The sequence below is a fragment of the Pedobacter sp. Leaf250 genome, assembly GCF_920984735.1.
Classification (GTDB): domain Bacteria; phylum Bacteroidota; class Bacteroidia; order Sphingobacteriales; family Sphingobacteriaceae; genus Pedobacter.
The window spans coordinates 1-57,671 of sequence record NZ_CAKLBU010000025.1; the positions used below are offsets into that span (position 1 = coordinate 1).

At 36.4% G+C, this 57,671-nt stretch carries 53 protein-coding genes and 1 riboswitch (1 of these 54 running past the window's edge); of the genes, 28 read left to right on the forward strand and 25 right to left on the reverse strand.

Annotation, left to right across the window (positions count from 1 at the left end; translation table 11 throughout):
- Positions 1 to 286: 286 nt before the first annotated feature.
- From LUA91_RS18095 to LUA91_RS18110, 4 genes are all read right to left on the reverse strand, one after another.
- Complete coding sequence (locus tag LUA91_RS18095; protein ID WP_231427515.1) at positions 287 to 628, reverse strand: hypothetical protein; 342 nt, start codon at positions 626 to 628, stop codon at positions 287 to 289.
- 204 nt (positions 629 to 832) lie between these two features.
- Positions 833 to 1,831, reverse strand: coding sequence for an NAD(P)H-dependent glycerol-3-phosphate dehydrogenase (locus tag LUA91_RS18100; protein WP_231427516.1), 999 nt, complete (start codon positions 1,829 to 1,831; stop codon positions 833 to 835).
- A 118-nt stretch (positions 1,832 to 1,949) separates the two neighbouring features.
- On the reverse strand, positions 1,950 to 3,290 hold the full coding sequence (locus LUA91_RS18105; protein ID WP_231427517.1) for an efflux RND transporter periplasmic adaptor subunit: 1,341 nt from the start codon (positions 3,288 to 3,290) through the stop codon (positions 1,950 to 1,952).
- Positions 3,291 to 3,320: 30 nt separating this feature from the next.
- A complete protein-coding gene (locus LUA91_RS18110; protein WP_231427518.1) occupies positions 3,321 to 4,730 on the reverse strand; it encodes a TolC family protein in 1,410 nt (469 codons plus the stop codon).
- Positions 4,731 to 4,750: 20 nt separating this feature from the next.
- Between LUA91_RS18110 and LUA91_RS18115 the strand changes: the two genes are divergently transcribed.
- The 3 genes from LUA91_RS18115 to LUA91_RS18125 all read left to right on the forward strand — a co-directional run bounded on the left by LUA91_RS18115 (position 4,751) and on the right by LUA91_RS18125 (position 11,038).
- Positions 4,751 to 5,368 (forward strand): polysaccharide deacetylase family protein, encoded by a 618-nt coding sequence (locus tag LUA91_RS18115; protein WP_231427519.1) that lies wholly within the window; start codon positions 4,751 to 4,753, stop codon positions 5,366 to 5,368.
- 433 nt (positions 5,369 to 5,801) lie between these two features.
- On the forward strand, positions 5,802 to 8,567 hold the full coding sequence (locus LUA91_RS18120) for a bifunctional aconitate hydratase 2/2-methylisocitrate dehydratase (protein WP_231427520.1): 2,766 nt from the start codon (positions 5,802 to 5,804) through the stop codon (positions 8,565 to 8,567).
- 191 nt (positions 8,568 to 8,758) lie between these two features.
- Positions 8,759 to 11,038 (forward strand): aconitate hydratase, encoded by a 2,280-nt coding sequence (locus LUA91_RS18125; RefSeq protein ID WP_231427521.1) that lies wholly within the window; start codon positions 8,759 to 8,761, stop codon positions 11,036 to 11,038.
- A 91-nt stretch (positions 11,039 to 11,129) separates the two neighbouring features.
- Here LUA91_RS18125 and LUA91_RS18130 read toward each other — a convergent pair whose 3' ends face one another.
- The 3 genes from LUA91_RS18130 to LUA91_RS18140 form a co-directional block, all read right to left on the reverse strand.
- On the reverse strand, positions 11,130 to 11,519 hold the full coding sequence (locus LUA91_RS18130) for a hypothetical protein (protein ID WP_231427522.1): 390 nt from the start codon (positions 11,517 to 11,519) through the stop codon (positions 11,130 to 11,132).
- A gap of 144 nt (positions 11,520 to 11,663) precedes the next feature.
- On the reverse strand, positions 11,664 to 12,083 hold the full coding sequence (locus LUA91_RS18135; protein WP_231427523.1) for a putative signal transducing protein: 420 nt from the start codon (positions 12,081 to 12,083) through the stop codon (positions 11,664 to 11,666).
- 117 nt (positions 12,084 to 12,200) lie between these two features.
- Positions 12,201 to 13,538, reverse strand: coding sequence for a GH1 family beta-glucosidase (locus LUA91_RS18140; protein WP_231427524.1), 1,338 nt, complete (start codon positions 13,536 to 13,538; stop codon positions 12,201 to 12,203).
- Between the two features lie 95 nt (positions 13,539 to 13,633).
- Here LUA91_RS18140 and LUA91_RS18145 point away from each other — a divergent pair, with 95 nt between their 5' ends.
- The gene (locus tag LUA91_RS18145) at positions 13,634 to 16,177 is read left to right on the forward strand and encodes a PKD domain-containing protein (RefSeq protein ID WP_231427525.1); all 2,544 of its coding nucleotides are present in this window, start codon (positions 13,634 to 13,636) and stop codon (positions 16,175 to 16,177) included.
- A gap of 1 nt (position 16,178) precedes the next feature.
- Here LUA91_RS18145 and LUA91_RS18150 read toward each other — a convergent pair whose 3' ends face one another.
- Complete coding sequence (locus LUA91_RS18150) at positions 16,179 to 17,993, reverse strand: DNA mismatch repair protein MutS (protein WP_231427526.1); 1,815 nt, start codon at positions 17,991 to 17,993, stop codon at positions 16,179 to 16,181.
- A 43-nt stretch (positions 17,994 to 18,036) separates the two neighbouring features.
- On the opposite strand from LUA91_RS18150, the gene rlmH reads away from it, so the two are divergent.
- Entirely contained in the window at positions 18,037 to 18,510 is a 474-nt protein-coding gene (gene rlmH / locus LUA91_RS18155) for a 23S rRNA (pseudouridine(1915)-N(3))-methyltransferase RlmH (protein ID WP_231427527.1), read from the forward strand.
- 260 nt (positions 18,511 to 18,770) lie between these two features.
- Here the strand turns inward: rlmH and LUA91_RS18160 are convergent, their stop codons facing one another.
- On the reverse strand, positions 18,771 to 19,313 hold the full coding sequence (locus tag LUA91_RS18160) for a DUF5606 domain-containing protein (RefSeq protein WP_231427528.1): 543 nt from the start codon (positions 19,311 to 19,313) through the stop codon (positions 18,771 to 18,773).
- A 73-nt stretch (positions 19,314 to 19,386) separates the two neighbouring features.
- Positions 19,387 to 19,845, reverse strand: coding sequence for a peptidylprolyl isomerase (locus LUA91_RS18165; protein ID WP_010601314.1), 459 nt, complete (start codon positions 19,843 to 19,845; stop codon positions 19,387 to 19,389).
- A 233-nt stretch (positions 19,846 to 20,078) separates the two neighbouring features.
- Here LUA91_RS18165 and LUA91_RS18170 point away from each other — a divergent pair, with 233 nt between their 5' ends.
- Together LUA91_RS18170 and LUA91_RS18175 are read left to right on the forward strand one after the other, a co-directional pair.
- Positions 20,079 to 21,260 carry an asparagine synthetase B gene (locus tag LUA91_RS18170; RefSeq protein ID WP_231427529.1) on the forward strand — a complete coding sequence of 394 codons (1,182 nt, stop codon included), beginning with the start codon at positions 20,079 to 20,081 and terminating at the stop codon, positions 21,258 to 21,260.
- A gap of 237 nt (positions 21,261 to 21,497) precedes the next feature.
- Positions 21,498 to 22,190 carry a porin family protein gene (locus tag LUA91_RS18175; RefSeq protein ID WP_231427530.1) on the forward strand — a complete coding sequence of 231 codons (693 nt, stop codon included), beginning with the start codon at positions 21,498 to 21,500 and terminating at the stop codon, positions 22,188 to 22,190.
- 67 nt (positions 22,191 to 22,257) lie between these two features.
- Here the strand turns inward: LUA91_RS18175 and LUA91_RS18180 are convergent, their stop codons facing one another.
- Genes LUA91_RS18180 through lpxK form a run of 3 tightly spaced genes read right to left on the reverse strand, consistent with a single transcriptional unit; the run spans position 22,258 to position 26,105 of the window.
- The gene (locus LUA91_RS18180; RefSeq protein WP_231427531.1) at positions 22,258 to 24,255 is read right to left on the reverse strand and encodes a putative porin; all 1,998 of its coding nucleotides are present in this window, start codon (positions 24,253 to 24,255) and stop codon (positions 22,258 to 22,260) included.
- Position 24,256: 1 nt separating this feature from the next.
- A complete protein-coding gene (locus tag LUA91_RS18185; RefSeq protein ID WP_231427532.1) occupies positions 24,257 to 25,072 on the reverse strand; it encodes a purine-nucleoside phosphorylase in 816 nt (271 codons plus the stop codon).
- A complete protein-coding gene (gene lpxK / locus LUA91_RS18190; protein WP_231427533.1) occupies positions 25,044 to 26,105 on the reverse strand; it encodes a tetraacyldisaccharide 4'-kinase in 1,062 nt (353 codons plus the stop codon). Before lpxK ends, LUA91_RS18185 begins: the two co-directional genes overlap by 29 nt.
- Positions 26,106 to 26,317: 212 nt before the next feature.
- Here lpxK and LUA91_RS18195 point away from each other — a divergent pair, with 212 nt between their 5' ends.
- From LUA91_RS18195 to LUA91_RS18240, 10 genes are all read left to right on the forward strand, one after another.
- Complete coding sequence (locus tag LUA91_RS18195; RefSeq protein WP_231427534.1) at positions 26,318 to 27,457, forward strand: sterol desaturase family protein; 1,140 nt, start codon at positions 26,318 to 26,320, stop codon at positions 27,455 to 27,457.
- A 78-nt stretch (positions 27,458 to 27,535) separates the two neighbouring features.
- Positions 27,536 to 28,666 (forward strand): NAD(P)/FAD-dependent oxidoreductase, encoded by a 1,131-nt coding sequence (locus tag LUA91_RS18200; RefSeq protein ID WP_231427535.1) that lies wholly within the window; start codon positions 27,536 to 27,538, stop codon positions 28,664 to 28,666.
- Positions 28,666 to 29,379: a methyltransferase domain-containing protein gene (locus LUA91_RS18205; RefSeq protein ID WP_231427536.1), complete on the forward strand. Its 714-nt coding sequence runs from the start codon at positions 28,666 to 28,668 to the stop codon at positions 29,377 to 29,379. Before LUA91_RS18200 ends, LUA91_RS18205 begins: the two co-directional genes overlap by 1 nt.
- Positions 29,376 to 30,428 (forward strand): type III polyketide synthase, encoded by a 1,053-nt coding sequence (locus LUA91_RS18210; protein ID WP_231427537.1) that lies wholly within the window; start codon positions 29,376 to 29,378, stop codon positions 30,426 to 30,428. Before LUA91_RS18205 ends, LUA91_RS18210 begins: the two co-directional genes overlap by 4 nt.
- Before the next feature lies 1 nt (position 30,429).
- The gene (locus tag LUA91_RS18215; RefSeq protein WP_231427538.1) at positions 30,430 to 30,882 is read left to right on the forward strand and encodes a 3-hydroxyacyl-ACP dehydratase FabZ family protein; all 453 of its coding nucleotides are present in this window, start codon (positions 30,430 to 30,432) and stop codon (positions 30,880 to 30,882) included.
- Entirely contained in the window at positions 30,869 to 32,149 is a 1,281-nt protein-coding gene (locus tag LUA91_RS18220) for a beta-ketoacyl synthase (RefSeq protein WP_231427539.1), read from the forward strand. The genes LUA91_RS18215 and LUA91_RS18220 overlap by 14 nt, the downstream gene beginning before the upstream one ends.
- Complete coding sequence (locus tag LUA91_RS18225) at positions 32,142 to 32,402, forward strand: acyl carrier protein (RefSeq protein ID WP_231427540.1); 261 nt, start codon at positions 32,142 to 32,144, stop codon at positions 32,400 to 32,402. The genes LUA91_RS18220 and LUA91_RS18225 overlap by 8 nt, the downstream gene beginning before the upstream one ends.
- Complete coding sequence (locus LUA91_RS18230) at positions 32,389 to 32,853, forward strand: 4'-phosphopantetheinyl transferase superfamily protein (protein WP_231427541.1); 465 nt, start codon at positions 32,389 to 32,391, stop codon at positions 32,851 to 32,853. Before LUA91_RS18225 ends, LUA91_RS18230 begins: the two co-directional genes overlap by 14 nt.
- A 158-nt stretch (positions 32,854 to 33,011) precedes the next feature.
- A complete protein-coding gene (gene pruA, locus LUA91_RS18235) occupies positions 33,012 to 34,646 on the forward strand; it encodes an L-glutamate gamma-semialdehyde dehydrogenase (protein ID WP_231427542.1) in 1,635 nt (544 codons plus the stop codon).
- A gap of 208 nt (positions 34,647 to 34,854) precedes the next feature.
- Positions 34,855 to 35,109 (forward strand): hypothetical protein, encoded by a 255-nt coding sequence (locus LUA91_RS18240; protein ID WP_231427543.1) that lies wholly within the window; start codon positions 34,855 to 34,857, stop codon positions 35,107 to 35,109.
- 30 nt (positions 35,110 to 35,139) lie between these two features.
- Here LUA91_RS18240 and LUA91_RS18245 read toward each other — a convergent pair whose 3' ends face one another.
- A complete protein-coding gene (locus LUA91_RS18245; RefSeq protein ID WP_231427544.1) occupies positions 35,140 to 36,744 on the reverse strand; it encodes a SulP family inorganic anion transporter in 1,605 nt (534 codons plus the stop codon).
- A gap of 120 nt (positions 36,745 to 36,864) precedes the next feature.
- Complete coding sequence (locus LUA91_RS18250) at positions 36,865 to 37,209, reverse strand: hypothetical protein (RefSeq protein ID WP_231427545.1); 345 nt, start codon at positions 37,207 to 37,209, stop codon at positions 36,865 to 36,867.
- Positions 37,210 to 37,546: 337 nt separating this feature from the next.
- On the opposite strand from LUA91_RS18250, the gene LUA91_RS18255 reads away from it, so the two are divergent.
- The 6 genes from LUA91_RS18255 to gpmA all read left to right on the forward strand — a co-directional run bounded on the left by LUA91_RS18255 (position 37,547) and on the right by gpmA (position 43,715).
- A complete protein-coding gene (locus LUA91_RS18255; RefSeq protein WP_231427546.1) occupies positions 37,547 to 39,088 on the forward strand; it encodes an acyl-CoA carboxylase subunit beta in 1,542 nt (513 codons plus the stop codon).
- Positions 39,089 to 39,364: 276 nt separating this feature from the next.
- Positions 39,365 to 40,534 (forward strand): MFS transporter, encoded by a 1,170-nt coding sequence (locus LUA91_RS18260; protein ID WP_231427547.1) that lies wholly within the window; start codon positions 39,365 to 39,367, stop codon positions 40,532 to 40,534.
- Positions 40,535 to 40,541: 7 nt separating this feature from the next.
- The gene (locus LUA91_RS18265; protein ID WP_231427548.1) at positions 40,542 to 41,123 is read left to right on the forward strand and encodes a hypothetical protein; all 582 of its coding nucleotides are present in this window, start codon (positions 40,542 to 40,544) and stop codon (positions 41,121 to 41,123) included.
- Between the two features lie 2 nt (positions 41,124 to 41,125).
- Positions 41,126 to 41,545, forward strand: coding sequence for a GNAT family N-acetyltransferase (locus tag LUA91_RS18270; protein WP_231427549.1), 420 nt, complete (start codon positions 41,126 to 41,128; stop codon positions 41,543 to 41,545).
- A gap of 197 nt (positions 41,546 to 41,742) precedes the next feature.
- Positions 41,743 to 42,879, forward strand: a complete 1,137-nt coding sequence (locus LUA91_RS18275; protein WP_231427550.1) for a M42 family metallopeptidase — start codon at positions 41,743 to 41,745, stop codon at positions 42,877 to 42,879.
- 146 nt (positions 42,880 to 43,025) lie between these two features.
- Complete coding sequence (gene gpmA / locus LUA91_RS18280) at positions 43,026 to 43,715, forward strand: 2,3-diphosphoglycerate-dependent phosphoglycerate mutase (RefSeq protein WP_231427551.1); 690 nt, start codon at positions 43,026 to 43,028, stop codon at positions 43,713 to 43,715.
- Positions 43,716 to 43,725: 10 nt separating this feature from the next.
- Here the strand turns inward: gpmA and LUA91_RS18285 are convergent, their stop codons facing one another.
- The 7 genes from LUA91_RS18285 to xth all read right to left on the reverse strand — a co-directional run bounded on the left by LUA91_RS18285 (position 43,726) and on the right by xth (position 50,871).
- Positions 43,726 to 43,887: a hypothetical protein gene (locus LUA91_RS18285; protein ID WP_231427552.1), complete on the reverse strand. Its 162-nt coding sequence runs from the start codon at positions 43,885 to 43,887 to the stop codon at positions 43,726 to 43,728.
- Between the two features lie 154 nt (positions 43,888 to 44,041).
- Entirely contained in the window at positions 44,042 to 44,626 is a 585-nt protein-coding gene (locus tag LUA91_RS18290) for a molybdenum cofactor guanylyltransferase (RefSeq protein ID WP_231427553.1), read from the reverse strand.
- A 5-nt stretch (positions 44,627 to 44,631) separates the two neighbouring features.
- Positions 44,632 to 45,276 (reverse strand): Crp/Fnr family transcriptional regulator, encoded by a 645-nt coding sequence (locus LUA91_RS18295; RefSeq protein ID WP_231427554.1) that lies wholly within the window; start codon positions 45,274 to 45,276, stop codon positions 44,632 to 44,634.
- Positions 45,277 to 45,442: 166 nt separating this feature from the next.
- Positions 45,443 to 46,567 (reverse strand): PKD domain-containing protein, encoded by a 1,125-nt coding sequence (locus LUA91_RS18300; protein ID WP_231427555.1) that lies wholly within the window; start codon positions 46,565 to 46,567, stop codon positions 45,443 to 45,445.
- Positions 46,568 to 46,587: 20 nt separating this feature from the next.
- The gene (locus LUA91_RS18305) at positions 46,588 to 47,697 is read right to left on the reverse strand and encodes a YncE family protein (protein WP_231427556.1); all 1,110 of its coding nucleotides are present in this window, start codon (positions 47,695 to 47,697) and stop codon (positions 46,588 to 46,590) included.
- Positions 47,698 to 47,705: 8 nt separating this feature from the next.
- Positions 47,706 to 49,739 (reverse strand): TonB-dependent siderophore receptor, encoded by a 2,034-nt coding sequence (locus LUA91_RS18310; protein ID WP_231427557.1) that lies wholly within the window; start codon positions 49,737 to 49,739, stop codon positions 47,706 to 47,708.
- Between the two features lie 97 nt (positions 49,740 to 49,836).
- Positions 49,837 to 50,032, reverse strand: a riboswitch (cobalamin riboswitch).
- 56 nt (positions 50,033 to 50,088) lie between these two features.
- Positions 50,089 to 50,871, reverse strand: coding sequence for an exodeoxyribonuclease III (xth, locus tag LUA91_RS18315; protein ID WP_231427568.1), 783 nt, complete (start codon positions 50,869 to 50,871; stop codon positions 50,089 to 50,091).
- A 191-nt stretch (positions 50,872 to 51,062) separates the two neighbouring features.
- Between xth and LUA91_RS18320 the strand changes: the two genes are divergently transcribed.
- The 4 genes from LUA91_RS18320 to LUA91_RS18335 all read left to right on the forward strand — a co-directional run bounded on the left by LUA91_RS18320 (position 51,063) and on the right by LUA91_RS18335 (position 53,321).
- Positions 51,063 to 51,506: an RNA polymerase sigma factor gene (locus LUA91_RS18320; protein WP_231427558.1), complete on the forward strand. Its 444-nt coding sequence runs from the start codon at positions 51,063 to 51,065 to the stop codon at positions 51,504 to 51,506.
- Positions 51,496 to 51,999: a hypothetical protein gene (locus tag LUA91_RS18325; RefSeq protein ID WP_231427559.1), complete on the forward strand. Its 504-nt coding sequence runs from the start codon at positions 51,496 to 51,498 to the stop codon at positions 51,997 to 51,999. The genes LUA91_RS18320 and LUA91_RS18325 overlap by 11 nt, the downstream gene beginning before the upstream one ends.
- 73 nt (positions 52,000 to 52,072) lie before the next feature.
- Positions 52,073 to 52,654, forward strand: a complete 582-nt coding sequence (locus LUA91_RS18330; RefSeq protein WP_231427560.1) for a DUF1543 domain-containing protein — start codon at positions 52,073 to 52,075, stop codon at positions 52,652 to 52,654.
- A gap of 79 nt (positions 52,655 to 52,733) precedes the next feature.
- Positions 52,734 to 53,321 (forward strand): DUF4142 domain-containing protein, encoded by a 588-nt coding sequence (locus LUA91_RS18335; protein ID WP_231427561.1) that lies wholly within the window; start codon positions 52,734 to 52,736, stop codon positions 53,319 to 53,321.
- 48 nt (positions 53,322 to 53,369) lie between these two features.
- Here LUA91_RS18335 and LUA91_RS18340 read toward each other — a convergent pair whose 3' ends face one another.
- Positions 53,370 to 55,088 carry an FAD/NAD(P)-binding protein gene (locus LUA91_RS18340; protein WP_231427562.1) on the reverse strand — a complete coding sequence of 573 codons (1,719 nt, stop codon included), beginning with the start codon at positions 55,086 to 55,088 and terminating at the stop codon, positions 53,370 to 53,372.
- A 118-nt stretch (positions 55,089 to 55,206) separates the two neighbouring features.
- The gene (locus LUA91_RS18345; RefSeq protein ID WP_231427563.1) at positions 55,207 to 55,611 is read right to left on the reverse strand and encodes a LytTR family DNA-binding domain-containing protein; all 405 of its coding nucleotides are present in this window, start codon (positions 55,609 to 55,611) and stop codon (positions 55,207 to 55,209) included.
- A gap of 145 nt (positions 55,612 to 55,756) precedes the next feature.
- Here LUA91_RS18345 and LUA91_RS18350 point away from each other — a divergent pair, with 145 nt between their 5' ends.
- Complete coding sequence (locus LUA91_RS18350) at positions 55,757 to 56,170, forward strand: DUF1810 domain-containing protein (RefSeq protein WP_231427564.1); 414 nt, start codon at positions 55,757 to 55,759, stop codon at positions 56,168 to 56,170.
- 124 nt (positions 56,171 to 56,294) lie between these two features.
- On the opposite strand, the gene LUA91_RS18355 is transcribed toward LUA91_RS18350, so the two are convergent.
- Positions 56,295 to 57,671, reverse strand: the 3' portion of a protein-coding gene (locus LUA91_RS18355; RefSeq protein ID WP_231427565.1) for a PAS domain S-box protein. 756 nt of this gene lie beyond the right edge of the window; 1,377 of the gene's 2,133 nt are visible here — the last part of the coding sequence; the start codon falls outside the window, past its right edge; its stop codon occupies positions 56,295 to 56,297.

Sequence of the window (57,671 nt, forward strand, 5' to 3'; positions counted from 1 at the left end):
ATAGCAAAATATGAAGAAAAAATCAAACAGCAGCAAATCATGTTTCTTCATAAAAAAGCAAATGAACTAAAAATGCAATTAATTGAATTATAGATAGTTGAAAGTAACGTCAATGGTAGGATGACGATCAATTAGAATACAAAATCTCTTATAAAATTCGTTATTCCCACGCAGGTGGGAACATTAAAGCGCTTGCCAATACTTTGTTATTCAGCTAACGCTTTATGCATAAAAATGCAATAAACAAAAAAGCAGCTCATTGAGCTGCTTTTTTGTTTATTGAAAATTATTTTTTCTCAACTGGTCTGTTTTTAATTTGACTAGGTTTTAACCAAATTTTTGCACCTTTTGAGTTAACATAGTATTTTTCATTTTTTGAGTTAATGTAAACATCAGTTCCATCTGGTGCCATTTTACCTTTCCAGGTTTTATCGGCCACTTTTGAACCACCTTTAACAGCAACTTCGGCAGTTTTATTACCAACCGATTTTGCACCTTTACCAATGGCTTTTCCGGTTTTATCTAATGCTTTACCAACATCTGTTTTTTTCTCTTGTGCATTTACGCTAAGGGTTACACCGCCAAATAAGGCTAATGTTAGTAAACCCATTACAAATCTTTTTTTCATGACAGTTATACTTTTTATTTACTCAATAACAGTTGCTTAGCAAATTTGTTTTGAATAGCAGCACTGCATTTTGTTAAATAAACCTTATTGAAGTGATATACTTTTTGCAGCTAAAATTTTCAATTCAGCAGTTCCAAACACAAAAAGATAAAACGGAAAGAAGGACTGTGGTATCCGATTAGCACTGTTTCTGATTTACTAAAGTTAATTTAGCTTTTCGGCAAGCAATTTCATTTCTATTTGTGGCGAACGGTTTTCGTATAGAATGTTATGCACAGCCTTGCATATTGGCATATCGACACTTAATTCTAGATTTTTGATATGCATACATTTTGCGGCATAATAACCTTCGGCAATCATATTCATTTCCAGTTGGGCAGATTTTACGGTATAACCCTTTCCAACCATGTTTCCAAAAGTACGGTTGCGACTAAATTGCGAATAAGCCGTAACCAATAAGTCGCCAAGATAAGCTGATTCCATAATATCGCGATTGATGGGATGAACAGCATCCACAAAGCGTTTAATTTCGCGAATGGCATTGCTAATAAGCACGGCTTGAAAATTATCGCCGTAGCCAATTCCGTGGCAAATTCCACTGGCTACAGCGTAAATATTTTTGAGCACAGCAGCATATTCTGTTCCAAAAATATCATCAGAAACATTGGTTTTAATGTATCTGGTGTTTAGAAAAGCTGCAAAAGTATTCGCCTTTTCGATGTCGGTACAGGCAATGGTTAGGTAAGAAAGTTTTTCAAAAGCAACCTCTTCGGCGTGGCAAGGACCGCTAACCACTAAAATATCGTCGTATGGAATGGCATATTTTTCGTGAAGGAACTCGCCAATGATTAAATTATCTTCTGGTACGATTCCTTTAATGGCCGAAATAATTTTTTTACCTTTTAAATCTTCTATACTGATTGATGAAAGTGTATCTTTTAAAAATGCTGCAGGAACATTTAATACGACAAAATCAGCTGCTTTAATAATTGCATTGATATTGGATGAGATATTGTTATCAGTAAATTTAATTTCGACAGAACTTAAATAGTGTGGATTGTGCTTAAACTTTTTGATGTGCTCAATGGCCACTTCGTTACGCATCCACCAAAAAATTTCTTTCTCTGATAGATTATCTGAAAGCATTTTAACAATGGCAGTCGCCCAGCTCCCGCCCCCTATCATCGCTATTTTAGGTACCATCTTATAAAAAAAGGTTTAAGGTAAAAGGTGTAATGTTTAAGGTTTAGCGCTTTTGCTACAACCTTAAACATTACACCTCAAACAACGCAAGTTACTATTTCTTGCGATTAATTATAAACTACTTTTTACCGTCTTTATTAAATAATTGGTCTTTAGCGGTTTTCTCTACAATCATTCCATCCTTAAGTTTGTTCTGGATTGCTGAATATGGTCCTGTAACAATTTCCTGCCCAGCTTTTATGCCTGATTTAACAATAATAAACTGATCGTTCTGGATGCCAGTTGATACTTCAACTTTCTTTACTTTCTTCGTTTTGCCATCGAAAGTGTACACAAACTGCTTTACTTTTTTATCTGCTAATTTAGATTTTTGCTTATCAGTGTTTTCTTGGTTTCCTGCATTTTTATCTCCATCGCCAGATTTGCCACTTTCGGTAAATACCGCTTGAATTGGAACGGCCAAACCTTTTACCGTTTCACTTTCAATATCCACTGTAGCAGACATACCTGGGCGGAAAATAGATTGTTGTTTTCCTTCTATTTCTTCAGTGATTCTGATTTTTACCGAGAAGTTTGTTACCTGATCTACAGAAGTTGAGGTGGTTGTACCAACTGCAGTTGATGAACTGGCAATTTCAGTTACAACGCCTCTAAATTTTTTATCTGCAAAGGCATCAACTTCGATAGAAGCCTTATCGCCAACTTTAACACGGGTAATATCATTTTCATTCACATCAACATTTACTTCCATTGCCGCTAAATTAGAAATACGCATAATTTCAGTACCTGCCATTTGCGATGTACCTAAAATACGATCGCCCAATTCTATTGACAATTTTGAAACCACACCATCAGCAGGTGCATAAATGGTTGTTCTGGCTAAATTAGCCCCAGCTTCTTTAACATTTGCGCCTGTTTGCTCCAAAGTAAATTTAGCACCCGTTACATTTTCTTTTGCACTAGCCAAAGTTGCTTTCGCACCCAAAAACGCAGCTTTTGCAGCATCAAATTCTGAAGCTGAAATCACCTTTTTTCCAAAAAGTTCTACATTACGTTTGTAAGTAGCATCGGCATTTACAAAGTTGGCCTGACTTTGCGCCAACTGCTGCTGTGCAGATGCCACACTTGCTTTTTGTGCGTTATATGAAGCTACTGTACGCTCATATCCTGATTGTAAGATATCTGGACGAACCTTACAAAGTAATTGCCCCGCTTTAACAATATCACCTTCTCTCACCTTTAGCTCAACTACCTCACCAGATACCTCTGAACTTAACTTCACTTCAGTTTCTGGCTGAATTTTACCACTAGCGGTTACTGTTTCAACAACAGTTTTATCTGCTGCTTTATCTACAGTAACTTTTTCAATTTTTTCACCACCTATTACGCCAGTTACAGCCAACACGGCTAAAATGGCAAGAATGACACCAATGGTAATTAATATGTGCTTCAGTTTCATAATTGTTTAATGTATTTCGTTTGTTTTTTATTAGAATGTAATTTGTCTTCCCAGGTAATAATCAATTACTTTAGCTCTAAAAATTAAGTCATATTTTGCTAAAATAAAATCGATTTCCGCTCTGTTTCTATTGGTTTGGGCTGTACTGTAATCAAGTGAATTAACCAAACCAACATTATATCTTTGATCAATTACATAGAAAGCATCTTTTTGCGCCTGAAAAGCGTTTTGAGTAGAACTATAACGACTTTTAGCCGCATTTAAATCGGCTACAGCCTGATTAATTACTTTGATCAAATTATTTTTCGCAAGTGTTTCATCAGTTCTGCGTTGTTGCAAAGTGATTTTTGCCCTTCTAACATTTGATCTGGTTGTAAATCCATTGAAAATAGGAATTTGAATACCCATGCTTAAAAACTGACCAAAGTTATCAGTTAATTGATTGCCGAAAGGCGCATTTGGACGAAGTGAACTTGCGTTAAATTGATAATAATATGCAGAGCCTAAACCACCACCGAAGGTAATCTGTGGAAAGAAACCTCCTTTTGCAATATCTACGGCTTTTTCAGCAGCTTTGCTGTAATTCCAGGCTAATTTTATGTCAGGAAATGTTTCCATCGCCTGTTTATAAATATCATTAGGTACATAAGCTGTTTTAACGTTTTCAATTTCATTTACCAAAGGCGGCTGAACTTTAAATGTCATTGGTGGTTGAATCTCCATCAATTGACCTAACGTTAAATAGGAAATTGTTAGCTGATTTTGAGCATCTGTAAGATTTAGTTCTGCAGTTGCCGACTGAGATTTAGCCTGTGAGATATCAGCAAGTGTTTTATTTCCTACATCTAATAATGCCTGCTCACGCTTCAAAGTGGCATTGGCAACTTCTAATTGTTGCTGTGTTGCCTTAACCTGATCTTGATTATTTAAAACTTGAAGATATGCAGTAACTACTTGTAAGATCAGGTCATTTTTTACCTTTTCAACGTTTGTCTTTCCAGCATCTAACAAAAATTTATTTTGTCTGATTTGATTTACTCTTGTTCCACCACCAAAAAGTAAAACATTAGCGTTCAAATTTGGATTTAAATTATAGTTCTGAGTGTTTTCGAACAAACCTGAAACCTGCTGACTCCTTCCCCATTGCATAGATTGATTTAAGCTTCCATTTAAAGTAGGTAACAAAGCATTTTTTGATTGCCTCAAATCTTCTTCGCTTATTGCGGCACTGAACGCAGCCTGTTTAATATTTAAATTATTTTTTAAAGTATTTTCAACTGCCTGTTGAATGGTAATCACTTCTTGCGCTTTAATTTTCTGGCTAATGCTCAAGGCCAATAATAATGCAGATCCGGTAATTAACTTATTCTTGGTAAACATTTTCATAATTTGTTTCAAATCTATATAAACAACTTTAATAATTTCAATCTGTACAGGCATTTACTAACTTTGGTTGTAAAATGTACCTGATCAAATCGCCGCTTCTGCTTAAATGGTATTATCCATCATTATTATGGAATAAATCCCGCACCGAAAAAGTTATTTATTTGACCTTTGACGATGGACCTATACCCAATGTTACAGATTTTGTTTTAAAAACTTTAAAAGCTTTTAACGCAAAAGCCACTTTTTTTTGTATCGGCGACAATATTGTAAAACATCCCGAGGTTTATGCTCGTGTAATAAACGATGGGCATGCCATCGGCAACCACACTTTTAACCATTTAAAAGGTTGGAAAACCGATGATGAAACCTATATTGAAAATGCATTAATGTGCCAGCAACTTACTCGTACCGCCCTCTTCCGACCACCTTACGGAAGAATCAAAAAATCTCAAATCTCCAATCTCAGATCTCAGATCCCAGATCTTAAAATCATAATGTGGGATGTATTAAGTGGCGATTTCGACACTAATCTTTCAGCCGAAAAATGCTATCAAAACGTGATAAAAAACACCGAAAATGGTTCAATTGTAGTTTTTCACGATAGTTTAAAAGCTTTTGATCGTTTAGAATATACGCTGCCAAGGGTTTTAAAGTATTTTACAGATAAAGGTTTCACTTTTTCTGCTTTATAGCCATTGCTGTGCCAGTAAAACTTCATGGCTTTTCAATGCAATCAATCTATTATTACTAACTATATGAATAGGGAATGCGTCCGTAATTGAACAATATTGTTCGTTAATGAACAGTTATAAATTCCAAGATATATATTTGGGAAATTGAGTTAAAAGCCTTCAATAATTTATATTGGAGCGCTTATTTTTGATTGATCGATTATATTTTTAATCTTATAATTTAAATCATCTGGGATAATTTAGAACAATTCCAAATTACTTAATCGCCTGCGTGATTTGCAGATAAGGGTTGATTTTTGTTATTTTTGTTTTGACCAAAAATTGAGCTTCATTGGCTCAATAACACAAATTAATTTACAAACAATATTCTTTTATAAATTGATGTGGATGATTCATTTTACCATGCGATAAGAAAAAGAATAAAATATTTAAGATGAGTATTTATAACGATTATATCCAGGAAATTGAAGACAGAAAAGCTCAAGGTCTTCATCCTAAACCTATTGATGGAGCTGAATTATTGAGTGAAATCATCACTCAAATCAAAAATGTAAATAATTTTAACAGAGCAGATGCTGTCAATTTTTTCATCTACAATACTTTGCCAGGAACTACTGGTGCAGCTGTTGTTAAAGCACAGTTTTTAAAAGAAATTATTTTAGGCGAAACTGCTGTTGCAGAAATCACCCCTGATTTTGCTTTTGAATTGCTATCACACATGAAGGGCGGACCTTCAATTAAGGTTTTATTGGATATTGCTTTAGCTGATAATGGAGATAAAGCTCATAAAGCTGCCGATGTACTTAAAACACAAGTTTTCTTGTACGATGCAGATACAGATCGTTTAAAAGAAGCTTACAATAATGGCAATGAGATTGCTAAAGAAATACTGGAAAGCTATGCCAAAGCTGAGTTTTTCACTAAACTACCTGAAGTAGCAGAAGAAATTAAAGTGGTAACTTTTATTGCCGGCATTGGCGATATTTCTACTGATTTACTTTCTCCAGGCAACCAGGCTCACTCCCGTTCAGATCGTGAATTGCATGGAAAATGCATGATCACGCCAGAAGCACAGGAGGAAATTCAATCCCTGCAGGCGAAACACCCAGATGCTAGCGTAATGTTGGTTGCCGAAAAAGGTACCATGGGTGTAGGCTCATCTCGTATGTCGGGCGTAAATAATGTAGCACTTTGGACAGGTAAACCATCTAGTCCATATGTTCCATTTGTAAACTTCGCTCCAATTGTTGGTGGAACAAATGGTATTTCTCCAATTTTTTTAACCACTGTTGATGTTACTGGCGGTATTGGTATCGATCTTCAAAACTGGGTAAAGAAAACAGATGAAAATGGCAACGTGTTACGTAACGAAAACAATGAGCCTATTTTAGATCATGTTTACTCTGTTGAAACAGGAACTGTTCTAACCATCAATACAAGAACTAAAAAACTATACAACGGCGAGCAAGAGCTGATCAATATCTCAAAAGCATTGACACCGCAAAAAATGGAATTTATCAAAGCTGGTGGTTCTTACGCCATCGTTTTTGGTAAAAAAATTCAAACTTTTGCAGCTAGGGTTTTAGGAGTTGAAGCTCCTTTAGTTTATGCGCCAGCTAAAGAAGTATCTATCGAAGGCCAGGGATTAACGGCTGTAGAGAAAATCTTTAATAGAAATGCAGTTGGGTTAACTGCTGGTAAGGTTTTACATGCCGGTTCTGATGTTAGAGTAGAGGTAAATATTGTAGGTTCTCAAGATACAACAGGTTTAATGACCGCACAGGAATTAGAGGCGATGGCTGCTACAGTTATTTCTCCAATTGTTGATGGTGCATATCAATCTGGTTGCCATACTGCATCGGTTTGGGATAAGAAAGCGCAGGCAAACATCCCTAAACTGATGAAGTTTATGAATGAGTTTGGCGTAATTACTGCCCGCGATCCTAGAGGCGAATATCATGCCATGACGGATGTGATACACAAAGTATTAAATGATATTACAATTGATGAATGGGCTATTATTATCGGTGGCGATTCTCACACGCGTATGTCTAAAGGCGTAGCTTTTGGTGCCGATTCTGGTACTGTTGCATTAGCTTTGGCAACAGGCGAGGCTTCTATGCCAATTCCTGAATCTGTTAAAGTAACTTTCAAAGGTGCAATGCAGGAACACATGGATTTTCGTGATGTTGTACACGCAACGCAACTGCAAATGTTGCAACAGTTTGATGGCGAAAATGTATTCCAGGGCCGCATCATCGAAGTGCACATTGGTACTTTATTAGCTGACCAGGCTTTTACTTTTACCGATTGGACAGCAGAGATGAAGGCAAAAGCTTCAATTTGTATTTCGCAAGATGATACCCTGATTGAATCTTTGGAAATTGCCAAACACCGCATTCAAATCATGATAGATAAAGGTATGGATAACCATAACCAAGTTTTACAAGGTTTGATCAACAAAGCAAACAAACGTATTGAAGAAATTAAAACCGGAATCAAGCCAGCTTTAATGCCTGATACCAATGCAAAATATTTTGCCGAAGTGGTAATCGATCTGGATATCATTAATGAACCAATGATTGCCGATCCTGATGTGAATAATGTAGATGTATCTAAACGTTACACTCACGATACCATTAGAGATCTAACTTTCTACGCCGGAGATAAAAAAGTTGATTTGGGTTTTGTTGGCTCTTGCATGGTACATAAAGACGATTTAAAAATCGTATCTCAAATGTTAAGAAACGTAGAGCATAAAACAGGAACTGTTTCTTTCAAAGCACCATTGGTTGTTGCAGCACCCACTTATAATATTATAGATGAATTAAAAGCAGAGGGCGATTGGGAATATCTTCAAAAATATTCTGGATTTGAATTTAGCGATGCGCTGCCAAAAAGTTCAGCCCGCACGGAGTATGAGAACATTATGTATTTAGAGCGTCCTGGTTGTAATCTATGTATGGGTAATCAAGAGAAAGCAGCTAAAGGCGATACGGTAATGGCTACATCAACGCGTTTGTTCCAAGGCCGTGTAGTTGAGGATAGAGATGGGAAAAAAGGTGAATCATTATTGGCATCGACTCCGGTTGTGGTTTTATCGGCCATCTTAGGTCGTATTCCAAATATTGATGAATATAAATCAGCTGTAGAAGGCATTAATTTAACCAAGTTTACGCCCATTTCTACAAAACAATAAGAAACAAAAAATCATATAAATTGTTAATAAACCTTGAAGGCTATCTGATAAACCAGATAGCTTTTTTGTTTTGCAAAACTTGCATAGAATGTTTTTAAATAACACAATTTGACAAATCACAAAAATAAGTCTATTAAAAATTGTTTAATTTAGAACGTATAGTTGTTGAAATAATTTATAAAAAATAAAGTATGGCTTTTGACATAGACATGATTAAAAAAGTTTACGCAAATTTCGGCCCTCGTGTAGATGCGGCTCGAAAAATTGTTGGTAGACCTTTAACATTATCAGAGAAAATATTATATGCCCATCTTTGGGATGGCGATCCTAAAAAATCATTCTCAAGAGGAAGTGATTATGTAGATTTCGCTCCAGACCGTGTTGCCATGCAAGATGCTACGGCACAGATGGCACTTTTACAATTTATGCAGGCGGGTCGCCCACAAGTTGCTGTACCTTCAACGGTTCACTGCGATCACTTAATTACTGCTAAAGAAGGCGCTTCAATAGATTTACCTCACGCTAAAACTGAAAGTGCCGAAGTTTTCGATTTCTTATCTTCTGTATCCAATAAATACGGAATAGGTTTCTGGAAACCAGGAGCAGGTATTATTCACCAGGTGGTTTTAGAAAATTATGCGTTCCCTGGCGGGATGATGATTGGAACTGACTCACATACTGTTAACGCAGGTGGTTTGGGTATGGTTGCCATTGGTGTTGGCGGTGCTGATGCTTGTGACGTAATGGCTGGTTTACCTTGGGAGCTAAAATTCCCCAAATTAATTGGCGTTAAATTAACAGGTAAATTAAATGGTTGGACTGCAGCTAAAGATGTAATTTTAAAAGTTGCTGGTATTTTGACTGTAAAAGGTGGTACTGGTGCAATTGTAGAATATTTTGGCGATGGTGCAATTAATTTAAGTTGTACGGGTAAAGGTACCATTTGTAATATGGGTGCTGAAATTGGTGCAACTACTTCTACATTTGGTTACGACGAAAGCATGGAGCGTTATTTGCGTTCAACTGATCGTAATGAAGTAGCCGATGAAGCGAATAAAATCAAAGAATATTTAACTGGTGATGCTGAAGTTTATGCAGACCCTGAAAACTATTTTGATCAGGTAATTGAGATTGATCTTGATACATTAGAGCCTTATTTAAATGGTCCTTTTACGCCAGATTTGGCTACCCCAGTTTCTCAAATGAAAGTGGAAGCAGAAAAAAATGGCTGGCCATTAAAGGTAGAATGGGGTTTGATTGGTTCTTGCACCAATTCTTCATACGAGGATTTATCGAGAGCCGCATCAATTGCCAATCAAGCCATTTCAAAAGGCTTGGTAACCAAAGCAGAATTTGGTATCAATCCAGGTTCAGAGCAAGTGCGCTTCACAGCCGATCGTGATGGTTATTTGAAAACCTTTGAGGATTTAAATGCTACAATCTTTACCAACGCATGCGGACCATGTATTGGGATGTGGGACAGAACGGGTGCAGAAAAAGCAGAGAAAAATACAATCGTTCACTCTTTTAACAGGAACTTTGCAAAACGTGCTGATGGTAATCCTAATACTTTTGCATTTGTAGCTTCGCCAGAAATGGTTGCAGCGATTGCAATTGCCGGAGATTTAGGTTTTAATCCTTTAACTGATACTTTAACGAATGATAAAGGCGAGCAAATTAAACTTGATCCACCAACTGGCCATGAACTACCAACCAAAGGCTTCGCTGTTGAAGATGCAGGCTATCAAGCGCCAGCTGAAGACGGTTCTAATGTGGAAGTTTTGGTATCTCCAACTTCTCACCGCTTACAGCTATTAGATCCTTTTACACCTTGGGAAGGCACTGATTTAAAAGGTTTAAAACTATTGATCAAAGCTAAAGGTAAATGTACAACCGATCATATTTCAATGGCTGGTCCTTGGTTAAAATTCCGTGGCCACTTAGATAACATTTCTAACAACATGTTAATCGGTGCGGTAAACTACTTCAACGATAAAACAGATAATGTTAAAAACGAATTAACAGGTGAATACGGTCCGGTTCCTGCCACACAACGCGATTATAAAGCTGCCGGTTTTGGATCAATTGTAATTGGCGATGAAAATTATGGCGAAGGCTCATCTCGTGAGCATGCAGCTATGGAACCTCGTCATTTAGGAGTTCGAGCTGTATTGGTAAAATCTTTTGCCCGTATCCATGAAACTAACCTTAAAAAGCAAGGTATGTTAGGCTTAACTTTTGCTGATAAAGATGATTACGATAAAATTTTAGAAGGCGATACCATCGATATTCTAGGTCTAACAGAATTTGCGCCAGATAAACCGTTAACATTGGTATTACACCATTTAGATGGTACAGAAGAATCTTTTCCGGTTAATCATAGCTATAATGCACAACAAATTGACTGGTTTAAAGCTGGCGGAGCGTTGAATATTATCAGAGCTGAAGCTGCTGCAAAAGCTGGGAATTAATTAAGTTAGAGGGTCTGGATTTAGAAATCTGGAATCAAATATTGCAAATCCCGTTTTGAGTAAAATCAAGACGGGATTTTTTATTTGGAATTTACATAATAAAATAAGGTTTCCCATTAACACACGCTATTCCTTTTGGTGGACCTATAATTATGCAATCAGAGAAAGCATCCCACTTTTCGTTAAATGCTTTTGACTTAGCATTATATTCAGCAACTTTGTGTAAAAATACGTTTTGATCAATTTTATTCGAATATGCAATGTACATCATTGGACCACCACAAGGCTTAGTCCCTAGTGCAACAAGTTGCCAATCTAAAGCATTCTCACAAGTTACAGATTCAGAATCATTTATGATATCCTGTTTAAGAAGCTCAAGTTCCTGTACTTCTGCTTCCTTTATATTCTGGTTACTTTTTTTACAAGTACTAAATATGCTGAACAAAACCACTAAGACTAAAATTCCTTTAATTTTTTTCATTGATCTTATTTTTATCTAAAACGAAAATTGCTGTAAAACGCTGCTTAAGTTCAATTAAACTAGTTTTAGTGAATACAACCATAATCAAAAAACATACGATATTTTCTATCCATTTAAATTAGCCGTAATATTAAATAATAACTATTATTCAAATTCATGCCCACAATCAATACATTTTACTATTTCACTTGTTGGCAACCGATAATTAAATATTCCAAAGAGATTAAATTTGTTATTTCTGGTTTCAGATTGATTAAGATTTTTAGATCCACATTTTGGACATTTTAAGCGCTCTTCTAAGTTAGGTCTATCAACAATTTGATCATCTGTAACTATACTTTCTAATTCATTATCCTCAATCAACAATTTATTGATCTCTTCCACATCTCTTTCAAAAACGATAAGCTTAACACCGCCAATGGCTTGATTGTAAAGTGGATTTATTGTAGCCACATTTTCATCGGCTAGGAAACATGCGAAACCCGAATCTTCCAATTTAGCCCTGATAATATTAGCTTCCATTGGGTTATAATAGGTGCTGTAAACTACTGTTCTATCATTCATAAGATCAAGATAGTTATATTTCAAGTAGATTTAAAATGATCACTATTGCAGATTTTCGCAAATGCTTTTTCTGCATTCAATCTTGTTATTCTGCTAATCTAATCGACGGAAAATAATCTAATTTCTCAAAAACTCCTGCCACCAATATCCAGAATATTTAACCGTACGTTTCAAGGTTTTAAAATCAGTATGTACCAATCCAAACCGGGCATTAAAGCCTTCTGCCCATTCAAAATTATCCATTAACGTCCAGGCCATATAGCCTGTGATTTTGATGCCTTCGTTTTTAGCCTTTAGCAGAGCAGCTAAATAAAGTTCGAAATAGTTAATCCGTTCCGCATCTACAATGCTGCCATTATGAATTTTATCGTGATAAGCCGAACCGTTTTCGGTTATCATTAAACTTTTCACATTCGGATAGTTTGCAAACTGTTTGATGATATTATAAAAGCTATCAGCATTAATTTCCCATCCCATCGATGTATGTGGTTTTTTTCTACTCTTAGCTTTAACTTCCCAAGCCTGAATAACTGGAATGAATGCATTATATTTAACCGTAAGCGGAAAGTAATTCTGCAAACCAATATAATCGAAATCAAATTTCATTCGTTCGTTTAAACGCCACGTTCCGTATTCTATTTGAAATTTCTCCAGCACATCCCAATCGGCCGTTGGAAAACCTAAACCTTGGGCGGGCTCGACAAATAATCGATTCATTAAACTATCTACTCGTTTAGCGGCTAACAAATCATTATCACGCTGTGTGTAAGGAATGATTTCGGAGCAAGAATAGGTTGTACCAATATTCGCATTGCTAATTTCGGACCGAAGAATTTTTCCCCCATCAGCCTGCGCCAGTGCCGTATGCAAAACTGCAGGAAAAAAATTACTTAACCCCGTTTTTCCTGGGGCATGTACACCCAGCATATATCCTAACGATGTATATCCAAATGGCTCGTTTAATATCAACCAATTTTTAACTTTATCGCCATATTCTAATGCACAAGTGCTAACAAATGAATTAAACGCCACATTAATACTAAAGCTTGTCCATCCGCCTTCATCTTCCAAAGCCTGTGGCAAATCCCAATGATAAAGTGTAACATACGGAATAATGCCCTGGGCTAAACATTCATCAATTACATTATGGTAAAATCTAATCCCTTCCTGGTTAACTTCTCCCCTGCCAAGTGGAAAAATCCTCGGCCATGCAATAGAAAACCTAAATATGGTAAAACCCAATAACTTTACAAATGCAATATCTTCCTGATAACGATGGTAAAAATCGCATGCAACATTAAGCTTATGGTTATTTTTTATTTTCCCGCTGCGATTAGAAAAGGTATCCCATATTGATGGGCCTTTCCCATATAAATCTGCGGCTCCTTCTATTTGTGGCGCTGCTGTTGCTACACCCCACAGAAAGTTTGAACCAAAATCGCTTGCTTTAATCATATTTATATATTGCCGCCTCAAGTTGCAACTTTAATATTAACAAAACATTAAATATTTAGTGATCAAAATGAAAACATTTTTTAATAGTTTTACTTATGCGCTTTTCATTAATTCTCTTATTATCTATCATATTTTGCTCAAAATTAAGTGCAAGTTTTGCGCCTCCAGTTAACGATGAATTGGTTAATGCAATTAATATTGCTAACACATCAGGTTACTGTAGTGAAGAGGCGGCTTATAACAATACAGATGCAACTACCAGTACCATGTACAACAAACCAACAGATTGGTCCTCGACAGGTAAGGATGTATGGTTTAAATTTACCGCCACAAAATACGACGTTAATATTTCAGTAAGTGGTCGGGTAAATTCTAGTAGCAGCAATACATTGGTTAACCCACTAGTTGCTTTATACACTTTTGATCCATCCAGCACCGGAATTAGCGAAATGGTTGGTACATCTACCACAACAGCTAATGTGAATACCTTCTATAAAGGAGCCTTAGTACTTGGACAGGTTTATTATGTGCGTATAAGTGCAGAAGGCGATCAAACTGGAACATTTAAGTTGTGTTTGGATAATTATTTCCCTCCATTAAAACCCGGACAAGATTGTGGTACAGTTTCGATATTATGTTCTAAAGAAACCTTTACCCAACTTAATGTTACAGGTACTGGTTCGAACAGAAACGAATCGGCTGGCACGTGCCTCGGTACTGAATCAAATTCAGCCTGGTATATGTTTAAAGCATCAAAGGCAGGCTCTTTTACTTTTGTGATTACACCAACGGTAATTACAAATGATATTGACTGGATATTTTATGACTTAGGCCTGAATGGAGATTGTAGTATGGTAAACGCATCAAACGCGATTCGTTGTGCTGCCGGAAGTGGTGTGCAATGTACACCCACATATTATAAAACCGGGCTAAGCATGACTGAAACCGATTTGACTGAAGCGTCTGGATGCCCTGCAGGGCAAAATGGCTATGTTAAATATGTCGATTTAATAGAAGGACATACTTACGCGATCCTGATTGATAACTTTTCCAGCGGGAACAACGGCTTTACTTTAGAATTTGGCGGAGATGCAGATCTTGCCGGACCGAGCGCTGAAATCGCAGTTCAAAAACTAAATCCTTGTACAGATAGTCAGGCATATATTTTTGATGGAATTGCTTCCAATTATGCTGAACTTAAATGGTCGTTTGGAGAAGGTGCAAGTTTAACAACTGCCAACGGTGTTGGTCCCTACACCATTACATACAACACACCAGGAGAAAAGGTTGTGGTTTTAGAAGCAAAAGCAACCAATGGGTGCAGTGTAATTACTACACAAAGTTTCATTGTTGCCAAAACGCCAGATAAACCAATCATCACTGCATCAGACGTAACATTGTGCCAAGGCGATGTACTACAACTTTCAACTCCTTTCTTAAATCTCGCCACTTATCATTGGAGTGGTCCGAATGGTTTTACATCTTTGGAACAAAACCCATCCATTTCAAATGTTGGGCCCGAGCATGTAGGCGAATACAGATTATTTGTTCAAGTTGGCGATTGCATTAGCGAAGAAAATAATTTAGAAATTTTATCTGTAGATTTAAAACCTGAAGCAGCATTTTCGATTGTTATTAATAACAAATGCGAATCCAATCAAAGCTTTTCATTTACCAATGAATCCAAAAATTATACTGGCTTAAAGTGGGATTTCGATTCCTCGGTAAAAACAGATATCGACGCGGCAAACTATAGTAAATTAATTACCTACAACACGCCCGGATTAAAAAAAATAACATTAACCATTACAACACCTAACGGATGTACTTCAATTTACTCACAAGAAATTTTAGTAGAATTAAAACCAGAAATCCCCGAAATAACCATTAATCAACCTGGTTTTTGCCTAAATGATGTGATAAAACTTTCTGTTCCACAACAAAATAATATAAGCTATACCTGGACAGGACCAAATAATTTTACCGCGACCACGAGCAGCGTGGAGATCCCTGTAACCAACTTTAATCAAGCTGGAGAATATCGCATCGTTTTAACATCGGGTACCTGTAATTCTGATCCGATGAGTCTTATCATTCCACCTATTACCAGAATCCCCATTGCAGGCTTTTACACTGAACCATCTTTCAACGTAAAATTTTCTGCTCCAGCTCCATTAATATTTACCAACACCTCACAATATGGCGATTACTTTAAATGGGATTTTGGTGATGGTATATTTTCTACGGAGAAAAGCCCTATACACACCTATCAAACTGATGGAACATTTAGAATTACGTTAACGGCATTTTCCAAAAATGGCTGTTCGAATTCTACTACACAGGGTGATTTAATTGTAAGGAAAGAAGCGTCTATTTTTACACCCAATGCATTTTCTCCTAATGGCGATGGCATAAATGACGAATTTGTGGTTGGGATAACGAATCTAAAGCGATACAGAATTCAGATTTACAATCGTTACGGAAACCAGGTATTTTTTACAGATAATATTTTCGATAATTGGAAAGGAACCTTCAAAAATAGTGAGTTACCAACAGGTGTTTATTTTTATGTAATCTTGGGCACTCATTTAAATAATACAGCTGTAAAATACACCGGATCGGTTACGTTATTGCGATAGATTAATTTAAACTCAAACCGATTTGCTTTAAAAGGATTGCTGCGTTAAATGTAGAACATGGACCTTGTTTCAATTTATAATCAAACTCCATTTCTCTATTATTAATTTGAATATCAAAGTGAAAGTTTCTTAATGTTTGTTGATGATCATGCTGCAAATCTGCAAGCTGTAGATCGTGTGTGGCAAATAAACCTGGAGTTTTTTCAGTAATCAGCTTTTCTACAAACACCTTCGATCCTAAATATTTATCCTTGCTGTTAGTTCCACGCAGCATTTCATCTATTAAAACAAAAGTATTTTTATCATGCTTTATATTGTTCAAAATCATTTTTAAACGATCGAGTTCAGCCTTAAATGTAGAAGTGCTTTCGTTTAGCGAATCTTTTATACGCATATAGCTGTTAATGGAGAAGACAGATAGTTGCAATGATTTGGCACAAACCGGCGCACCTGCATAAGCCAAAACCATGTTGATACCAAGCGTTCTTAAAAATGTACTTTTACCAGCCATATTTGATCCCGTTACAATGTCGACAGTTGGCATTTGTTCGAGATGAAAATTATTATTCACTCTTTTTTCAATTGAAATCAATGGATGACCAACCTCGACCGCAGTGAGCAGAAAACCATCTTCAACTTTAGGATAAACCCATTCAGGATGATTGTGAGCCAATGTTGCTAAGGAGATCAATTCTTCAAAATCGCCCAGATGGTTTAAAGTCGTAATTACATCTTTTGATGACGACTGATACCATTTATCTAAGCTGATGCAACATTGCAAATCCCACAGACACAAGCCATTTAAAAAGCCACCAACGATCAGATTTAGTCTGGCATCAAATTTTTGAATTACTTTAGATAACGTTTCAATTTCTTTGCTTACTGGTATTTTTGAAGTAAATAAACAAGTGATATATTGGCTTTTCCAATCCTGATTTTCTGTCCATTTTATGGCTTTGGCATAACTATTTAATAAACCAGAGCCACCACCAAAACTATAGAAAACCAAATTTATTTTGGAGTTGAAAAAAATATTAATGCCAAGATGAATGAATACAAACAGCCCTAACACATTACTAAATAAACCTCCAACAAATATGGCTGCTAAAACCAGGCCCAAAGTAAAATAAGGCGCTATGGCAACATATAATCGCAAGAATTTGTTGCGAACAAATGCAAGTTGTAAACCTAAATTTCCTTGCAATTGTATTTTTATCTGTTCAATTTTTTGAATGTCGTGACCATGAAGGTTAGCCCTTAAAAAAAAAGTTTCTTCGATTTTTTCCTGGATTTCTTTCACAGCTTCTTGGCGAGATAAAATTTCCTCTTTTAAAGATTTATTCGCCAAACGTTTTGCCAACAAATCATTGCCAGTTTTGGTGTAACACCTGTTAATCAAAGCAAATAAAGAAGCATTACCGAAAATATCCAGATCGGAAGAATATGGGTGCGATTCTGATTCAAATTCTTTACCACTGTCGTAACCATTTGGCTTACCATTCAGTTGGTTCCACTCATTTTGGTAAACCCATAGCAATTGTTTTTCATAATCTATTTCGCGATCGAGTTTAGCTTGTTTTCTCACCACAAATACAAATCCAAACACAGGCAGCAATAATGCAATTTGAATAAGTGTTCTGCCGTTATCATCCGCAGAATTTAGCAGTAAAATAAAGAATAAAATTTCGGCTAAAAATAATCCTATCCTCACCAAAGAAAGTTGATCGATTAGCTTTTTGGTTTGTTCAATTTTACTTGTAACCTCATTAATTTTTTGGCTATAGCCAGATATTATTTGTGCTTGGTTTTTTAACATTATCTTTGAATCGCAGAAAATTCTAAAGATAGGAAAATATTAAATGAAGATTACCTTAATTGCCATTGGTAAAACGGAAGATAAATATTTGATTGAGGGCATCGACAAATACATCGGTAGGTTGAAACATTATATCAATTTTACCTTTATGCCAATACCTGATGTGAAAAATGTTAAAAATTTGAGTGAAGCCCAACAAAAAGCCAAAGAGGCAGAGTTGCTGCACAAACAAATTAATAATGGCGATGTTGTTATTTTGTTGGATGAGAAAGGAAAAAAATATTCGTCAGTAGAGTTCTCCAATTATTTAAATAAACAAATGATTGGAAGTATTCAGCATTTAATTTTTATAATTGGCGGTCCTTACGGGTTTGACGAAACTATTTATAAGCGGGCCAACGGATTAATTTCCTTATCCGACATGACTTTTTCTCATCAGATGATTCGCCTGTTTTTTGTAGAGCAATTGTACCGGGGCTTTAGCATTTTGAAGGGTGAGCCCTATCATCATGCCTAGTATGAAACAGGAATGATGTAAATGGGAATCAAATAAACGATATGGAATCTGCATTCCAAAATCATCATAAAATAAAAAGATATGTTAGATAAATATAAACGTAATTACCGTTATAGAAGTAACCAAAGTGGCAACAATAAAATGTTATGGATCAGTATTATCATCTCGTTAATTATTGTCGTAATTCTTTATTATTTCTTTTAAAAGCATAAAAAAACACCAAACTAATTGCTTGGTGTTTCCAAAATATTATAAAAAGCTTAAACGCCTTTTTTACTTGTCATGCTTGCTTTTTTAGCTGGAGCAGATGTTTTTGTTGTTGCTTTTGCACTTCCTGCTGATTTTGTAGCAGTAGATTTTGTTTTCTTATCAGCAGCAACTTTTTCTTCAGCCAATTTAACCTCAGCCGGAGAACCCGGAGTTTCAGGAGTATCTTCAGTAAATAAAGGCAAATCTTTCAACAAGTTATACCAGGTAACGATTTTCTTCATATCAGAAGCATAAACTTTTTCCTGATCATGTCCTGGTGCTACTTCTAAAAAGAAAGGGCGTAAATCGCTTTTTACATCAGGTGTAGATCCTTTTTCTGAAATTTTAGCGAAAATATCTGCTAATTTAATTTCATCTTCCTCGCCATAAACTGTAATATCTTCTAAAGAAGCTAATTTAGTATTGGTGATATTGGCAACAACTTTAGTTTTTTGGGCATCTAAACCCTCTAAAATATAACCTACTTTATTTTGTCCAACCAGTTTAAATAAACCTGGTCTGCCAGATACGGCAACAATTCCTCTTAAATTCATAATGTATTTTGTTAAGCGGTTAGCGGTTGGAATTTAGCGACTTAAACGCTTATCGCCCAACGCTCAACGCAATTTAATCTTCAATAATTTCGATTCCTAAAATTTTATCACCCTGACGGATATCGTCTACAAGGTCAACATTTTCAACTGCTTTACCAAAAACAGTGTGGTTGCGATCTAAATGAGCAGTATTTGTTCTGCTGTGGCAGATGAAAAACTGTGATCCACCAGTGTTGCGACCAGCGTGAGCCATTGATAACACACCACGATCGTGATATTGGTTTTCTCCAGTTAATTCACAATCAATTTTATAACCCGGACCGCCTGTACCTGGCATTCCTGTTGCACCATCTTTTGAGTTAGGGCAACCTGTTTGAACCATGAAATCAGGAATTACTCGGTGGAAAGTTACACCATCATAGAAACCTTCGTTTGCTAATTTTTTAAAGTTTGCAACTGCTTTCGGAGCATCTTGTTCAAAGAACTCAACAGTCATATTTCCTTTTTCAGTTTTTATTATTGCTTTACTCATATCAATTGTGTGTACTGGTTTTAAATTTTTGTTGCTTCAAAAACTTCGTGTTTTAAAAGTAGAGGGCAAAAATAGCAAATTTGTAGAACTCATACAGCATTAAATTTTTCTAAACAGTTTAAATGAGGTATTTTAGTGTTTTACACCCATTCAATTTGAAAAAGAAATATTATATACTCATCATTTTCCTGATAAGTTGCTTTGTTACCCGAGCCTCATCTTTATTAATTTATATGGATGAAGACCAAAAAAATCACCTCAAAGCATACGGTATAGCCTATTGGACCATCAGCAAGCAAGTGGAAGTAGATTGGCTTTTAAATTATAGAGGAGGAAGTTTTCTGATCAAATACAATAAAACCGTTGAGGACGAATGTAAAATTAGAGGCGTTTCTTACGAAGTAATGGCTGATGGAAAAGTGGTTAACTTACTTAATGAAATCAGCGATCCATCGGTAAACATGGAAATGGTGAAATTGGAGAAAACGCCAAAAATCGCAGTTTATTCGCCAAAGAGCAAATTGCCTTGGGATGATGCTGTTACGCTCGTTTTAACTTATGCCGAAATTCCGTACGATGTAATTTATGATGACGATATCTTAAAAGATAAATTAACAAAATACGATTGGCTACATCTACACCACGAGGATTTTACAGGGCAATATGGTCGTTTTTGGTCGTCATTTAGATATGCAACGTGGTACCAGGAAGATGTAAAGAATCAAGAGGCTCTGGCAAAAAAACTGGGTTTTAAAAAGGTTTCGGAAATGAAATTATCAGTAGCAAAACACATTAAGGAATATTGTGCAGGCGGTGGTTTTATGTTTGCCATGTGCTCTGGAACGGATAGTTTCGACATTGCATTAGCTGCTGAAGGCGTTGATATCTGTGCACAAATGTTTGATGGCGATGCTGCTGACCCAAATGCACAATCGAAGTTGGACTTTAATAAAAGCCTGGCTTTCCAAAATTTTAAGCTGGATAATAATCCAATGAATTACGAATTTTCGGATATTGATGTAACGGGTAATAGATCGTTAAACCAATCGAACGACTATTTTACCTTATTCGATTTTTCAGCAAAATGGGATTTAGTACCAACCATGCTGACACAAAATCATGATAAAGTGATAAAAGGCTTTATGGGCCAAACTACGGCATTCAAAAAATCAGTGGTAAAACCAAGCGTAACGGTTTTAGGTGAAAACAAAGGTGCAGCGGAAGTACGTTATTTACATGGAGAAATCGGCAAAGGACAATTTACTTTTTATGGTGGTCACGACCCTGAAGATTACCAACATGCCGTGGGAGATCCACCAACGGATTTAAACCTTCACCCAAATTCTGCTGGTTACAGATTGATCTTAAATAACGTCCTTTTTCCAGCAGCGAAGAAGAAGCCGCAAAAAACCTAAGCGATTTATAAAAACCTGTCGACTTTAAGCGAATATTCCTGTTCTGTATACAAATTAAAACAATTTTTCAATTATGAGTAAAATGCTGTAAAAAGCAATTTAATCAACTAAAAAACTACTGTAAACCAATATCTTATACCCTAAGACTGTAACACACATGATACTTTGGCACAGCTTTTGGAAACAGGGCTTGTAATTAACATTAAAAACAAGATTCTTTTACCTAAAGAAAATATCATGAAAAAATTATTATTTAGTGCCTCAATCGCATTATTAGCAACAGGCGCATTTGCACAAACAACAATGACCGGTTCTGATGCAAGATTTGGTTTAAAGGCAGGTGTAAACTTATCAAGCTACAGTGGTACAGGTGCCAGAGATTTAGATTACAAAAGCAATGTGGGCTATAACTTTACAGCCTTCGGAGATTTTGCAGTTGGAAATAACTTCTTTATCCAACCAGCGGTTTCCTTACAAAATAAAGGTGCAAAATTGGAAAGTACAGGTACAGTTGCTGGAACAACGGTAACCGGAACATTTAAACAAGATGTAATGGCGATCGAAGTTCCTATCAATGCTGTGGTGAGAATCCCGACAGGTGATGCTGGAGCATTTCAAATAAGTGCAGGACCTTACATTGGTTTTAACATTTCTGGTAAAAACAAATACACTGGAACTTATACGAACAATGCTGTTGCCGGATCTACATATTCAGATAGAGATATTGAATTTGGAAGTGCAAACAACGATGATTTAAGTAGCGTTGACTTTGGTGCAAACTTCGGTTTAGCTTATCGTCTTAATTCTGGTATTTCAGTTGGTGCTAACTATGGTTTGGGTTTATCTAACCTTGTACCAAAAGATGCTAGATCGAACGATGACAAACTTAAAAACCGCGTATTAGGTTTCTCTGTAGGTTATTCATTCTAGAACTTACTAGTAAAAAAATGGCGTCTTGAGTAAAATCAAGACGCCATTTTTTTTATGTGAATTTTGCTTAATCGTAAAAATTCCAGCTAACTCCGAATTTCAACAACGCATCTTGCATAGGGTAACGGTTAACAGTATAATATCCTGGAGAAAATAATCCCTGATTAATATAATCATATTTAATAAATAGATTCGCTCTTTTCAAATTGGCTTTAATATAAACATCAATAACAGGTTCTGATTTAAAAACGCGATCGCTACCTACATAAAATTGTGCCGTTGCTGGCGAATAAGAATAATTTGCATATTCAGAATTATACCTTACATCAAAACCAATATTCGCTTTTAATACTTTGAAAAAAGTTTGATCTAAATAAAAGCTATTATAGGTATAAAATTCTGGCGTTCTTAAAATTGCATTTTTATCCGTTTTCTGGTAGGCGATGTAATTTTCTAACACAAATTTACCAAAGCGCCATTTCTTCGATATATCAAACCTGATTAAACTTATGTCCTCCCCTTCTTGTACTGGTTTTATGGCAGTTGTTCCAAAAGCGTTATCGGCCGCGAAATATAGATAGTTGCTGGTTAAAAAATATTTGGCTCCAGCCGTGAAACCATATTTATCATTTATGAAATTGAATGATGCATTGGCAACTTTAGTATTCTTAAAATTTTGATTGTCCCATCTGTAATGGTTTCCATGGTAATAATTAAATATTGCCGCCGGCGATTGATTTTGCGCATAAGCACCCAGTTCAATTCTTCCAACCGATTTACTTAACAATATTCTACTTTTCGCTTCATATAAATAATCGCCAGCGTTTTCACCTTGCAGTATCTGCTGCACATCTAAATTCAAATCGATATTGCCAGTAAAACGATAACCTGCTGCTCCTAAAACTGTAATGTTTTGATAAGTAAACTGGCTTTGTTCATACGCAGTTCCATCTTCCTTATTTCCCAAATATTTATGCTGAAAATAATCATGGCGAATCCCTGCATCAACCTTCAATTCATTTTTAATTACAGTTGAGTTTTTTGGACGAAGAAAGAAGCTGTAAATAAATTCATTTTTCACATGCTGAACATGGGTAGAATCGTTGGTAAAAGTAGGACTGGCAAAACCTTCAGGCAAAACGCCATAGGTATCGGTTTCATTTTTTGCAAAATCGTAGCTATCGTTGTTATATTCTACCGTATAAGTTACTTTGTTGGTTGGTAAAACAGCACTGTTAAAGTTCGCAGATGTATCAATCCGTCCTACGTAATAGGTTTGTTTTAAAAACACGGTATTTTTGCGGTAAAGGTTTCTGGCCGATGTTAACTTAATGGTTTCAGCATCTCTGCTGATTTTATTGTAACCTGCATTAAATATGGTTGAGTCGAGCGTTGAGCCATTCTCGTAAGCCCGCATGGTATTAAAGATTGCAGATGCCCACATATTATAACGTTTGCTAGGCGATTGATACCAGGAAAAAACAGCAACGTTTAAATTATCACCACGTTGCCTGCTGTAAAAACCCCTTGAATCTCCTCTATTAAAATTTACTCCTGCATTCCAGTTTTTCTTGATATTCTGACTGTGAGTGGCTTTAAATAATTGCTCTTTCTGCCCTGCACTAATTAAGTATAGGCTGGTAAAAGGCGACCGGGCCTGATAATAAATAATATCTTCGGGAGTTAAGGCGTAATAATCCAAAGAGTGGAATCCAGCATCAAAACCTATTCTTTTACTAGGCTCGTAAAGCAATGGGCGGGCAGCCAAGCCCATATTGCCATTATTTATAGTTGGATGTTGTGGCTGTAAAAGTGGGCTGTAATTTTGAATATTGGTGGTAGAAGTATCAAGTGGTAATAAAACAATACTATCTCTGCTTAAGCCAAGTTTAGTAAAACGAATAAATTTTGCTGTGTAAATAACAGAATCTTTTGCATCAAGCTTTTTCCTCATGGAGTCAGCTTCAGATTTATCGTTGATATTTGTTTTTAAATCTTGGGCAAAAGATTTTTGAATACCCGAAAGCAACAAGATAAAAAAGCAGATTTGAACAACCTTATACATGTTATAATTCAGCAATTAAGCGGGTTAAAATCTCCGTCATTTTTGGTTCTGCCTTAGCCGCGGCCTCCAAGATCTCGTCTAAATTAAAAGGTTGTAAATCTTCAGGAAAGCCTTCATCCGTTAGAACCGAAATGGCAAAAACAGGTAAACCTGCATGGTTTGCCACAATAACTTCTGGAACGGTACTCATTCCAACCGCATCGGCACCAATAAGGCGCAAATATTTATATTCTGCTTTAGTTTCTAAATTCGGACCGGAAACCGCAACATAAACTCCCTTATGACATTTAACATCAACCTTTTTGGCAATATCTAAAGCTTTTGCAATAATTGAGCGCTTGTAAGGTTGACTCATATCTGGAAAACGAGGACCCAATGAACTTTCTATTAAACCACGTAGCGGATTATCGGGTTGAAGATTGATATGGTCTTCAATAATCATTAAATCACCTTTTTTAAATTCCGGATTTAATGAACCTGCTGCATTTGAAACGATTAAATTTTCGATGCCCAAACCTTTCATTACCCTAACCGGAAATGTGATTTGCTGCATGCTGTATCCCTCATAATAGTGTAAGCGACCTTGCATGGCCACAATTTTCTTCCCGTTTAATGTTCCGAAAATTAATTTTCCGCTATGAAATTCTAATGTAGAGATGGGGAAATTTGGAATATTTGAGTACATCAATTGATGTTCAATCTCGATTTCTTTAACTAAGCCACCCAAGCCTGTACCTAAAATTATGCCTATTTCTGGTTTAAAGTTTTCGGTTTTGCGTTTTATATATTCAACTGTTTCTTCTATTGCTCTTAACATAGTTTAAAATAAGTTCATCAAAGGTAATCTTATCTTCTTCAAATAAATCAACCTCAATGGGTAAAAAATATACTGGTAAATTTATCAGTAAATTTTTAAATCCCGCAGCTTTTAAACGTTTGCTATCCTTTTCTGTTGTGATGATAATTTTTTCTTTTTTCGTTTCTGCATCAAAAGCCGATTTAAATTTCTCAATATCGTTGATTTTGAATGCATAATGATCTGGAAATTCTTCGTGTTTGATGGTTTTAGAATATTTTTCCAACTCCTCGATAAGTGGAGCAGGATTCGCAATTCCGGTAAGTAAGAAAATTTGGTAATTTTTAATTGAATCTAATGAATGGCTTTCATCGTTGTATAAATGCTTAAGTTCTCCATACTTTAAATATGAATGCAAAACCTTTTGTGTATTGTTTGGCTGGAGCTCATTTATCGAGGCTTGCTGCGCCACATGCAATAGCGGAACCGGAGATTTGGTAACCAATAATACATCGGCTCTTTTCCTGGAAGAGAAAACATCTCTTAAATTTCCTGCCGGAAGCAAGAATTGCAATGTTCCCAATTTCCTGAACTCGAAAAGTAAAATATTAAATCCAGCCTGTACTGCCCGGTGTTGATAGGCATCATCAAGAATAATCAAATCATGGTTTTCTTTTAATTTCTCTATTCCCGCAACTCTATCTTCACAAACGGCAACAGTTACATCTTCAAATTTTTGATAATATTGTAGTGGCTCATCACCAATGGTTTCTGCAGTTGCACTGGCATCTGCTAAAACAAAGCCTTTTGTTTTTCGTCCGTATCCACGACTTAAAATTGCAATTTTATAATCGGCTAAAAGCTTTACTAAATATTCGGTTGTTGGCGTTTTCCCCGAACCACCAACTGCTAAATTCCCTACACAAATTACTGGCAAATCGAATTTTACTGAACGCATGATCCCCCAGTCGTAAAGTTTTTTACGAAGTGTGATGGCCATACCATAAATTAATGAAAAAGGAAGAAGTAAAAGGCGTAAATAGTTAAGTAGCATACCTGTCGTGTTTTCAAAAATAGGGATTATTAATTTTTAAACATTGCTTTTTGAGCAATGACTATTAAAGCAACCCAAGTAAGCATAAAAGGTTTGTAAGAATATTATTGAAATGGTAGCGTTATCAATTTTTTATCAAACTAAAATTTTTGCTTCATTTCAATACAAATACTTAAAATTCAGTATAATTGCTAATTAACAAACTCAATTCAATGTCTCCAAATAAACGTTTAATAGTAGGCCAGGGCCAAATAAGTGGTTATATTTCTATCTTCTTAGCCGTTTTGGCCTTACTAGGAATTTTATGTTTCCATTATCCAGAAAAGCTTACAACACCAGAATTTCGTAAAATTTATACTAAAGATAGTATGGAAGCACTAATGCTCGGTGGTGTAATTACCTCATTCTTTTTTGCAGCATTAAGTGTTATTTTAAGTAGAAAGTTAAAGTGGGGATGGCCAGGTTTTGCCTTGGCTGCATTGGCGGTAATTTTAGGTGCTTTGAGTGTAGAAGGTAGAGATGTAGCCAAATCGAGCTGGCATTTTGGCCTGGATTGGATGATTCTGGATCTATTATTAATGGTCGCCATTTTTGTTCCACTTGAATTGTTTTTCCCTAAAAATAACGAACAAACCAAATTTCATGAAGAATGGCGAACCGATTTAACTTACTTCGTAATCAGCCATTTATTTATCCAGTTTTTTGGAATTGTAACACAAAAACCTGCTGTGCTTTTCTTCGGTTGGATGGGATTAGATAAATTACACAAGTGGATTCAGGGCTTACCCTTTATCGTGGCGCTGTTCTTGGCATTTTTTACAACAGATTTATTCCAGTATTGGGCACATCGTTTTTTCCATACACGAGTTTCGTTATGGCGTTTTCATTCCATCCACCACTCTACCCAAAATATGGATTGGTTAGCAGGAAGCAGAACCCACTTTATTGATATCTTTTTTACCCGGGCAATGACTTTTATTCCTTTGTATATTTTAGGTTTTTCATCTACAGTATTTAATGTGTACATTATTTTTATTGCCATCCATGCTGTTCTCATCCATGCCAACACGAGAATAAATTTCGGTCCGCTTAAGTATATTTTCACTACACCTCAATACCATCATTGGCATCATTGCGAAGACCCGAAATATTACGGACATAATTTCGCATCGATATTTCCTTTTATTGATATGATGTTCGGCACCTATTATTTACCGGGCAAAGAATGGCCTGCAGGTATGGGTGTACATGAAGCCGAGTATCCGAAAGGTTTTGTTAAACAGTCAATTTATCCTTTTACCAAGAGCCCGTTTGATACGGATTTGAAAATGGAGGAGAGAAGTGACCGGTAATTTCAATAACTCAACACTGTAATAAATTTTGAACAAAGGGATTGATATAATTGTTACATTGCATATCTGTAATCCCTTATGCAGTTTCAAACAGAAATCTTAATTATTGGTGGTGGATTAGCAGGCTTAACTGCGGCACTTCACCTCAATAAGTTAGGCTTTGAGGTTGTATTATTGGAAAAATCAAGCTATCCCCACCATAAAGTTTGCGGTGAATATATTTCAAATGAAGTGCTTCCCTACTTTACTTGGCTCGGCATAGATCTTAAAAATTTAGCACCAACGCAAATCACAAATTTGCAATTCACTTCAGCCTCTGGCAAATATGTAAATGCAGTTTTACCCCTTGGCGGTTTTGGTTTAAGCCGGTATAGTATTGATTATTACTTATATAACCTGGCTATAAATCGTGGAGTGAACATCATACATCAAAAAGTAGATCGTGTAGTTTATGTTGAAGATCAATTTGTGGTTGAAACTACATCTGGGACAAGCTTCGAAGCTCGTTACGTTTTGGGTGCTTATGGTAAACGCTCCGCTATTGATGTAAAATTAGAGCGCAACTTTATAAATCAAAAGTCTCCATATCTGGCCATAAAAGCACATTACAAATCAAATTTTCCGAATAATCTGGTAAGTCTGAACAATTACTCTGGTGGATACTGTGGCATTTCCAAAGTAGAAAATGATGTTTTGAATGTATGTTATTTAGCAAATTATGAGAGCTTTAAAAAACATAAGGATATCCAAGCCTATCAGGAAAACGTGCTTTATCAAAACAAGAATTTGAAAAATATTCTTCAGGAAGCTGAAATGGTTTTTGATGCGCCTTTAACCATAAGCCAAATTTCTTTCCATAAAAAAGAACCGGTATTTAATCATGTATTAATGATCGGCGATACCGCTGGCTTGATTCACCCTTTATGCGGAAACGGTATGGCAATGGCTATTCATAGCGCAAAAATAGTAAGCGAACTGATACAGAAACGAACTGAAAATAAGACCTCAAGAAATTCTTTGGAAAACGAATACACTGCAAACTGGCAAAAACTTTTTGGAAGCAGGTTAAAACTGGGGAGAATATTAAGCATGATCCTACAACATAAAACTTACGAACGGTTAGCCATTAATTCAATAACAGCAATGCCATTTGTATTGAGAAAGATAATTAAACATACCCACGGACAACCCATTAAAATGAAAAATTAATGCCGATAGATACCAGATTTAGAAGCAATTCGCCAGAGCTGATGGATGACTTTGATATGAAAGGCGAAGTATTGCGTGATGCATTAGACAAAATTGCAAGCATAAACAAACTGCTTGGAGGGAATAAAGTTACTCTTGACGGAGTAAAAACATTATTGAAAGGCAAACCAAAAACTCAAATAGTGCGTATTACAGATATAGGTTGTGGTAATGGAGATATGCTTAGAACTTTAGCTGATTATGCACAAACAAATAATTTGAATTTCAGTTTAACTGGAGTGGATGCGAATCTGTTTACGATCGATCACGCAAAACATTTATCTGGTAAATATTCCAACATCAGTTACAAGTGCAGAGATATTTTTGACCATTCGGCTAATGATGAATCTTGTGATATTTTCATTTGTACCTTAACGCTTCATCATTTCAAAGATGAAGAAATTGTTGCTTTGTTGGAGCGCTTTAAATCTTCAGCCAAAATAGGGATTGTGATTAATGATTTAGAAAGAAGTGCACTGGCATATCGGCTTTTTAAGGCATTGTGTTTTGTGTTTCGACTAAATTACATGTCAAAAGAAGATGGTTTAGTCTCCATACTTCGTGGCTTTAAAAGGGAAGATTTAGAAAAATTTTCGAAGAAATTAAATTTTAATAATAGCTCGATAAAATGGAAGTGGGCCTTTCGATACCAGTGGATAATTAAAACATTATGAGCGTAGTTGTAAAAGCAGTGGCGAAGGCCTTACCAGAATTTTGGAGAGAAACAGCAGAAATTATTCCTTTTCTAGATGGTTGGCTTAAAAATCAGGATGAACGTTTTGTTAGAAAAGTTAAAAAAATATTTGAAGGCGCTGCCGTTGATAAACGTTACTCTTTTATGTCGCCAGAAGAGGTATTTAGCGATTTAAGTTTTGAGGAAAGAAATGATATTTATTCAAGAGAAGGTATAAAACTTGGAAGCCAATGTTTAAAAACAGCCCTCGAAAAAGCAGAATGGCAACCCGAAGACCTGGATTATATTATTACAGTGAGCTGTACAGGCATCATGATTCCATCACTAGATGCTTACATTATTAATAAACTAAAACTGCGCAAAGACATTATTCGCTTGCCAGTTACCGAGATGGGTTGTGCTGCAGGCGTTTCAGGAATGATTTACGCCAAAAATTTCTTACAGGCAAATCCTGGTAAACGGGCTGCAGTGATTGCTGTAGAATCACCGACCTCTACTTTTCTATTGAATGATTTTTCGATGGCGAATATTGTAAGCGCTGCCATTTTTGGCGATGGTGCGGCGTGTGTTTTACTTAGTTCCGACGCAACAGATAATGGGCCAGAAATTGTTGCAGAAGAAATGTATCACTTTTATGATGCAGAAGAAATGATGGGTTTTAAACTCACTAATGAGGGCCTGAAAATGGTTTTAGATGTTGATGTTCCGGAAACCATAGCCACGCATTTTCCACAAATTATTCATCCTTTTCTGGCTAAAAACAATCTCGAAATCAAAGATATCGATCACCTGATTTTTCATCCTGGAGGAAAAAAAATTATCCAGGTTGTGGAAGAACTTTTTGGTAAACTCGGCAAAAACATCGATGAGACAAAGGAAGTGTTAAGGCTTTATGGAAATATGAGCAGTGCTACAGTTTTATATGTGTTAGAGCGTTATCTCGATAAAGAACCTTCGCCCGGTGAAAAAGGACTTATGCTTAGCTTCGGCCCTGGCTTCTCTGCTCAAAGAATTCTTTTGCAATGGTAATATGAATTCATTGGAAATAATCGGCAAACTGCCATATGGCAAAGGTTTTAAATTCGTTGATGAAATATTAAAAATTGACGAAAATGGCGTTTTAGGCACTTTTACTTTTCATCAGGATCTGGCATTTTACAGCAGTCATTTTGAAAATATGCCAATAACCCCAGGTGTAATTTTAACGGAAACCATGGCTCAAATCGGATTGGTTTGCCTGGGCATTTTCTTATTAAAAGATAATCCCAAAATAAATGAAACCACTTTTGCCATGAGTTCAAATTCAGTAGATTTTCTAAAACCTGTTTATCCTGGAGAAAAAGTATGGGTAAAAAGCGAAAAAATATACTTTAGATTTAACAAATTAAGTTGCCGTGTTGCAATGGAAAATTCTATTGGCGAAATGTTGTGCAAAGGAATAATTTCAGGTATGTTAATCTCAAATTTATATGATCAGCAATAGGGTTGTAATTACAGGTTTGGGTGTTTGTGCGCCAAATGGAATTGATTTAGCAACATTTACGCATTCCATTAAAAACGGTATTTCAGGCATTACCCATCAGCCAGATTTAGAGACACTTGGTTTTTCATGCCAGATTGCCGGAAAACCGCAGCTTAGCGATGAGAAAGTAGCTGAATATTTTAGTCCACTCGAATTAAGAAATCTCAATAGTACAGGCATAATTTATGGTGTAATTGCGGGCCTGGATGCATGGAAAGATGCAGGCTTAGAAAAAAGTGCTAATGAAGAACCAGATTGGGAAAGTGGAACTATTTTCGGTACTGGCACCTCTGGAATAGATAAATTTCGCTGGGCCATCAATAAAATTGATGATATGGAAATACGCAAACTGGGTAGTTCCGTTGTGGTACAAACTATGGCGAGTGGAGTTAGTGCATTTATAGCAGGGAAATTAGGACTTGGAAATCAGGTGAGCACCAATTCTGCTGCCTGTGCCACGGGAGTGGAAAGTATCTTGCTGGCTTATGATCGGATTAAATCCGGAAGGGCAAAACGAATGCTTGCCGGGAGCACGAGCGATAGCGGTCCTTATATTTGGGGAGGATTTGATGCGATGAAAGTGTGTACATTTAAACATAATCACGAACCTAAAAAAGGCAGCAGACCAATGAGCGCCACTGCAAGTGGTTTTGTGCCCGGGAGTGGTGCCGGAGCAATGGTTTTAGAATCGCTTGAAAGTGCGCTATCGCGAAAGGCGAAAATTTATGCAGAGGTTTTAGGAGGCGATTTAAATTCTGGCGGACAACGCGGTTTAGGTACAATGACCGCTCCAAACCCTGTCGCTGTTCAAAGATGCATTAAAAAGGCGATAGAAAATGCCGGAATCCGTGCCGATGAAATCGAGGTTATTAACGGACACCTTACTGCAACAACTAAAGATGCCCTGGAAATTGAGAATTGGAAAGCTGCATTAAATAGATCAAAAGACGATTTCCCTTACATCAATTCATTAAAAGGTTTAGTGGGCCATTGCATCAGCGCAGCTGGAAGTATCGAATCTGTTGCTTCAGTTTTACAACTGAGCGAGGGTTTCATTTTTCCTAATATTAATTGCGAAGATTTAAATCCGGCCATAACCGATCTGGTCGATCAATCTCGCATTCCACAGAGATTAATTTATAAACCATTTAACTTTCTGGCAAAGGCTAGTTTTGGTTTTGGTGATGTAAATGCATGTATCATCCTTAAAAAATACCATTATGAATAAAGAAGAAATTATTGCAGAACTTAAAACCATAATTAAACCTTACAGCGAAGAAACCGCTGCTTTCGAAAGTATTGATGAAGACACTGATTTTTTAACCGATCTAAAAATAAATTCGGCCAACCTGGTTGATATTGTACTTGACATCGAAGAAAAATTTAACATCGAAATCGACAATGATTCGATGGCAAAAATGCTAACTGTTAAAGCCACAGTAGAAGTTATCGAAAGCAAAAGAGGCAATGGTGGGCAATGATATTGTAGATTTAAACCTGGCCAAAATACAAAGCAACTGGCAACGAAAAGGGTATCTCGACAAAATTTTTAATTCGAATGAAAAACTGTTAGTCTCATCAGCAGAAGATCCTGATGTGATGGTTTGGCTATTGTGGAGCATGAAGGAGGCCGCCTACAAAATACATAACCGCAAAACTGGTATTCGAGAATATGCACCTAAAAAGCTAGCTTGTAGCATGTTGCAAAAAACAGATTTAACGTTAGGAATAGTAAATATTGATGAGGTGATGTACTTTACCAAAAGCAGTATCAATTCAGCTTATGTACACAGCATTTCGTCTTTTACTCCTCATCAACTCGATGAAATTAAGATTTCTATTTACGAACTCCCAAATCATCCTTCCAATTATAGGGAAACCAAACCAGGTTGCATCAGCCATCACGGAAAATATCTGGCTTTGGCGTATTAATATGTTTTTGTTTAATATCAGGAACAGATTATTTCAACCATAACAACTACATTATGTTGTGGTTACTTCGCTAAGAGTGTCCCCTATTTTCTTTACAGAAGAATAGAATAGCATCCCTCAAAAAGCCTTATCTTTGTTCAAATCATAAAAAATAAAATATGCTTAAAGGATTTTTTAACGTACCCACTCCGGTAAACGAACCTATATTAAATTACGGTCCAGGCAGCAAAGAACGCGTTCTTTTAAAAGAAGCACTTGCCGAAGCCCGCTCACACCAACAAGATATCCCGATGTATATCGGCGGAAAACAGATACATACTACTAAAAAAGGTAAAGTTGTTCCACCACACGATCATCAACATGTTTTAGCCCAATACAGCATTGGCGATAAAACACATATTCAACAAGCCATTGATGCGGCTTTGGCGGCAAAAGAAGATTGGGAAAACCTTTCGTGGGAACACAGGGCTGCCATCTTTTTAAAAGCAGCTGATTTAATTGCTGGCAAATATCGTTATAAATTAAATGCTGCAACTATGTTGGGGCAAAGCAAAAACGCATACCAGGCAGAAATAGATGCCGCTTGCGAACTGATCGATTTCTTGCGTTTCAACGTGAGTTACATGAGTGATATTTACAAACAACAACCTCCTGTTTCGCCTCGTGGCAGCTGGAACCGTGTAGAGCAACGCCCCTTAGAAGGTTTTGTTTTCGCTTTAACGCCTTTTAACTTTACAGCAATTGCAGCTAACTTACCTGCATCGGCAGCAATGATGGGCAATGTTGTGGTTTGGAAACCTGCAGATACACAAGTTTATGCCGCCAATCTTTTAATGGAAATTTTCCGTGAGGCGGGTTTGCCAGATGGTGTTGTAAATTTAGTTTATGCTGATGGCCCTGAAACTGGCGATGTTATTTTCAACCACCCAGATTTTGCCGGAATTCACTTTACCGGTTCTACAAAAGTTTTCCAGGAAATTTGGAAGACGATTGGTACAAACATACATAAGTATAAATCATATCCTCGTATCGTTGGTGAAACTGGCGGTAAAGATTTTATTTTGGTTCATCCATCGGCACAAACTGATATTGCAAGTACCGCAATTGTTCGTGGTGCTTTCGAATATCAGGGACAAAAATGTTCGGCTGCAAGTCGTGTTTACATCGCAGAGAGCCTTTGGCCTGAAATTAAAAAGCAAATGTTACGCGATATTGCTTCATTTAAAATGGGTGGAACCGAAGATTTTAGCAATTTCATTAATGCCGTTATCGATGAACGTTCTTTCGATAAATTAGCTAAATATATCGACCAGTCTAAAAGCGATAAAGGAGTAGAAATTATTGCTGGAGGTAATTATGATAAGAGCAAAGGTTATTTTATTGAGCCAACTGTTTTGGTTGTTGACGATCCGAAATATACCACCATGTGCGAAGAGTTATTTGGTCCGGTTTTAACCGTTTATGTGTATGCCGATAAGGATTTCGATTCGATTTTAGAAGTAATCGACACCACTTCACCATACGCTTTAACGGGCGCTTTAATTGCTCAAGACCGTTATGCGATTGACAAAGCAAGTCATGCTTTACGCAACTCAGCTGGTAACTTTTACATTAACGATAAATGTACCGGAGCCGTTGTTGGTCAGCAACCATTTGGTGGCGCCAGGGGTTCGGGTACAAACGATAAAGCTGGTTCGATGATTAATTTATTACGTTGGGTTTCTCCACGTACCATCAAAGAAGTTTTCGAATCGCCAACTGATTATCGTTACCCGTTTTTGGCTGAAGATTAATCGATTCGTGAATATACGAAACTAGTCATCGGATGAATATCTGCGTGATGTTTATATTCATCCGATGACTAAATATCAAAAACCTCTGAGCAATCGGAGGTTTTTCTTTTTTAAAGGATTTGGTAAGCACTTGCAATAACAAAACCGCTCATTTCCAAATCCTCTAAAACTATCGCCATTTCCAGCTGTTCTATATAAAAAAAACATCATGGAAAATCAAGATAACGAGAATTTAAAAGATAAGAACGCTGATAATTCAGCAGATAAAACCAATATGCCCGATGGCTTGGTTCCCCGCCATCATAGCGATGAAAACAACGAGAAAAACAAAGTAAAATCTGATGCGGGTAACCTTGGCAGAAATTTTGGAAGAGGTGATTTTGGTTCGGAAGAAGCTAGAGAAGATGCCGAAAAAGGCAACAAAGGAGAAGCTGGAAACATGCCAAATACAGAAGAAAAATAAAGCCTTGGCATCATCCAGGGCTTCATTTTTTTATTTGTTGATATCCTCCAGAATCTTATTTGTTAATTTTGGAACCGTATAATGTTTTTGTACATTCTCGAGGGTAACAATTATGCCTTTTGTATAAGCATTATGTTTGTAATTAAAAATTGTTTCCAAAACATCTGGATCGATATACCGGGCATTTGAACCATCAATAATTACGTTTGTTTCGCGAGGAATATTTGTTAAAACAACTTGAATTGCCGCTTTATTTAAGAATGAAACTTCTTCTGCCAGTTTAATTCTAATGTTCTTTTTATCTCCATCATTAGTAATTCTGTAGAAGTATGGATTACGCATGTTGGTACGCAACAGGTAGAAAATCGATACCAGCATCCCTATAGCAACACCTTTTAACAAATCGGTAAACAACACAGCCACAATGGTTACTACAAAAGGTACAAACTGATCCCAACCTTTGTGGTACATGTGTTTAAATAATCCGATCCTTGTTAACCGATAACCCGTAACCAATAAAATAGCCGCTAAACAGGAAAGTGGAATCATGTTGATGATTTGCGGAATAAATAGTAATGAGAGCAGTAGCCAAACACCATGAAAAATCGCCGACATTTTGGTTCTCGCTCCTGCATTGACATTAGCCGAACTGCGGACAATTACAGAAGTCATCGGTAAACCGCCAATCATACCGCTCGCCACATTTCCGATGCCTTGCGCAAGCAATTCTCTGTTAGTTGGCGATACCCGCTTAATTGGATCGATTTTATCTATCGCTTCAATACTTAACAAAGTTTCTAAACTCGCCACAACTGCAATAGTTAAAGCAACAATGTAAACATTTTTATTTGTCAGCTGCGAAAAATCGGGCGTGGTAAACAGGCCCATAAACTCACTAAAACCACCAACTACAGGTATTTTAACCATTTGATCTGCCCTTAGAGCATAATCAGTACTGGCAAAAAGTATGGTTCCAACTACACCAATAGCTACAACGATTAATGGAGCTGGCACAATTGCCAATTGCCTAACTTTTGGCCAAAACAATAAAATTAAAATTGATAATAAGCTAATGACTACTGCCGCTAAACTGAAATGACCAAGCGCTGCTGTGATAGCAGAAAATGTGTTTTCATGATCCTGCTGAAAGAAACCCTCATCGCCACTAAAATCGCTATCAACACCCAAAGCATGTGGAAGTTGTTTCAAAATTAAGATTAAACCAATGGCAGCCAGCATCCCCTCAATTACGCTTGATGGAAAATAATTACCAATGGTTCCAGCTTTAACCAAACCTAAAATGATTTGAAAAACACCTGCCAGTACCACTGCAAGTAAAAAAGTTGGATAACTCCCCAATGAGGTAATTGCTCCTAATACGATCACTGTTAATCCAGCTGCCGGACCGCTTACGCTAAGTTGCGAACCGCTACAGGAAGCGACAACAATACCTCCAATAATACCTGTAATTAAACCAGCGAATAACTCTGCGCCCGAAGCCAGTGCAATACCCAAACAGAGCGGCAAAGCCACTAAAAAAACAACAATACTTGAGGGAAGGTCTTTCTTTAAATTCTTTGCAAGAAAATATTTTTTCACGTCCGATCCTGAAAAGGCCGGGTTAAACTTTTGCATAACGATATAATTATCTAGTAAATTTTAACGAATAAAATCGTGGAAGAAGTTAAAACTGTAACCGCACAGCTATACAAGCCATGGCACATAACGAATTTTAACTTATCCCAAAGGGGAGAACTAGATAAAATTTGGTGGCGGTGTTGGAACTGTAGGGAGATAGGGATCTACATATCGTTTGAAATGCTCAATAAAACTGCTCTTCAAAATGATGTGACTTGAAGAAAACTCATAAGAAAAGATCGGATGATTAAGTTCAAGAAGTTTAAAATCTGAAAATTTCGCAGAGTCTTTAGCTGGATCTTTACCGCCATCATGCTCTAACTCAATTTGCATGATTACCGCATTCATGATTTCCTTATCAATACTTGTACAAAATACTGGTGCGCCAGAAATTATCATCTTCGCAGAGAAGATGAGCATAAATGCTGCAACAATGAAATATTTGTACTTCCTTAAAATCATTTTAGATTTTCTAATCTTATTCTAATGTGATCTTACAAAAATAAACGGATAATTGGTTTTTCAATACTTTAAGTTGTAAAAAAAATGTAGTGCTACCATGAGCATGATTTATAGCATCAATTTTACTCATATTGATTTTACTTAAAATTGATGAGATTTACTTGTGCAATAGCAGGAAGTAGCTGAAATTTAAAAATGAACAATAAAATAAAATCAATCAGGAGTTAAAACAATCACATTAGCTCATTCGCCTATTAATTTTGGGCTATTCGAAACTTAATAAGTTACCTTGCATTACCGCTAGTAATTTTTAATTTTAAATCCTCATACCTTTGCAATGGATAAAAAAATAGCAACACTTCAGCATAAAATTCAACAGGCTAACCTTGGTGGTGGGCAAGCAAGAATTGACAGTCAACATAAAAAAGGAAAACTTACCGCTCGTGAGCGTATTCATTTTTTAATGGATGAAGGAAGTTTCGAAGAAATAGGCATGTTTGTAACCCACCGCAGTACCGATTTTGGTATGGAACGTGAAAAATATCTGGGCGATGGCGTGGTAACCGGCTATGGTACAATCAATGGCCGCTTAACATATGTGTTCTCGCAGGATTTTACTGTTTTTGGTGGATCATTATCAGAAACCCATGCCGAAAAAATCTGTAAATTGATGGATATGGCCATGAAAAATGGTGCTCCTTTAATTGGTTTAAATGATAGTGGCGGCGCCCGGATTCAGGAAGGTGTGGTTTCATTAGGTGGATATGCCGATATTTTTTACAAAAATGTTCAGGCTTCGGGGTTAATACCTCAACTTTCGGCTATAATGGGCCCATGTGCAGGTGGTGCAGTTTATTCTCCGGCCATTACCGATTTCATTTTAATGGTTGAAAATACATCTTACATGTTTGTTACGGGACCAAATGTGGTTAAAACTGTTACGCATGAAGAGGTAACATCAGAAGAATTGGGTGGGGCAACAACACATGCTACCAAATCTGGTGTTACGCATTTTGCCTGCGCCAATGAAATTGAGGCGATCAATCATGTCAAAAAATTATTAAGCTACATGCCTCAAAATTGTGAGGAAATACCTTCACAATTGGCTTACGAAATTGGCGATGAAAGTAGGTTATCACTCAATACATTCATGCCTCAAAATGCTTCACAACCCTACGATATTCGTGAAATTATAACTGAAGTTGCTGACGCAGAGAGTTTTTTAGAAGTTCATAAAGATTTCGCAGAGAATATTGTTGTTGGTTTTGCCCGTTTAGCTGGACGAAGCATAGGTATTGTTGCCAATCAGCCTGCTTACTTGGCTGGCGTTTTAGATAGTAATTCATCTACCAAAGCCGCTCGTTTCGTACGTTTTTGCGATTGCTTTAATATCCCATTATTGGTTTTTGAAGATGTTCCAGGCTTTTTGCCAGGAACTGATCAAGAATGGAACGGCATTATAACGAATGGGGCAAAGTTGCTATATGCTTTTAGCGAAGCAACTGTTCCACGCATTACAGTAATCACCAGAAAAGCTTATGGTGGTGCTTATGATGTAATGAACAGCAAACACATTGGCGCAGATATGAACTATGCCTGGCCTAGTGCAGAAATTGCCGTAATGGGTGCAAAAGGAGCAGCAGAAATAATTTTTAAAAAGGAAATTACATCAGCAGAACACGCAGAAGAAAAATGGCTGGAAAAAGAAAAACTGTATTCAGATATTTTTGCAAACCCCTATCGTGCCGCAGAACGAGGTTTTATCGATGAAGTGATTGAACCTTCTCAAACCAGAACAAAATTGATAAAAGCATTTAAGATGCTGGAAAATAAAGTGGTTAATAATCCCCGAAAAAAACATGGCAATATACCCTTGTGATGATGGAAGATGGATGAGGTAAGAGGGAAAATGGATGATAGAAATTTCGAAAGCTCACACCTAATCCAATTATCCATCTTACATATTTACATCTTACATACAATGGGAGGGGGATGAGGTAAGAGGGAAAATGAATGATAGAAATTTCGAAAGCTCACGCCTAATCTCCATTATCCATCTTACATATTTACATCTTAAATACATTTGTAAAGGTGGTATTTGTAGAGCCATATCTCCATCATCCCTCTTACATATTTACATCTTACATATCATCTCATGTTAAAAAGAATAGACATCCTCCTCATGGCCTTTTGCACAGGTCTTATTGTTGCCAATATTTACTATTGCCAGCCATTGGTTATATTAATAGCGAAGGAATTTAACTTAACCGAAACTTACGCAGGACGAATTACTTACATTACCCAGATAGGTTATGCGCTTGGCTTGTTTTCGCTTGTGCCTTTGGGCGATATGTTTGAGCGTAAAAAACAGATTTTGATAATTACCGGATTGGCAATTTTAGCCCTGCTAACCGCGGCGGTTTCTCATTCATTTTTCTTATTGGAAATAGCTTCATTACTCATTGGAATTTGTTCCATCGTTCCCCAATTAATACTTCCCTTAGCAGCTAATTTGAGTACCGATGAAAATCGGGGCGCCAACATCGGTATGATTATGAGTGGTTTGTTAGTGGGTATTTTAGCCTCGAGGGCAGTAAGTGGTAGCATCGGTTTTTGGCTGGGCTGGAGAGCAGTATATTATATAGCCGCAGGCATTTGTTTGCTGCTTATTGCCTTAATGGCAAAACGTTTTCCGCAAAGTTTCCCAGCATTTAAGGGAAGTTATAAACAGTTAATGGGCTCCATGTTTGGCTACATCAAAACACAGCCTGCATTAAGAGAAACTTCAATCATTAATTTTTTGGCTTTCGCTATTATCAGTGCTTTTTGGACTACCATGGTGCTGTTTTTAGCCAACCCTCCTTTTAATTTTCAAACCTTACAGATCGGTTTATTTGGAATTGCCGGTGCTGCTGGTGCTTTAGCAGCTCCGCTTGTAGGAAAGTTAAGCGATGGCAACAATCCCCGCAAAAATTTGATGATTGGTTTTATCCTGCAGCTTATTAGTGTAGCATTATTTTATTTCACAGGAAACCATTTATATCTCTTTGTAATCGGAATTGTACTTATTGATATTGGTCAACAGGCCATACATGTAACCAATCAAACCCGGATTTATACTTTAATTCCAGAAGCGAGAAATCGCTTAAATACGATTTTTATGTCAGTTAGCTTCATTGGTGCCAGTTGTGGCTCAGCATTGGGTTTGTGGCTATGGGGGCACGGCGGCTGGGAAATGTTTTGCTACGGCATGACGGCGATTATTATCATTAACATTTTAATTTATTTATTTTACGGAAACAAAAAATCTTCAGTTCACCTTTAAATTATTTATGAAATCTAAATTCGCTACACCGCTCATCTTATTTATGTTAATCGGTATTTCATGCTGCACAAAAGCTCAGGAAATGCCTAATCAAACTTTCACTGTTCAATCATTAAATAAGTTTAAACTGTATTTTTTAGGGGTAGGAATTGAACGTGAACAGAAAATATCAAAGCAATCTAGCTTATATTTTAGTGCTGCAATAGAAGCAGTTGCACCATTCTATCCTGAGCAACCAAGAAATTCAAGTGATGTCATTGGAATAGATTATTCTATTAATTTTGCTCCAATACTCGGTTTAGGTTTCAGAAACTATTTTAATTTATCAGAAAAGGAAAATATAAAAAAAACCACGAAAAACAATCGTGCAAGCTATTTCGGCGTAGAATATAATTTAATTGCACCCATTCTGATAAACGAGCGTTATACAACAAATTACATACATTCTATTTCTCCTGTTTGGGGTTTTCAAAAGAACACATTAAAAAACAAAAACATTGAATTGGCGCTCGGGCCATCTTTTCAAACAGACTTCTATCGCAGCCGATTTTCTATATTAGGCAGAATTGGCTTCAGCTATTTACTATAATTATGTTATTAGTACAAATTGAACAAATATTCCCTTCACTCACCTGGCGCATTCGCCATGAAGTGATGTATCCTGAAATGCCATTTGATAGTGTCAAATTGCCTGATGATTTTGATGGTTTACATTTTGGGCTCTATGCCGACCATAAATTAACCGGTGTGGTTTCTCTGTTTCATGAAGGCGATGTTTATCAATTTAGGAAACTTGCCGTTTTAAATGAAGCACAAAAATCGGGTTATGGTTCTCAATTGATGAATTATATCTTAGATTTTTGTAAAATTCAGAAGGCAACCAAGCTCTGGTGTAATGCAAGGGTAAATGCTAAAGAATTTTATTATAAATTTGGGTTTCACGAAACTGAAAAAACCTTTTTTAAAGATGGATATGATTTTGTGGTAATGGAAAGGGATTTACAATTTTAGATTGACGAATTACGATTGATGGGCAACTCGCATACCTAAATTGTAATAAATGTTGTTGATGACTGGTTTGCTACATGCAAATCTAAAATCGTACATCTAAAATCTTAAATAAAAATATGGTTGAATGAAACAAGATAAACGAAAGGGTCTGCCACATGCAAATTTAAAATCGTATATCTAAAATCTTAAATAAAAATATGGCTAAGAAAAAAGAAGACGCTAGCCTGCCTAAAGCGCAGGAAAAGAAAAAACACGTAACAGTTGTAACTAAAAAATCGCTACAGTTTTTAGAGGAATATATCAATAACCCTGCTCCTACAGGTTACGAATGGGAAGGTCAGAAGTTATGGTTAAATTATTTAAAGCCATATATCGATGAACATTTTGTAGATAATTATGGTACCGCTGTTGGTGTAATTAACCCAAAAGCACCATATAAAGTTGTAATTGAAGCACATGCTGATGAAATTTCTTGGTACGTAAATTACATCACCAGCGATGGCTTAATTTATGTTATTCGCAATGGTGGATCCGATCATCAAATTGCACCATCAAAACGTGTAAATATCCATACCGAAAAAGGATTGGTAAAAGCTGTTTTCGGCTGGCCAGCTATCCACACTCGTCACGGAGAGAAAGAGCAGGCACCAGAATTGAAAAATATTTTCCTCGATTGTGGTTGTACTTCAAAAGAAGAGGTTGAAAAATTGGGCATCCATGTGGGTTGCGTAATCACTTATGAAGATGAATTTATGGTATTGAACGATCGTTATTATGTTGGTCGTGCCCTGGATAACCGTGTGGGTGGTTTTATGATTGCTGAAGTTGCCCGTTTATTGAAAGAAAATAAGAAAAAACTTCCATTTGGTTTATACATTGTAAACTCTGTACAGGAAGAAATTGGCTTACGTGGTGCTGAAATGATTGCCCAACGCATTAAACCTAATGTGGCAATTGTTACAGATGTAACACATGATACCACCACGCCAATGATCAATAAAAATACCCAAGGCGATTTATCTGCAGGAAAAGGACCAGTGGTTTCTTATGCTCCGGCAGTTCAAACCAATTTGAATAAGTTGTTGATTAAAACGGCAGAGAAAAACGAAATTCCATTTCAACGCCAGGCATCATCTCGCTCAACGGGAACTGATACTGATGCTTTTGCATACTCAAACGGTGGTGTTCCTTCGGCATTAATTTCGTTGCCACTACGTTACATGCATACTACCGTAGAAATGGTACACCAAGAAGATGTGGATAATGTAATCAGCTTGATTTATGAAAGCTTATTAAACATTAAAGACGGGCAAGATTTCAGAGAATTTAAATAGAATCTCTGTCTTCATTGCGAAGAGCACAACGACGTGGCCATCTCTTTTTTACAGGATAAGGTTTAAGGATAATTTCTTAGACCTTATTTTGTGATTTGCCAAAAATTGATAATGTTGACATCAATTATTCTAAAATACATCCATACATGAAAAAACTCGTTTTAATCCGCCACGGCGAAAGTGTTTGGAATCTGGAAAATAGATTTACCGGATGGACAGATGTAGATTTATCTGAAAACGGTTACCTAGAAGCTAAAAAAGCTGGTGAAATCTTAAAAAAACACGATTACAATTTTGATATCGCCTTTACCTCGCTTTTAAAAAGAGCAATTAAAACACTTCATATTATTTTAGAAGATCTTGATCATTTATGGATTCCAGAATATAAAAGCTGGCATTTGAATGAACGCTTTTATGGAAGTTTACAGGGATTGAATAAGGAAGAAACAGCAAAAGAATACGGATTTGAGCAGGTTCAAAAGTGGAGGAGAGATCCAGATGAAGAACCACCTGCTATTACCCTAAATGATGATCGTTATCCTGGAAAAGATTTAAGGTATCAATCATTAACTCCTGAAGAGCTGCCCTTAACCGAAAACCTAAGTGACACCATTAGCAGGGTGCTCCCCTATTGGAATGAAGCTGTTGTGCCAGCAATAAGCAGAAATGAAAAAGTAATTATTTCAGCGCATGGAAATAGTTTAAGGGCCTTAATCAAATATATTGATAACCTCACAAATGAAGAGGTTACCGCATTGGAAATTCCTACAGGAGTTCCGTTAGTTTATGAACTTGATGATAATCTTCAGAAGATTAGACACTATTATCTGAAATAATTATGGATGACTAAACGGCTACCGCCTGCTTAAAATATTGTTGTGCTGAAACTATTTCCCTTGCCTTTACCACATCGCCGATAACAATTATGGCAGGATAAGCCAATCCTTCCCTTAAAGCCATCTCCTGAATATCCTTAATTTCACATGTACCTTGTTTTTGATGTGGCAAAGTTGCATGTTGAATAATTGCAGCAGGTGTAGATCCCAGGCCAGCTAATTTATAAGCAAAATACCATTTGTAAACCTGCCGGAAGATTATTGTTGTATGATTTGTGAGGGAGAAAAAAGTAATTTCTCAAAAATTAACCACTGCTTTACAAATATTATAAGCCACTAACTTCTGCGTGTGAATTGAAGTTATCAAAACAACGATAATCTTCTTGCTCAATTTCTATGGCTAAAACCTCTAGTTTTGATAGCACAAATTTCATACTGTGTTTGTGTAATTCGCCTCGCTGCAACCACAGCATTATTTTCGTTAAAGCCGCAGCTGTATAGATGCCACATAAGGGTTCTGGCTGATCTTTTTTCTTAAAAATAATCGCTTCAGAAGATTTATGAGTTGTGCTAACCTCGATCACTTTCTTTAAAACACGAATTTCCATTAATAATAAATCACAGGCAAGAAGAAACAAATCAGCTTTTGGGTTTTCGAGATGTGCAGATAAAACGCCAAGCAAGGGTCCTTTTATGTCAAGAGATGGATGATCAATAATCAAATGGGCTTCATCAAAATAGTTGATATATTTTTCCTTTTGGTGGGGATTAATGGAAAATTTCACTTCTCGCCCTAATTCCTTTAGTTTATCACTTGCTATTTCTGCCCAAGGTTTTCCATGATGATTTAACAAACCTTTATCGGTGCCCATGCGAATACTTTGACCACCACATAACACGATTCCCAGCATCACAATTATTTATTACTTAAATCTACCAATCCAGTTTCATCCAAAATTCCGATCATTTTATCTTTTAAGTGGATAAGTTTTTCGGCCAAAAGTTCATTCATGGTTCTAAAAACAGTTTCATAGGTAGCGCCCGTGTAAGCCGCAAGATCCTGACGACTCAACGCGAGATTTAAAAAACCTTCTTCATTTAAGCCGAATTGATCTCGAAGATTTAAAATTGTAACGGCTAACCTGCTTTTTACCGACATTAAAGCCAGCTCACGCATTTTTTTCTCCGAAGATTGAAGTTCATCTGCGTAAAACATCAATAAACTGTAAGCAAAATCGTGGTTAACTTTTAATGTGGTTTTAAAAAATTCGATATCTACATAACAAAGCGATGTAGTTTCTAAAGCCGTAGCCGAAATTGGATAAACCGAATTTACCGAACTTATACCACGATGTCCCAAAATCGCTCCTTCATTTGCAAAACGCAAAATCAATTCTTTATCGCCCCAGTGTTTATGAACTTTTACATTTCCGGAAGTAACAAAATAAACTCCTGTAACAGGATCGCCTTCATTTATGATAACCTCGCCTCTTTTTGCAATAAAATTTCGTTTATGGCTATTTATTGCGGCATGCCATTCGGGCAAGGTATGCCGACACATGAAACAAGTTTGAAGATCGCAGCTGCTATTTTTTTTCATCATGATGGATCTTGTAAAAATAGCAAATGATTGCAGATTGAAAAGAACTACTTAGCTCACAAAAGCAAAAGCTCCTCAAATGTTTCCAAATGAAGAGCTTTGCCAATTGTGAGAAGCGTAAAAAAAATTATTTTATATTCAAATCTGTTGCCCCTTTAACATCGGTAGATATTTCGCCTAAAATACCAGCATTTACATTCTGTGCAGTGTAAACTTTTACAAAATCAATTGTATTTAAGCTTACCTTTTTCCCTGTTGAATCAACCGCCCATGAAATATCAAAACCATTGTAAAGGTTGGTTTTGTAATCATCTCCGGTTGAATAACTATCGGCATATCCCCAATCAAAAGCAGCATTGGTAACAATACCAGATGTGCTTAATGTTGATGGCAATAATGTTCCTTTAAAAGTTAATTTGTCCTGATTGGCAGTAAACAATGGGAAGAAATTTATTCGTTTTGCACTATTATTTACAAAACCGCTATTTCCTTGATTATCTGTCCATGCAACATTTGCCGCAGCTTTTGGATTGGTGTACGTGATCTCGTAATTTTTAATGGTAGTTGTTTTTGCATATTCACTACCGGCCAACTCAAACCATTCATCATCAGGTAAACCGTTGCCATTTTTATCTTGGCTAACCATCACAATTCCTGGTTCGGCAAAAGCATAAGGTGGCCCAAGCGGATTTCCATATATAGCTAAATCAGCACCAGTTTGATTTACAACAGAGTGGTCGAAACCGAAAACGATGTATCCACCGAAACCTCCCAAAGAAACCAGATTATTAATGCTTCCTACCAATTTCTGCGCTTGTTCTGGAGAACCCAAACTTGCATTATTAATGTGCTGCCCGGGCGCCGGAACATATTCAAAAACTTTGTAAATAAATTTGCTGCTGTTAGGCGTTGCAGCCACTACAGGTATTGGAACGGTAACAGTGTAGGTATGGTTAAAACTGCCTGCGCTGTTATAACCTTTATATTCGATTATGTATGTGCCTGCAGTTGTAGGAACAAAGCCAAAATTATAAGCTGTACTAACTACTTTCCCATCAAGTTTCCATTCGTGCTGAAAACCTCTTCCATCATTAGTAACTGCATAAAGTTCTGTTCTGGTATTTACTTTTCCGGTTATGGCATTTTCTGTAATGCCCATCTTGCCGTCAGGAGCATTTTCAGAATCCTTTTTGCAGCCAAATAATAGCGATGCAATTGTTAGTAATGCGACGAAGTAATTGTTAATTTTCATTATTTTATATTGATTGTTAATTATTTAGTGTAGAATACCAGGTGAGCAGGAATATCGCCTGTGGCAACAGAAAACTTCTTTTTGCCTGTTTTATCGAAAAGATATAAAGTTCCAGGTGTTACATAATCTTTTGCATCGGTGATGTAGATATCTGATGAAATGGGATCAACGGCAATACCATAAGGCATTACTATTTCTTTTTGTGTTCCATCAGTTATAAATCCGCCTGCGGCAATGCTTTCATCCTTCACATTGATTTTTGAATATGAAACCACTGTCGACATTGTGGTATTGCTCCAAGCTGTACTAATGATATAAGCAAAATCTTTATCGATTACTAAATTGCTGGCTTCGATATCGAACTTCTTTTTTACTGCTTCGGTTTTGGTATCAATTACGTAAAGGTTTGATTTTATATCTCCATAATTTCCGCGTGAGGTTACATACAAATCGCCATACTGATCGGCTTTTAAGCGGTGGAGGTTAATGGCAACATCAATACGTTTTGCTTCCTTATTGGTAGCTAAATCAATTACCGAAAGTGTACGTTCGTAATTGCTACTGGAATACCCTCCAGAATTGGCCACGTATAGCTTCTCGCCAACTACAGCCATTTCCTCTGGCTGTCTGCCTACTGTTATTTTTGCGTCTATTTTATAACTTGCTGTATCGATAACCGCCACATAACCATCGTAAGCCGTTACATATGCCTTGTTTTTATGAAAAGTAACGTATCTACAATTTGAAATATCTACCTGACTTAATTTTTTTGCAGTTTTAACATCAAGGATTTCCAATTTTCCTGATCCGTTTACGATTACGTAAAGTTTTGAGCCATAAATTTTAATATCATTGCCCACATCGCCTAAACCTAATGTTGCCCCAGGATTTGCTTGTCCGTAAATATTTCTTCGGTAAACACCTGTTGCATAATCATAGTAATCGATTGATGATTTGTTTGAACCCCAGTTGCCTTCGTTCAAAACGTAAAGGCCATTTACGGCAGTAATGCCTTGCCCGGGTAGCTGAATTTGTTCTTCAGGAGTAACGCCCTTATCTTTCCGGCAAGACCATAAAATTGTTGACAGACAAACTGCTGTGATTAGTTTAATGGATAGAGATTTTTTCATTTTATATGTTAATTAAATTTGGTAATTAATGTAATTCTGAAATTTCTTCCAGGCATGGGATAATTGAGTACCACATCATAATATTGGTTGAAAACGTTGTTCATTTCAGTGGCAATACTATAATTTATCTTAGCGACTGTAAAAGAATAGCGAAGTGCCAAATCATGTGTATACCAGGGTTCCACATAATTAACCGGGATATTTGCTTTCTGGCTGTAGCGCTCTCCGGTGTAGATATAACTGTAATTAAAGCCGAAATTTTTGTAATCAACTCCGAAAGTAATCGAACCGCTGTTTATTGGGATATAGGGAATTTGCTGACCAAAAACTTCACTTCTTGGTGTAACATCCAAAGCTCTTTCATAAGTATAATTAGCTTTTGCAATTACTTGAACCTGATCAATAACCCAATTGCTTTGAATATTGGTTTCTAATCCCTTAACTTCTACCTTACCTAAATTTACCATCGTCCAACGGAATAATGTTAGTGTAGGAATAGCGATAATTTTATCGCGAACAGCGCTGTAATAGGCATCTGCCTGGATGGAAATATTGGTTAGTCTCTTGCGTTCAAAAGATTTAGAATAAGTAAAACCAAAGTCGTATTGGGTAGTGTATTCGGGATTTAACTTGCTATTGCCTATAAACGTATAATACAAATCGTTAAAAGTTGGCATCCTGAAAATGGATTTGTAGAATGCCCTCAACCTCAAGTTATCCTTTGCGAAGGGCTGCCAGGAAGCCATTAATGTTGGCGTATATTCGGCTTTATCCCCGGCGGGCGAGTTATTTTTTACCCGATCAGCCACTAAAGTTGTCAAAATATTTCCCTGGATACTAAATCGTTGCCAGCTCAATTTTGTAGCAAAAGCAATTAAACCGGTTTGCCTTTCCGGATAGGCAAAATTTTCCAAATTCGCATCGAGCTTTTGAAAGGTATAATCGGTTGATAAAGAAAGATCCCAATATTTGGTTAAATGGTACTGACTGGCAAAGGATAAATAAAGTTCTTGATGGGCGTAGCGATTATCTAAAGCGCCTGAAAGCGAAACTCTTTCCGGATCGAGATATCTCGTAAAATCATAAGCATATTTAGCATTTACCAGAAACTGGAGCTTTTTATTGAAGTTGTTTTGATATGAAGATTGAACAAAAAAATTATCGTCCCACTGGCGTTGAGGAAATTCGAATCTGTTGGCAACGATAGCGCCAGGCACTCCCCTTTCGCTGTTGTAATTATATAACTTTAATTGCCAAATGCTGCTATCAGCAGTTGTACCGTATAAGCCTCCTTCAATACGTTTTGCAAAGATGTCGGCATTATGCCTTACAACAGTGGTATCATAAACACTATTGGTATAGCGGTATTTATATTTTCCGTTTGCGTTAATCAATTCAGCATTTAAGCTTACTGAAAGCTTATGATTTAAACGTTGGTTATAAGTAACTGATGGATCAATTAAACCAAAGGATCCTGTTTTTAAAGCGATTCTAAAATTTCTGTTTTGATTAGCTTCAAACGTTGGAACAATAGATTTTAAATATAAGGAGCTTGCCGATGCAAACGCTTTAGCAGGCATCAATAATTCACTTTTTTGACCACTATACAACGAAATTTCCTCAATGTTATCAAGTGAGAACTTGCCCAAATCTACCTGTCCGTTTTGTGCATTGCCCAATTGAACCCCATCGTAAAATACCGCGGTATGGTTAGTGCCCATACTGCGAACGTTAATGGTTTTTAAGCCGCCAATGCCACCATAATCTTTAAGCTGAACACCAGAAAAGTATCTTATTGCATCAGCGACTGATAATGAGTTTAGTTTTTTAAGTGCAGTTCCGTTTAATATTTGAAGTGGTGTAGGAGAAAGGTTTTGCAAAGAACTTCGCTTTTGCGTAATTTTTATTTCCTTTAAATTATTGGCTTTTAACGAATCGGTTTGTGCCAGGGCAAACTTAGGCACAAGAATGCTTGTCCATAATATGAACGATACGAAAAGATAATATTTTACGCCCTTGAAGGCATGTAAAAACCTAAACATTTTGTTGTGAGTTTAAATCCCCACAGCAAACAGAATTACAAGAAATGAAAATACGGAATACCGAAAGTACCTCATCTCTAGCTTCAATCCCCGAAAGCTATGAAATATTGCAAGAGGCAGGTCTTCTGACTTACTCCCGGGTTTCTTGCCTTCCCATTTTGCAATTGCAAAACAGTGGCTTTAAGAATAGAAATCCGTTTATGGAGCTTACAGCTGCGGGACAGTTTTGGATTTACACCAAATTCCCTTTTAATTCCGGGTGTTAACCGAAAACCAAAAGCATGGCAAAGGTAGCCAAATTTTAAAAAGATTTTTAAAAAATTAAGATTCGTAAATAATAATCAGAAATTTAAACTTCAGCATCACTGATTTCTATCCAAACAGGACAGTGATCACTTGTTTTTTCCCAGCCACGAACGTGCCTATCTACACCAGCATTTAAAAGTCTTCCTTCTAATTCCGGGCTCATCAAAAAATGATCAATTCTTAAGCCGGCATTTCTTCCATAAGCATTTCTGAAATAATCAAAAAAAGTATAAATCACATCGTTTGGGTATAATTTTCTAATCGCATCTGTCCAGCCTTGAGCAACCAAATCATGAAATGCTTTACGCACTTCTGGTCTAAAAAGTGCATCATCAACCCATCGTTCAGGCTTGTAAACATCCAATTCGGTTGGCATTACATTATAATCGCCAGCTAAAACAACAGGTAAATTATATTCTAGAAGTTTGGCTGCATGTTGTGTTAACCTTTTAATCCAGGCCAGCTTATATTCCAATTTTGGCCCAGGTGCAGGATTTCCATTGGGTAGATACAAACAACCTACCACAACACCATTTACCATGGCTTCAATATATCGGCTGTGCAAATCTTCAGGGTCGCCAGATAAACCACGTTTAAGTTCTTTTATTTCATGGCCACGAGAAAGAATAGCTACACCATTCCAGCTTTTTTGACCATGCCAAATGGCATTGTAACCTGCATCAAGAATAGCTTGTTCCGGAAACTTTTCATCAGGTGCTTTTAGTTCCTGCAAACAAACAACGTCGGGCTGGGTTTCTTCAAGCCATTTTAATAAAACTGGTAAGCGCCCATTTACGCCGTTTACATTGTAGGTTGCTATTCTCATCATTAGAAATATTGGAAAGCTAAATTAAGGAACATATAATTCTCTGCAAGTTAAAACCAGATTAAAATTTCGATGATTTGAACTCAAAAAAAAATAATCGGCTTAAAATTGTTTTATTTTTGCCGATGCGTAAAAGTATTTTAAATTTTTGCAGTTATCTTGCAATTATATTTAATCACTCCCGTTAATAAATGTCTGAAGTTGCTTTAAACATCTCGAAGGATAATCTGAAAGATATTCGTCAGTTATATGATAAATATGCTGGAATGCTGTTGGGTTTTATAAGAGGTTCTGTTCAAGATCAAAAAAGGTCGGAAGAATTTTTAATAAAAATTATATCTGAATTTGCGTTGGAAACCAATGGCAAAGCTGCCTCCTGGTTAGAGTTGAGGCAATTTGCCCGATATAAATTAATTGAATTCTACCCTATTGGTAATGCAGAAATAATTATTGGCAATTCTACAAATGATAATTTAAACCTATTAGATCGAGAAGAGCGGGATGTTTTCCAGGCAGTTTACTATCAGGGTAAATCAATCGCCCAACTTGCAGATTTGCTTAACAAGAATGAGAATACATTGCGTACCCAATTGAAATCATCAATAGATAAAATCAGGAAAGCTCGTGGAAATTAAACAATTGATAGATAGCGGCCTAATGGAAACCTATGTAATGGGCGTGGCAACTGATACTGAAATTCAACAGGTTTTGTGGGCAAAAAAACAGTTTCCAGAATTTGCCGATGCTTTAACAAAATTAGAAGTGGATATGGAAATTCTGGCGCAAAGTATGGCTGTTCCTCCCCCTTCAGGCATATTATCAAAAATTGAACAGGAGGTTAACGAGATTAAACTTCGTGAACAAAATTTGGAGCGCTTTACTGAAACAGAGAGTAGATACAAACAGGCAGAACAAGAAAAAGTTAAGCAAGACCGTTATATAGAAGTTGAATCAGAAACGAACCAAATGCGCATTAGTAAAGCATGGCGCTGGGTTTTTGCTGCTGTTTTTGTTTTAGGAAAGATATTTTTAGGTTTTGCCATTTACTTTTATCTCGAAAATAGGCAAGCGCAAGAACAGATTAAAGATTTGAAAATAGAGATTAACCAAATCAAATCCATTAAGTAGCTTCCGTTGATAAAATAACATTTATCAAAACGATAACAGTGTTTGCGGGTTATAGTATTTATAATTTAGCAATATGAACAACCAGTTATCAGAAAACGGAAATCCCAAATTATACATGTTACTTTTGGGCTCAAAAGCACCCAAGAGAAATGTTGAGCAGCACGATTACTTCTTCGGAATTGCAAATTCACTTAAAGAACTTGTGCCCGACATTAAAGCATTTTGGCCTGAAGCCGGCACCAGTATTCATATTGATGGGTGGCGTGAGGTGAATCAGGTAGATGGCTATCAAATCAACGTTAAACTTCGTAATGATGCGCACATTTCTTCTCCACATAAATTATTTTTCATTAACCTTGGCGGCTATCAATCGGGCAAATTAGAAGAACAGCATTACATTGTTTTAGGTGTAAAAGATGATCGTGCTTCGGCCATTCAAGATGCCAAAAAAACAGTTTTTTTTAAAACCAATTCTGTAAAAGGCGCAAATTCGCACATTGATGAAAAGTATGGAATCGATATTGATGATATTTATCGTGTTGAGGATATCTTAAGCCCACAGCACAAAGAAAAATATCATATTGAAATTACACCTGATTCTTCTCTTCCTGACGATGAAATTCATTTAGGTTATTTCAAATTGGACAAAATTTAATGTCTTTACTCCTTCATATTCTATCTGCTAAACCTTTCTGAATAAAACATGTTATTAGTTAACAACAAAAACCAATAATATGAAAAAGTTAATTTATTTAATGGCCGTTTCAGTTTCGGCCCTGGCATTTCAAGCATGTGGCGGTGGAGACAAAGACGCCAAAGAAACAGCTGATAGCCTAAACATGAGCAAAGACACCACCACAAATGCGGCTGCAACCGGTGGAATTGCCGTTGATAATGATGATGCTAAATTTGCAACAGAAGCTGCCGTTGGTGGTATGGCAGAGGTTGAATTGGGTAAACTTGCCTTACAAAAAAGCAGCAATGCTCAGGTAAAAGAATTTGCTACAATGATGGTTAACGATCATGGAATGGCCAATACTGAATTAATGGAAATTGCCGCAGCAAAAAACATTACTTTACCATCTACAGTTGATGAGGACCACAAAAGCAAAATGGACGATTTGAGCAAAAAATCAGGAGCTGATTTTGATAAAGCTTATGTTGATGCTATGATAGATGGGCATAAATCGACATTAAAATTAATGGAAGATGAATCGAAAACTGGAATGGATGCAGAATTAAAAGCATTTGCTACTAAGACTGCACCCGTGGTACAAACCCATTTAACGATGATAAATAAAATTAAAGATGGAATGAAATAAGTTTAATTATTTCAAAAAGAAAAACCGAGGCAAATCCCTCGGTTTTTTTTATGCATTTATTTTCATCATTACTTGTTCAGAAGCGGCTTCGCAGAAATCAATTCCTGAATAATCTGGATTGTAACCACCAATATAAGGCACTGCTAAAATAAAAATACGCTCATTTGCATCGCCATTTTTATCAACCACCTGGAAGTAATCGTTAATGGTAATTCCAGGAACACTTAAATCATAATTCCCTTCTGCAGTCTGTTTTACTAATTTGTTTTTCTTTTCAAATTCCAACTTCCCCTTTTCTGCATCCTTAAATTGCAAGGTTGCCGGGCTTATCGTTCCATCATTAATCAAGCCTTTAAAAGGAAAATCATCAAATGATAGATGAGGCTGGCCTACACAATCGACAAACATTTCGTAACTTTTGGATATTTCCTTCCCGTCTTCATCCTCATAATAGTATGTAGCTCCACCATCTGGATTAGGCTCTACACGGCTATCTTCTCCTACTGAAACAATATCCAAAACCCCGGCATCATGTAGCGCCATTAAATCTCGACAAGAACTTTGAGGCACAAATGCAATTACAATCGAAATTAGGGGCATCAACACTTTTTGTAGCCTGATCATATCCTCTGCCGGAAGATATTTAGCCGGATAATTCATAGCAAAACTTAATACCGCCAACACTTCTTTCCAATAAATTGATTCTCTCTTTTCTATCGATTTTTCGGCTTCTGCATATTCTTTTTTGAATAAATCAAAAGGCGGCAATTTTTCCCGATAATCCATCATTGCATTTACGAAAGTTTCGAGATCCATATCTTTTATCCGCTCGTAAAACTTGGGTTCCTTTTCTTTAAATTGTTCTTTAAAATTCTTTTCAAATACAAAATCCAAAGAAATAAAACCACCATTTTCTTTTACACACTTTTGAATTTCATTTTTGCTAAGTGTGGTTTCTTTTCCTAAATGACTATCTTCTAAATGAAATCTTATCGCGGGCAGTAAGCCATTACGAGAGTGCATTACGATTTTAAACTCACTGCTTTTAGGATCAAGCTTAAACAAATAAGTGCCATCTTCCTTTTGGGTAAAATTGCCATTATTACGGGCAAGTGTTCGAACAGCATCAACAGCGGTAAGCGAAGAGCCTTTAAGTGCTATAGGATGATTATATTGTTTTGCTAACTTTTTAGGTGGATATGGAGAATCGAAATAATTGGGAATTTTACCTTCGTATTTTTTTGGCCAGTTGTGCCCGGTGCAAATCATAATTTCGTTAAAAATCAATTCATCTTTCCCTTCAATCATTACCTTAACCGTTCCAGCTTTTTTATCATCAAAAACATCAGTTACATTGGTATTTAAATGCACTTTGGTTGTAATCGATTTCCTGGCAGCTTCTTTTATTAATAGATCAAATTGTGCCGAAAGGTACTCACCAAAAAATAAACGCGGTAAAACTTTATACTCATTAAATTTAACAGAATCGATGTCGAATTCTTTCAAAGTACTTTCTGGTGCAGTTTTAATCCAATCTTCAATAGAGTTAAAGATGACTGGAATTTCGTTATCAGATACATTGGTTATATGTTCTTTTTCTGCTCCTTCTGAACTATACGGCATACCTGAGCCTAAATGAGCTTTTCTTTCAAAAATCTCGATCTCCAGATTTTTCAAACCCGATTCGATAAGTCTTTTGTATATAAACATTCCACAAGGACCACCTCCAAGTATAGCAATTCTTTTTTTTGTAGTTTTTACACTCATTTAATCATGTAATATTTTAGGATATAAATACACAGTTATCTAACTATAATTTATAGAGAAACCTTTCTTACAATCATTAAAAATGAAAATTGTTTTATTGTAAACTATAAAAAATTGGCTAGCTTACGGTATAGCCTTTTTGCTTGTTTTCACGATGTAGCACTTCATTAATTGCAGTCTGGAGTTTTTGAAATACAACTGGCTTTACCAAAAATTTATCGCCATTAGCACCAAAGGCATCCAGGGCATATTGATCGTACGAGGTTACAAAGAATATAAACCGTACTTTATCGCGAAGCAATTTTGCAACATCCAATCCTGAAATATTCATTTTTATGTCTAAAAATAAAAAGTCGATATGATCATTTTCCGAAATATCGATAATGGCTTGTGCTGGATCGGTAAAGGTTTTTGAGATATGCAGATCTGGTATTTGATTAATAAAATTTTCGAGAACATCGATGCTTAGTTGATCATCATCAATGATTACACATTTAAATAAAGTATTGCTTGAGTAGTCCATTTAGAATTTTTACGGATTGGAAGCAAACCCTAAGCCAAATATTGAATTACAGGCTGTAGTTTTATGACTACGTAGATATCTTTCTGATGATAAAAAATGAAAACCATTACAAATAATTAAGGTTTTTATTTAATTTAAATTAGATATGGAGCCATTGGAAAGATTTATTGCCGCACAAGCGAAACAATATGAATCAGCACTTTCGGAAATAAAAAAAGGCAAAAAAATTACGCATTGGATGTGGTATATATTTCCACAGGTTAAAGGTTTAGGCTTTAGCGAAACCGCCAGATATTATGCACTACAAGATCTAAATGAGGCACGTGAATTTTTAGATCATCCTATTTTAGGGAAGCGGTTATTGGAAATTACAGCAGAATTGTTAAAACATAAAAACAAAAGTGCCAACGAAATTTTTGGTTATCCTGATGATTTAAAACTGCATTCATCAATGACAGTTTTTTCACTTATATCTCAAAGCAATCCGATATTTAAAAATGCGATATCTGCATTTTTTAAAGACTTTCCGGATGAGAAAACAATTGAAATTTGCAAATAATAAATTTGGGAGATTAAAACCAATGTGCTATTTTGCTGTTTCAATTATAATTCATTCATGTTTGAGCGCATGTTTGGGTTTAGATATGGGATAGGCTTAACGCCTATCCTTTTTTTATTTAATTCTAAGTCAGTGGCAAGCTAAAATAAAATACAGATCCTTTGCCTATTTCACTCTCTACCCAAATTTCACCATTGTGCCTTTCGATGATTTCGGCGCTTAAGTATAAACCAATACCGAAGCCTGAAATGGTGTGGTTGCTATGAACACGATAATATCTTTCGAACAGTTTTTTAGCATCATCATTATTAATTCCGATACCTTCATCTTTTACACTAACAATTACGTTGTCATCAGTAACTTCACAACTTACCTCGATATTGCTGCCATTTGATGAATATTTGTGTGCATTGCTTAATAAATTAGATATTACATTACCAATCTTATCCCGGTCGCCGCTTACAGTCACATCACAGGAAGTACCGAAGCTGATATGGTGTGTAGATGGCGAAATGAACGATTCGTCTATGGTTTCCTGTAACAATTCATCTAACCTGAAAGGTTTTTTATCAATCATTAATTTACCTGATTCCAACCTGGAAACATTAAGGAAACCATTAATCATTGCCGTCATTTTTCTTACCTGGATATAAGCTTTATCAAGAGCGCTGGCGGCATAATCATCATCAGCCATTTTTGCCCTTCTTTGCAAAACCTGAACAAATCCATTAATAGCGGTTAGTGGCGTTTTTAATTCGTGGCTCACCATTCCAATGAAATCATTTTTACGTAGCTCATCCAGTTTACGCTCTGTGATATCCATGAATATACCCGAGTATTCAGTAGGATTACCCAATTGATCCAAGAAAACTTTACCGGCTGCTTTTACCCATTTTTCTTCGCCAGTAATTAGATTATTTATTGGATACTCCATATCACTAGACAAATGGTTTTTCATTGCACTGTCTAAAGCATTAAGAAGCAAATCATGGTAATCAGAATTAACTGCCCTCATTACATCCTCTACATTTACTTCTCCATCCCTATCTAAACCCAACAGATCTTTTACAAATACAGACATGGTTATTTTCATGGTTTTTGGATTAACACTCCAAGTTCCCATTTTACCAGTTTCAATAGCTTGTAAGAGTTTTTCTTCGCTATCAGAAAGCTTTTTAATATATTCAATAAGTTCTTTATGGGCTTGAGCCAATTCCTCGTTGGCAGTAGCAAGTTCTTCATTAGTTGCGGCAAGCTCTTCATTTGCGGCAGCCATTTCCTCATTAAGCTCTTGTAATTCCTCCTGATGTTTTTTCCGATCAGTAATATCAATACAAGAGCTGATATAGCCCGCGAATGTACCATCGGCATGCAGTCGTGGAGGTCCACTGGCCAACAGCCAATGGTATTTACCACTCTTGCTTAAAATTCTAAATTCTCCTGCAAAAGCTGTTTGATTTTCCAATGCAGAAAGGTAAATACCAACGTAACGATCTCTATC

Bases quoted from the DNA above. Each gene is read 5' to 3' on its own strand.
- LUA91_RS18095 (WP_231427515.1), bottom strand. From the start codon at position 628: ATGAAAAAAAGATTTGTAATGGGTTTACTAACATTAGCCTTATTTGGC.
- LUA91_RS18100 (WP_231427516.1), bottom strand. From the start codon at position 1,831: ATGGTACCTAAAATAGCGATGATAGGGGGCGGGAGCTGGGCGACTGCC.
- LUA91_RS18105 (WP_231427517.1), bottom strand. From the start codon at position 3,290: ATGAAACTGAAGCACATATTAATTACCATTGGTGTCATTCTTGCCATT.
- LUA91_RS18110 (WP_231427518.1), bottom strand. From the start codon at position 4,730: ATGCCTGTACAGATTGAAATTATTAAAGTTGTTTATATAGATTTGAAA.
- LUA91_RS18115 (WP_231427519.1), top strand. From the start codon at position 4,751: ATGTACCTGATCAAATCGCCGCTTCTGCTTAAATGGTATTATCCATCA.
- LUA91_RS18120 (WP_231427520.1), top strand. From the start codon at position 5,802: ATGAGTATTTATAACGATTATATCCAGGAAATTGAAGACAGAAAAGCT.
- LUA91_RS18125 (WP_231427521.1), top strand. From the start codon at position 8,759: ATGGCTTTTGACATAGACATGATTAAAAAAGTTTACGCAAATTTCGGC.
- LUA91_RS18130 (WP_231427522.1), bottom strand. From the start codon at position 11,519: ATGAAAAAAATTAAAGGAATTTTAGTCTTAGTGGTTTTGTTCAGCATA.
- LUA91_RS18135 (WP_231427523.1), bottom strand. From the start codon at position 12,083: ATGAATGATAGAACAGTAGTTTACAGCACCTATTATAACCCAATGGAA.
- LUA91_RS18140 (WP_231427524.1), bottom strand. From the start codon at position 13,538: ATGATTAAAGCAAGCGATTTTGGTTCAAACTTTCTGTGGGGTGTAGCA.
- LUA91_RS18145 (WP_231427525.1), top strand. From the start codon at position 13,634: ATGCGCTTTTCATTAATTCTCTTATTATCTATCATATTTTGCTCAAAA.
- LUA91_RS18150 (WP_231427526.1), bottom strand. From the start codon at position 17,993: ATGTTAAAAAACCAAGCACAAATAATATCTGGCTATAGCCAAAAAATT.
- rlmH (WP_231427527.1), top strand. From the start codon at position 18,037: ATGAAGATTACCTTAATTGCCATTGGTAAAACGGAAGATAAATATTTG.
- LUA91_RS18160 (WP_231427528.1), bottom strand. From the start codon at position 19,313: ATGAATTTAAGAGGAATTGTTGCCGTATCTGGCAGACCAGGTTTATTT.
- LUA91_RS18165 (WP_010601314.1), bottom strand. From the start codon at position 19,845: ATGAGTAAAGCAATAATAAAAACTGAAAAAGGAAATATGACTGTTGAG.
- LUA91_RS18170 (WP_231427529.1), top strand. From the start codon at position 20,079: ATGGATGAAGACCAAAAAAATCACCTCAAAGCATACGGTATAGCCTAT.
- LUA91_RS18175 (WP_231427530.1), top strand. From the start codon at position 21,498: ATGAAAAAATTATTATTTAGTGCCTCAATCGCATTATTAGCAACAGGC.
- LUA91_RS18180 (WP_231427531.1), bottom strand. From the start codon at position 24,255: ATGTATAAGGTTGTTCAAATCTGCTTTTTTATCTTGTTGCTTTCGGGT.
- LUA91_RS18185 (WP_231427532.1), bottom strand. From the start codon at position 25,072: ATGTTAAGAGCAATAGAAGAAACAGTTGAATATATAAAACGCAAAACC.
- lpxK (WP_231427533.1), bottom strand. From the start codon at position 26,105: ATGCTACTTAACTATTTACGCCTTTTACTTCTTCCTTTTTCATTAATT.
- LUA91_RS18195 (WP_231427534.1), top strand. From the start codon at position 26,318: ATGTCTCCAAATAAACGTTTAATAGTAGGCCAGGGCCAAATAAGTGGT.
- LUA91_RS18200 (WP_231427535.1), top strand. From the start codon at position 27,536: ATGCAGTTTCAAACAGAAATCTTAATTATTGGTGGTGGATTAGCAGGC.
- LUA91_RS18205 (WP_231427536.1), top strand. From the start codon at position 28,666: ATGCCGATAGATACCAGATTTAGAAGCAATTCGCCAGAGCTGATGGAT.
- LUA91_RS18210 (WP_231427537.1), top strand. From the start codon at position 29,376: ATGAGCGTAGTTGTAAAAGCAGTGGCGAAGGCCTTACCAGAATTTTGG.
- LUA91_RS18215 (WP_231427538.1), top strand. From the start codon at position 30,430: ATGAATTCATTGGAAATAATCGGCAAACTGCCATATGGCAAAGGTTTT.
- LUA91_RS18220 (WP_231427539.1), top strand. From the start codon at position 30,869: ATGATCAGCAATAGGGTTGTAATTACAGGTTTGGGTGTTTGTGCGCCA.
- LUA91_RS18225 (WP_231427540.1), top strand. From the start codon at position 32,142: ATGAATAAAGAAGAAATTATTGCAGAACTTAAAACCATAATTAAACCT.
- LUA91_RS18230 (WP_231427541.1), top strand. From the start codon at position 32,389: ATGGTGGGCAATGATATTGTAGATTTAAACCTGGCCAAAATACAAAGC.
- pruA (WP_231427542.1), top strand. From the start codon at position 33,012: ATGCTTAAAGGATTTTTTAACGTACCCACTCCGGTAAACGAACCTATA.
- LUA91_RS18240 (WP_231427543.1), top strand. From the start codon at position 34,855: ATGGAAAATCAAGATAACGAGAATTTAAAAGATAAGAACGCTGATAAT.
- LUA91_RS18245 (WP_231427544.1), bottom strand. From the start codon at position 36,744: ATGCAAAAGTTTAACCCGGCCTTTTCAGGATCGGACGTGAAAAAATAT.
- LUA91_RS18250 (WP_231427545.1), bottom strand. From the start codon at position 37,209: ATGATTTTAAGGAAGTACAAATATTTCATTGTTGCAGCATTTATGCTC.
- LUA91_RS18255 (WP_231427546.1), top strand. From the start codon at position 37,547: ATGGATAAAAAAATAGCAACACTTCAGCATAAAATTCAACAGGCTAAC.
- LUA91_RS18260 (WP_231427547.1), top strand. From the start codon at position 39,365: ATGTTAAAAAGAATAGACATCCTCCTCATGGCCTTTTGCACAGGTCTT.
- LUA91_RS18265 (WP_231427548.1), top strand. From the start codon at position 40,542: ATGAAATCTAAATTCGCTACACCGCTCATCTTATTTATGTTAATCGGT.
- LUA91_RS18270 (WP_231427549.1), top strand. From the start codon at position 41,126: ATGTTATTAGTACAAATTGAACAAATATTCCCTTCACTCACCTGGCGC.
- LUA91_RS18275 (WP_231427550.1), top strand. From the start codon at position 41,743: ATGGCTAAGAAAAAAGAAGACGCTAGCCTGCCTAAAGCGCAGGAAAAG.
- gpmA (WP_231427551.1), top strand. From the start codon at position 43,026: ATGAAAAAACTCGTTTTAATCCGCCACGGCGAAAGTGTTTGGAATCTG.
- LUA91_RS18290 (WP_231427553.1), bottom strand. From the start codon at position 44,626: ATGCTGGGAATCGTGTTATGTGGTGGTCAAAGTATTCGCATGGGCACC.
- LUA91_RS18295 (WP_231427554.1), bottom strand. From the start codon at position 45,276: ATGTGTCGGCATACCTTGCCCGAATGGCATGCCGCAATAAATAGCCAT.
- LUA91_RS18300 (WP_231427555.1), bottom strand. From the start codon at position 46,567: ATGAAAATTAACAATTACTTCGTCGCATTACTAACAATTGCATCGCTA.
- LUA91_RS18305 (WP_231427556.1), bottom strand. From the start codon at position 47,697: ATGAAAAAATCTCTATCCATTAAACTAATCACAGCAGTTTGTCTGTCA.
- LUA91_RS18310 (WP_231427557.1), bottom strand. From the start codon at position 49,739: ATGTTTAGGTTTTTACATGCCTTCAAGGGCGTAAAATATTATCTTTTC.
- xth (WP_231427568.1), bottom strand. From the start codon at position 50,871: ATGAGAATAGCAACCTACAATGTAAACGGCGTAAATGGGCGCTTACCA.
- LUA91_RS18320 (WP_231427558.1), top strand. From the start codon at position 51,063: ATGTCTGAAGTTGCTTTAAACATCTCGAAGGATAATCTGAAAGATATT.
- LUA91_RS18330 (WP_231427560.1), top strand. From the start codon at position 52,073: ATGAACAACCAGTTATCAGAAAACGGAAATCCCAAATTATACATGTTA.
- LUA91_RS18335 (WP_231427561.1), top strand. From the start codon at position 52,734: ATGAAAAAGTTAATTTATTTAATGGCCGTTTCAGTTTCGGCCCTGGCA.
- LUA91_RS18340 (WP_231427562.1), bottom strand. From the start codon at position 55,088: ATGAGTGTAAAAACTACAAAAAAAAGAATTGCTATACTTGGAGGTGGT.
- LUA91_RS18345 (WP_231427563.1), bottom strand. From the start codon at position 55,611: ATGGACTACTCAAGCAATACTTTATTTAAATGTGTAATCATTGATGAT.
- LUA91_RS18350 (WP_231427564.1), top strand. From the start codon at position 55,757: ATGGAGCCATTGGAAAGATTTATTGCCGCACAAGCGAAACAATATGAA.